The 57,671-nt window shown below is 39.5% G+C and carries 55 protein-coding genes and 1 pseudogene (2 of these 56 running past the window's edge); 5 read left to right on the top strand and 51 right to left on the bottom strand.

The features are described 5' to 3' along the window. The 5 genes from G611_RS0103085 to G611_RS0103105 form a co-directional block, all read right to left on the bottom strand. On the bottom strand, positions 1 to 1,458 hold the 5' portion of the coding sequence (locus tag G611_RS0103085) for a hypothetical protein (protein WP_028242375.1). Its footprint begins 528 nt before the window's first position; 1,458 of the gene's 1,986 nt are visible here — the first part of the coding sequence; its start codon is at positions 1,456 to 1,458; the stop codon falls past the left edge of the window. Beyond that, on the bottom strand, positions 1,433 to 2,332 hold the full coding sequence (locus G611_RS0103090) for an ABC transporter ATP-binding protein (protein WP_028242376.1): 900 nt from the start codon (positions 2,330 to 2,332) through the stop codon (positions 1,433 to 1,435). The genes G611_RS0103085 and G611_RS0103090 overlap by 26 nt, the downstream gene beginning before the upstream one ends. Further along, a complete protein-coding gene (locus tag G611_RS0103095) occupies positions 2,316 to 2,702 on the bottom strand; it encodes a GntR family transcriptional regulator (RefSeq protein WP_028242377.1) in 387 nt (128 codons plus the stop codon). The genes G611_RS0103090 and G611_RS0103095 overlap by 17 nt, the downstream gene beginning before the upstream one ends. A 148-nt stretch (positions 2,703 to 2,850) precedes the next feature. After that, the gene (gene coaBC / locus G611_RS0103100; protein WP_028242378.1) at positions 2,851 to 4,041 is read right to left on the bottom strand and encodes a bifunctional phosphopantothenoylcysteine decarboxylase/phosphopantothenate--cysteine ligase CoaBC; all 1,191 of its coding nucleotides are present in this window, start codon (positions 4,039 to 4,041) and stop codon (positions 2,851 to 2,853) included. A 75-nt stretch (positions 4,042 to 4,116) separates the two neighbouring features. Further along, on the bottom strand, positions 4,117 to 5,037 hold the full coding sequence (locus G611_RS0103105; RefSeq protein ID WP_028242379.1) for an ECF transporter S component: 921 nt from the start codon (positions 5,035 to 5,037) through the stop codon (positions 4,117 to 4,119). Positions 5,038 to 5,263: 226 nt separating this feature from the next. On the opposite strand from G611_RS0103105, the gene G611_RS0103110 reads away from it, so the two are divergent. Then, positions 5,264 to 5,968 (top strand): zinc metallopeptidase, encoded by a 705-nt coding sequence (locus tag G611_RS0103110; RefSeq protein ID WP_028242380.1) that lies wholly within the window; start codon positions 5,264 to 5,266, stop codon positions 5,966 to 5,968. On the opposite strand, the gene G611_RS0103115 is transcribed toward G611_RS0103110, so the two are convergent. The 30 genes and pseudogenes from G611_RS0103115 to G611_RS0103260 all read right to left on the bottom strand — a co-directional run bounded on the left by G611_RS0103115 (position 5,939) and on the right by G611_RS0103260 (position 39,538). Then, positions 5,939 to 6,901: a tRNA dihydrouridine synthase gene (locus G611_RS0103115; RefSeq protein ID WP_028242381.1), complete on the bottom strand. Its 963-nt coding sequence runs from the start codon at positions 6,899 to 6,901 to the stop codon at positions 5,939 to 5,941. The two genes, G611_RS0103110 and G611_RS0103115, sit on opposite strands and share 30 nt — an antisense overlap. Before the next feature lie 7 nt (positions 6,902 to 6,908). After that, positions 6,909 to 7,316, bottom strand: a complete 408-nt coding sequence (locus G611_RS0103120) for an HI0074 family nucleotidyltransferase substrate-binding subunit (protein ID WP_028242382.1) — start codon at positions 7,314 to 7,316, stop codon at positions 6,909 to 6,911. Then, positions 7,297 to 7,584, bottom strand: a complete 288-nt coding sequence (locus G611_RS0103125; protein WP_242824248.1) for a nucleotidyltransferase family protein — start codon at positions 7,582 to 7,584, stop codon at positions 7,297 to 7,299. Before G611_RS0103125 ends, G611_RS0103120 begins: the two co-directional genes overlap by 20 nt. 90 nt (positions 7,585 to 7,674) lie before the next feature. After that, positions 7,675 to 9,378, bottom strand: coding sequence for a phosphoenolpyruvate--protein phosphotransferase (ptsP, locus tag G611_RS0103130; protein WP_028242384.1), 1,704 nt, complete (start codon positions 9,376 to 9,378; stop codon positions 7,675 to 7,677). Between the two features lie 14 nt (positions 9,379 to 9,392). Next, positions 9,393 to 9,656: an HPr family phosphocarrier protein gene (locus tag G611_RS0103135; protein ID WP_028242385.1), complete on the bottom strand. Its 264-nt coding sequence runs from the start codon at positions 9,654 to 9,656 to the stop codon at positions 9,393 to 9,395. A 157-nt stretch (positions 9,657 to 9,813) separates the two neighbouring features. Next, complete coding sequence (locus G611_RS0103140; RefSeq protein WP_028242386.1) at positions 9,814 to 11,721, bottom strand: PTS fructose transporter subunit IIABC; 1,908 nt, start codon at positions 11,719 to 11,721, stop codon at positions 9,814 to 9,816. Positions 11,722 to 11,732: 11 nt separating this feature from the next. Further along, positions 11,733 to 12,638 (bottom strand): 1-phosphofructokinase, encoded by a 906-nt coding sequence (gene pfkB, locus G611_RS0103145; protein WP_028242387.1) that lies wholly within the window; start codon positions 12,636 to 12,638, stop codon positions 11,733 to 11,735. Positions 12,639 to 12,656: 18 nt separating this feature from the next. Further along, positions 12,657 to 13,409: a DeoR/GlpR family DNA-binding transcription regulator gene (locus tag G611_RS0103150; RefSeq protein ID WP_028242388.1), complete on the bottom strand. Its 753-nt coding sequence runs from the start codon at positions 13,407 to 13,409 to the stop codon at positions 12,657 to 12,659. A 156-nt stretch (positions 13,410 to 13,565) separates the two neighbouring features. Beyond that, entirely contained in the window at positions 13,566 to 16,607 is a 3,042-nt protein-coding gene (locus G611_RS13700; protein ID WP_036947889.1) for an EAL domain-containing protein, read from the bottom strand. 107 nt (positions 16,608 to 16,714) lie between these two features. Then, positions 16,715 to 17,908, bottom strand: a complete 1,194-nt coding sequence (locus G611_RS0103160; RefSeq protein WP_028242389.1) for a pyridoxal phosphate-dependent aminotransferase — start codon at positions 17,906 to 17,908, stop codon at positions 16,715 to 16,717. A gap of 268 nt (positions 17,909 to 18,176) precedes the next feature. Then, positions 18,177 to 19,652 (bottom strand): methyl-accepting chemotaxis protein, encoded by a 1,476-nt coding sequence (locus G611_RS0103165; RefSeq protein WP_028242390.1) that lies wholly within the window; start codon positions 19,650 to 19,652, stop codon positions 18,177 to 18,179. A gap of 49 nt (positions 19,653 to 19,701) precedes the next feature. Further along, entirely contained in the window at positions 19,702 to 21,228 is a 1,527-nt protein-coding gene (gene yjeM / locus G611_RS0103170; RefSeq protein WP_028242391.1) for a glutamate/gamma-aminobutyrate family transporter YjeM, read from the bottom strand. Between the two features lie 168 nt (positions 21,229 to 21,396). Further along, positions 21,397 to 24,066, bottom strand: a complete 2,670-nt coding sequence (locus G611_RS0103175) for an ABC transporter permease (RefSeq protein WP_028242392.1) — start codon at positions 24,064 to 24,066, stop codon at positions 21,397 to 21,399. A 1-nt stretch (position 24,067) separates the two neighbouring features. Next, entirely contained in the window at positions 24,068 to 24,775 is a 708-nt protein-coding gene (locus G611_RS0103180; RefSeq protein WP_028242393.1) for an ABC transporter ATP-binding protein, read from the bottom strand. Positions 24,776 to 24,936: 161 nt separating this feature from the next. Continuing rightward, entirely contained in the window at positions 24,937 to 25,704 is a 768-nt protein-coding gene (locus G611_RS0103185; RefSeq protein WP_028242394.1) for a nucleoside phosphorylase, read from the bottom strand. 40 nt (positions 25,705 to 25,744) lie between these two features. After that, positions 25,745 to 26,809, bottom strand: a complete 1,065-nt coding sequence (locus G611_RS0103190; RefSeq protein WP_028242395.1) for a Fic family protein — start codon at positions 26,807 to 26,809, stop codon at positions 25,745 to 25,747. Positions 26,810 to 27,155: 346 nt separating this feature from the next. After that, positions 27,156 to 28,157, bottom strand: a complete 1,002-nt coding sequence (locus G611_RS0103195) for a hypothetical protein (protein WP_028242396.1) — start codon at positions 28,155 to 28,157, stop codon at positions 27,156 to 27,158. 200 nt (positions 28,158 to 28,357) lie between these two features. Beyond that, entirely contained in the window at positions 28,358 to 28,597 is a 240-nt protein-coding gene (locus G611_RS0103200; protein ID WP_028242397.1) for a hypothetical protein, read from the bottom strand. Positions 28,598 to 28,647: 50 nt separating this feature from the next. After that, a pseudogene (locus G611_RS13705) lies at positions 28,648 to 29,058 on the bottom strand (nucleotidyl transferase AbiEii/AbiGii toxin family protein); the annotation flags it as partial. Positions 29,059 to 29,071: 13 nt separating this feature from the next. Next, positions 29,072 to 29,614: a type IV toxin-antitoxin system AbiEi family antitoxin domain-containing protein gene (locus G611_RS0103210; RefSeq protein WP_028242398.1), complete on the bottom strand. Its 543-nt coding sequence runs from the start codon at positions 29,612 to 29,614 to the stop codon at positions 29,072 to 29,074. A gap of 201 nt (positions 29,615 to 29,815) precedes the next feature. Continuing rightward, positions 29,816 to 31,840 carry a lysine--tRNA ligase gene (lysS, locus tag G611_RS0103215; RefSeq protein WP_028242399.1) on the bottom strand — a complete coding sequence of 675 codons (2,025 nt, stop codon included), beginning with the start codon at positions 31,838 to 31,840 and terminating at the stop codon, positions 29,816 to 29,818. A 100-nt stretch (positions 31,841 to 31,940) separates the two neighbouring features. Continuing rightward, positions 31,941 to 33,326 (bottom strand): MATE family efflux transporter, encoded by a 1,386-nt coding sequence (locus G611_RS0103220; protein WP_028242400.1) that lies wholly within the window; start codon positions 33,324 to 33,326, stop codon positions 31,941 to 31,943. Between the two features lie 70 nt (positions 33,327 to 33,396). Next, on the bottom strand, positions 33,397 to 33,876 hold the full coding sequence (gene greA, locus G611_RS0103225; protein WP_028242401.1) for a transcription elongation factor GreA: 480 nt from the start codon (positions 33,874 to 33,876) through the stop codon (positions 33,397 to 33,399). Between the two features lie 101 nt (positions 33,877 to 33,977). Further along, positions 33,978 to 34,961, bottom strand: a complete 984-nt coding sequence (gene dusB, locus G611_RS0103230; RefSeq protein ID WP_028242402.1) for a tRNA dihydrouridine synthase DusB — start codon at positions 34,959 to 34,961, stop codon at positions 33,978 to 33,980. Continuing rightward, the gene (locus tag G611_RS0103235) at positions 34,961 to 35,731 is read right to left on the bottom strand and encodes a type III pantothenate kinase (RefSeq protein ID WP_028242403.1); all 771 of its coding nucleotides are present in this window, start codon (positions 35,729 to 35,731) and stop codon (positions 34,961 to 34,963) included. Before G611_RS0103235 ends, dusB begins: the two co-directional genes overlap by 1 nt. After that, positions 35,731 to 36,054 carry a DUF6145 family protein gene (locus G611_RS15690; RefSeq protein WP_028242404.1) on the bottom strand — a complete coding sequence of 108 codons (324 nt, stop codon included), beginning with the start codon at positions 36,052 to 36,054 and terminating at the stop codon, positions 35,731 to 35,733. The genes G611_RS0103235 and G611_RS15690 overlap by 1 nt, the downstream gene beginning before the upstream one ends. After that, positions 36,055 to 36,831: a biotin--[acetyl-CoA-carboxylase] ligase gene (locus G611_RS13710; protein WP_051195029.1), complete on the bottom strand. Its 777-nt coding sequence runs from the start codon at positions 36,829 to 36,831 to the stop codon at positions 36,055 to 36,057. Further along, complete coding sequence (argF, locus tag G611_RS0103250; protein WP_028242405.1) at positions 36,821 to 37,819, bottom strand: ornithine carbamoyltransferase; 999 nt, start codon at positions 37,817 to 37,819, stop codon at positions 36,821 to 36,823. Before argF ends, G611_RS13710 begins: the two co-directional genes overlap by 11 nt. 91 nt (positions 37,820 to 37,910) lie before the next feature. Then, entirely contained in the window at positions 37,911 to 39,101 is a 1,191-nt protein-coding gene (locus G611_RS13715; protein ID WP_051195030.1) for a cell wall hydrolase, read from the bottom strand. 83 nt (positions 39,102 to 39,184) lie between these two features. Further along, the gene (locus G611_RS0103260; protein WP_028242406.1) at positions 39,185 to 39,538 is read right to left on the bottom strand and encodes a response regulator transcription factor; all 354 of its coding nucleotides are present in this window, start codon (positions 39,536 to 39,538) and stop codon (positions 39,185 to 39,187) included. A gap of 145 nt (positions 39,539 to 39,683) precedes the next feature. Between G611_RS0103260 and G611_RS0103265 the strand changes: the two genes are divergently transcribed. Beyond that, the gene (locus G611_RS0103265) at positions 39,684 to 40,742 is read left to right on the top strand and encodes an undecaprenyldiphospho-muramoylpentapeptide beta-N-acetylglucosaminyltransferase (RefSeq protein ID WP_028242407.1); all 1,059 of its coding nucleotides are present in this window, start codon (positions 39,684 to 39,686) and stop codon (positions 40,740 to 40,742) included. Here G611_RS0103265 and G611_RS0103270 read toward each other — a convergent pair. From G611_RS0103270 to dapF, 6 genes are all read right to left on the bottom strand, one after another. Further along, on the bottom strand, positions 40,731 to 41,141 hold the full coding sequence (locus G611_RS0103270) for an HIT family protein (protein WP_028242408.1): 411 nt from the start codon (positions 41,139 to 41,141) through the stop codon (positions 40,731 to 40,733). The two genes, G611_RS0103265 and G611_RS0103270, sit on opposite strands and share 12 nt — an antisense overlap. A gap of 19 nt (positions 41,142 to 41,160) precedes the next feature. Continuing rightward, a complete protein-coding gene (locus G611_RS0103275) occupies positions 41,161 to 42,153 on the bottom strand; it encodes an SCP2 sterol-binding domain-containing protein (RefSeq protein ID WP_028242409.1) in 993 nt (330 codons plus the stop codon). Beyond that, entirely contained in the window at positions 42,154 to 42,693 is a 540-nt protein-coding gene (locus G611_RS13720; RefSeq protein WP_242824249.1) for a rhomboid family intramembrane serine protease, read from the bottom strand. Positions 42,694 to 42,821: 128 nt separating this feature from the next. Continuing rightward, positions 42,822 to 43,715 carry a 4-hydroxy-tetrahydrodipicolinate synthase gene (dapA, locus tag G611_RS0103285; RefSeq protein ID WP_028242410.1) on the bottom strand — a complete coding sequence of 298 codons (894 nt, stop codon included), beginning with the start codon at positions 43,713 to 43,715 and terminating at the stop codon, positions 42,822 to 42,824. Next, a complete protein-coding gene (locus G611_RS0103290; protein WP_028242411.1) occupies positions 43,702 to 45,174 on the bottom strand; it encodes a UDP-N-acetylmuramoyl-L-alanyl-D-glutamate--2,6-diaminopimelate ligase in 1,473 nt (490 codons plus the stop codon). Before G611_RS0103290 ends, dapA begins: the two co-directional genes overlap by 14 nt. A gap of 81 nt (positions 45,175 to 45,255) precedes the next feature. Further along, entirely contained in the window at positions 45,256 to 46,089 is an 834-nt protein-coding gene (gene dapF, locus G611_RS0103295) for a diaminopimelate epimerase (RefSeq protein ID WP_028242412.1), read from the bottom strand. Between the two features lie 143 nt (positions 46,090 to 46,232). Between dapF and G611_RS0103300 the strand changes: the two genes are divergently transcribed. Beyond that, entirely contained in the window at positions 46,233 to 47,090 is an 858-nt protein-coding gene (locus G611_RS0103300; RefSeq protein WP_028242413.1) for an AraC family transcriptional regulator, read from the top strand. A gap of 1 nt (position 47,091) precedes the next feature. On the opposite strand, the gene G611_RS0103305 is transcribed toward G611_RS0103300, so the two are convergent. The 5 genes from G611_RS0103305 to G611_RS0103325 form a co-directional block, all read right to left on the bottom strand. Beyond that, on the bottom strand, positions 47,092 to 48,132 hold the full coding sequence (locus G611_RS0103305; protein WP_028242414.1) for an ATP-binding protein: 1,041 nt from the start codon (positions 48,130 to 48,132) through the stop codon (positions 47,092 to 47,094). Positions 48,133 to 48,358: 226 nt separating this feature from the next. Continuing rightward, the gene (locus G611_RS0103310; RefSeq protein WP_028242415.1) at positions 48,359 to 49,501 is read right to left on the bottom strand and encodes a hypothetical protein; all 1,143 of its coding nucleotides are present in this window, start codon (positions 49,499 to 49,501) and stop codon (positions 48,359 to 48,361) included. Between the two features lie 15 nt (positions 49,502 to 49,516). Beyond that, positions 49,517 to 49,822 carry a zf-HC2 domain-containing protein gene (locus G611_RS0103315; protein WP_036947892.1) on the bottom strand — a complete coding sequence of 102 codons (306 nt, stop codon included), beginning with the start codon at positions 49,820 to 49,822 and terminating at the stop codon, positions 49,517 to 49,519. Continuing rightward, on the bottom strand, positions 49,822 to 50,115 hold the full coding sequence (locus tag G611_RS15120) for a zf-HC2 domain-containing protein (RefSeq protein ID WP_051195031.1): 294 nt from the start codon (positions 50,113 to 50,115) through the stop codon (positions 49,822 to 49,824). The genes G611_RS0103315 and G611_RS15120 overlap by 1 nt, the downstream gene beginning before the upstream one ends. Beyond that, positions 50,108 to 50,599 carry an RNA polymerase sigma factor gene (locus tag G611_RS0103325; protein ID WP_028242417.1) on the bottom strand — a complete coding sequence of 164 codons (492 nt, stop codon included), beginning with the start codon at positions 50,597 to 50,599 and terminating at the stop codon, positions 50,108 to 50,110. The genes G611_RS15120 and G611_RS0103325 overlap by 8 nt, the downstream gene beginning before the upstream one ends. 204 nt (positions 50,600 to 50,803) lie before the next feature. On the opposite strand from G611_RS0103325, the gene G611_RS16035 reads away from it, so the two are divergent. Next, positions 50,804 to 51,211 (top strand): SHOCT domain-containing protein, encoded by a 408-nt coding sequence (locus G611_RS16035; protein WP_330362016.1) that lies wholly within the window; start codon positions 50,804 to 50,806, stop codon positions 51,209 to 51,211. 49 nt (positions 51,212 to 51,260) lie between these two features. Here the strand turns inward: G611_RS16035 and G611_RS0103335 are convergent, their stop codons facing one another. Beyond that, the gene (locus tag G611_RS0103335) at positions 51,261 to 52,070 is read right to left on the bottom strand and encodes a nitroreductase family protein (protein ID WP_028242419.1); all 810 of its coding nucleotides are present in this window, start codon (positions 52,068 to 52,070) and stop codon (positions 51,261 to 51,263) included. Between the two features lie 209 nt (positions 52,071 to 52,279). Here G611_RS0103335 and G611_RS0103340 point away from each other — a divergent pair, with 209 nt between their 5' ends. After that, the gene (locus tag G611_RS0103340) at positions 52,280 to 52,750 is read left to right on the top strand and encodes a GNAT family N-acetyltransferase (protein ID WP_028242420.1); all 471 of its coding nucleotides are present in this window, start codon (positions 52,280 to 52,282) and stop codon (positions 52,748 to 52,750) included. Positions 52,751 to 52,792: 42 nt separating this feature from the next. Here the strand turns inward: G611_RS0103340 and G611_RS0103345 are convergent, their stop codons facing one another. From G611_RS0103345 to G611_RS0103360, 4 genes are all read right to left on the bottom strand, one after another. Then, positions 52,793 to 54,004 carry a DUF4179 domain-containing protein gene (locus G611_RS0103345; protein ID WP_028242421.1) on the bottom strand — a complete coding sequence of 404 codons (1,212 nt, stop codon included), beginning with the start codon at positions 54,002 to 54,004 and terminating at the stop codon, positions 52,793 to 52,795. A 16-nt stretch (positions 54,005 to 54,020) separates the two neighbouring features. After that, positions 54,021 to 54,530: an RNA polymerase sigma factor gene (locus tag G611_RS0103350; RefSeq protein WP_051195032.1), complete on the bottom strand. Its 510-nt coding sequence runs from the start codon at positions 54,528 to 54,530 to the stop codon at positions 54,021 to 54,023. Between the two features lie 124 nt (positions 54,531 to 54,654). Then, entirely contained in the window at positions 54,655 to 56,463 is a 1,809-nt protein-coding gene (pepF, locus tag G611_RS0103355; protein ID WP_028242423.1) for an oligoendopeptidase F, read from the bottom strand. Between the two features lie 48 nt (positions 56,464 to 56,511). Beyond that, positions 56,512 to 57,671: the 3' portion of an MFS transporter gene (locus G611_RS0103360; RefSeq protein ID WP_028242424.1), read on the bottom strand. The gene runs 124 nt beyond the window's last position; the window shows 1,160 of its 1,284 coding nt (coding positions 125-1,284); its start codon lies off the right edge, out of view — the gene reads right to left on this strand; the stop codon is at positions 56,512 to 56,514.

Raw genomic sequence — 57,671 nt, forward strand, 5'->3', positions numbered from 1 at the left:
AAGATAATCAAGGATTGGTTGTGTTGCAGCTAAGTAGTTAGCAGAAACTTGATCAGATTCAGTATTTACTACTGAGTATGTACGTTCAATGAAATCTCCGTTTTTAAGCTTATACTTGATTGTAAAGTAGCCGCCGTCCACATCATTATAAATTCTATTTACATCTCTAAGTTCCTTCTTGTCACTTAAGAAATTCTTATGTAAATCTCTTACGGCTGAAATGTCCTCAGGTGTAGAGAATACCATTACATAGTTGGAATCGATTCCTACCCACTGAATATCAGCAGCATCAGGTACCTTGTTTTCAACCTTGAATACATCCAAACGTAGACATATCAACATAGCAAGTGATGCAAGTGAATAACCGGCCAAGAAGAAGAACTTCTTTGTTGAAAAGACTCTAAATGTCTTTTCGATTAACATCTGTGTGGCATAGAAAACAATACAACCTATAACTAGTGCAGATATAATTGCAACAATAAATCTTGTGTTATAGTACATAGGCTTTAGCGCTTCAATCATTCCAGCCACTAAAGCACCTGCAACCATTGAAATAAAGAAAGACATTCCAATTGTAAATACAGGCTTTAAGAATGGAATTGCAATGAAATCCTGTACGGTTTCAAGCTTTTTGTATTCATACAGTATGTAAGAAGCTATCATCAAAGCAATTGCAACAGCGATATAAATAAGTAAATATTTAGTTCCGCCTAAAGTGTAAGTATAGGTTTTTATATTTCCAAGACCATCGTACATTTTATATACTTTAATCCTGCAGGCATCATCTACAAATAACACTGGAGTAAGGGCATTAAAACTAATGTTACGGGTTGAATTTGTCATACCAAACATCAATATGCCTGCTGTAATTCTAAACGCAACTTCCATCATTAAATATAGGAAATTGAAGATACCATAAAATATAATACTGGTTACAATCTGCCCTGAAGCCATAAGGGAGATCATTGCAATACCAATAAATAGCAGTGTGGTTGCGATGACGCCAAGTGCCCAAAACCAAATAACGTCGAAGGCGTAAATCTTTTCAGCGGCTGCAACTATAGTTGTAACAAGTGCTGTAAGTATGACAGGCAAGATAGATACAACAATACTTGAAATTAAGCCAGTAAAATAAAGGCTACGTCTGCTGACAGGGAAGGAATGCATCATGTAATTATCTCTTTTGAAGAATAAATACCAAAATGTAATTCCTGTTACCGCTATTGCAATAAATATACCCCATATGCCTATAGGAACATATGAAACGTCGTCTATTAAGTTGAGCGTTTTTGTGTAGCCCTCTTCATAATTTATTTCATCGAAATTAGCCAAATTAATAATAAATTGTATTGGCATAACAATAAGAAGAATGATGAAATATAGCAGTCCAACAATCCATGTTCTACTTATGTTTTTCTTAAACAGTGCTAGATTAAAAAATGATTTCTTTGACTGCATAATTCTCACCTCCCAACTCGTAAATAAATATTTCTTCAAGTGTAAGAGGAAGCACATCCATAAGCAATGGATTCAGACCTGCAATAAGCTGCTGTGCCTGACGTGGTTCTCCCTTTACAATAAGTGTATGTACTCTGCCTGTTGATACCCTCTTCAGCACCTGAACCTCAGGTGGAATAGTTGGTAGTTCATCCTCAAAGGCAAGCTGTATTTTAGTGATTGATGTTTGTAGCTCGTCTAATGAGCGCTCGATAAGAATCTTGCCGTGATTCATGATTCCTACATGGTCACAAACATCCTCAAGCTCTCTAAGGTTATGTGAGCTTACAAGAACAGTTAAGCCGTGCTCTGCCACATCTGACATGATAAGGCTCCAAATCTGACGGCGCATAACAGGATCAAGTCCATCTACAGGCTCATCCAAAATCATAAGCTCAGGACGTGCAGCAATAGAAAGCATGAAAGCTACTTGCTTTTGCATACCCTTTGAAAGTGTTCTAACCATTTTCTTTGGGTTAACTTCTGGGAAGCAGTTTAAAATCTTTTTAAATAAGGCTTCATCAAAGGTAGGATAGAGATTTTTGTAAAATTTCATCATATCCATTGTGTTGGCCTGAGTGAAGAAGAAAATCTCATCAGGAATTACAGTGAAGCGCTGTTTAAGCTTTTCATTTTCATAAACAGGCTGTCCGTCTATTCTGATTTCTCCTGCGTCCTGTTTGTACACTCCGCTTAAGTGTCTAATAATGGTAGATTTGCCTGCTCCGTTAGGTCCTACCAGGCCATATATAGCTCCGCGCTCAACATGCATGTTTAAACCATCAAGAGCAGTAAAATCGCCAAATTTCTTAGTGACGTTATTTACTTCTATCATCTACAGTCCCTCCCTTCGCAAGCTCTTCAATTCTTTTGATAAGAATGTCCTTATCCTCGCATAGATACAGAAGTTCCTTTACAATTTCATCGAATTCTTTCATCAATTCTTCATTCCTCCCTGTTGCAACGTCGGCTCGCTTAGCAGCATAGCTTCCCTTGCCAGCAATTGTGTAAATGTAACCTTCCTGCTCAAGCTCTCTATAAGCCTTCTGGATAGTGTTTGGGTTGATAGACAGGCTAGTTGCCAGCTCTCTCACACTAGGCAGCTTCTCGTCGGTTTTAACGGCTCCTGACACCACCAACCGCCTTAGGCCATCCTTTATCTGCTCATAGATAGGCTTAGAATCTCTGTAGTTCAATTGAATCATCTAATACCTCCCCTACTAGGTTATATCTTTATGCTGTATTATCTGTTCTAATACAGTTATAGCACGCATGATTTTTCATGTCAATCTTTTAACAAAAAAACACCTGACCTCTAAGTGAGTGTCAGGTGTTAAATATGCTTTAATTTGCTTATTTTCCAAGGATAGTATCAAAGATTGCGTTTGCAACTTCCGCCTTTGACATTATTGGCAGCTGCCAGGTTTCGTCAGCCATTATGATAGTCACTACGTTGGTGTCTGTGCCAAATCCTGCTCCTTCGGTGCGGAGGTTGTTAGCTACAATCATATCCACATTTTTCTTTTTAAGCTTTGTCTTGGAGTTTTCCAACATGTTCTCCGTCTCCATAGAAAAACCGCAGATAAACTGGCCTTCCTTTTTGTTGGCTCCAAGATAAGAAAGTATATCCTCGGTACGCTCTAGCTCGATGCTAGAAGCTTCTCCATCCTTTTTCTTTATCTTCTCCTTGGCAACGGTGGCTGGTCTGTAATCAGCTACTGCTGCACTCTTAATAATTATATCGCACTCATCGGCTCTGGCTTTTACAGCCTCGGCCATCTCCGCCGCGCTTCTAATTTTGACCACATCAACAAACATAGGTGGTTCGATAGCCACTGGACCTGATACAAGTGTAACATCGGCGCCTCTTTCCATAGCGGCCTTGGCGATGGCATATCCCATCTTGCCTGTACTGTGGTTCGTAATATATCGAACTGGGTCAATAGCCTCCTCAGTAGGACCTGCTGTAATCATTACTTTTTTGCCTGTAAGGTCATGCTCATGTGCAAGCTCCCTTAATATGTACTGAAGAAGTACATCTGGTTCAGGCATCTTCCCCGCTCCTGTGTCCCCGCATGCAAGATACCCACTGGCAGGTTCTATTATCTCATATCCGTATTTACGAAGTATATTAAGGTTGTCCTGAAGGATAGGATTTTCAAACATGTTAGTGTTCATGGCAGGGCTGATAAGCTTCTTGCATTTAGCTGCCATGATGGTGGTTGTCAGCATATCATCTGCTATGCCATGTGCTATCTTTCCAATAACATTAGCACTGGCTGGAGCCACCATGAAAATATCAGCACGCTTAGCAAGAGCCACATGCTCTACATTGAACTGAAAGTTCCTATCAAAAGTATCTACAAGACATTTATTTGAAGTAAGTGTCTCGAAGGTTATTGGGTTAATGAAATTCGTTGCATTCTTTGTCATGATGACATTAACATCCGCGTGCAATTTTACAAGCGCTGATGCAAGATTTGCAATTTTGTATGCTGCGATGGAGCCTGTTACTCCAAGAACTACGCATTTACCTTTTAACATAAATACCTCCGAGTTATATATCCTAAACTAATATTGCTGTTTGTACGCTTACCATTTATTTTAAAACTTTATTCTCTATTGTGCCATCTGGCTTTTGTTTGTTTCAGATGCAACTGCTTTGATTTTAACATCCTTGCCTGCATATACGCCTGCTGGCTTAATCTTGTCAAGTACAACACCTACAAGATAAACGATGATTGCACCTACAACAGCCTCGATAACACCATTGAAGCTGATTACTCCACCAATCATAGCCATAAGTGCGTCTGGGTCTACTCCAACTGCCTCGGCATATGGATATTTGTAGAACACGTAAATGCTTCCCATAACAAGAAGTGTGTTTGTCATGGCACCAGCGATACCTGCTGTGATAAAGCCAAGGGCCTTAGCATCCTTGTTCATGAATAAGTATTCAATACCTGCAAAAGCTGCGATACCAACAACAATACCGAGTACTCTTGCTACTGTAACTGACATTCCAAGAACTTCCTGTGAAATCATTCTGTTAAAGAATGCGAAAACACCGAAGCCTAAGATGAATGAGATAACAGCGTTGATGATTGAACCATAAACTGCTTTCTTTTCAGAGCCGATTGCCTTCTTTATACCAACGTATACGAAGTAAGGAACGACACCGATAAGAATTCTTGGTACTACTGCGATGAATGTGCTCTTTAAAACTAGTAAGATTGCAGCTGCAACTGTATCATGTGGAAGCATTGAAACTGCTGCCACTGGTGAGAATACGAATGCTGAAAGCGATGCTGCTCCAAGTGAACTCTTTATTAAGCTAGTAAGACCAAACACGCCTCCAAGGAATCCGCCCTTCTTTGGTCCTAAGAATAATGAACCAATGATTACTGGAATATGAAGTGTGGTTGCGTTAATAACTACAAGTGGAATAAATCCGAGTGGTGTTGATGCCATTACTACAATAATGGCTACGAATAACGCTGTGAGCACAAGCTCATAGGTTTTAGAATTGTTGCTTTGCATAAATTTCCTCCTTTTGGTAGAAGCCGTCTAGCGGTCTCCTCCTAGTACACTATGCGTAAGCGTTAAATTTTTAACAGCACTAACATTCTATCATCTATTTTATCGGATGGCAATAAAAACCACATTAGAGCCTTTGTTAAGAAAGATTTTATAATTTTTTATTAGTAATAATAAGGTACAAATACTATACTATTATCAAAGGTTATAGTAATAGGAGGATAAAAATATGTACTATGGTTACGGTTTTGGATATGACCCAACAATTATCTTAGTGCTAATCGGTGCTCTTATAAGTGGTATTGCTTCTATGAATGTTCAGCGCACTTATAACAAGTACAGCAGAATCAGAAATTCCAGAGGAATCACATCTAACCAGGTAGCAGAACATATTCTTCATGCTGCGGGGATTTATGATGTTAGAATAGAAAGAATCAGGGGAAATCTTACAGATCATTATTCACCTAATGAAAAGGTGTTACGTTTATCAGATGCAGTTTACGGACAGACTAGTGTTGCAGCTTTAGGTGTTGCAGCTCACGAATGCGGACATGCTATCCAGCATCAGCAGGGATATGCGCCACTTAAGCTTCGTTCAGCATCAGTTCCACTTGCTAATATTGGCTCATGGGTCTCTTGGCCAGTTATCCTTATTGGATTGTTAATTGGTTATACACCACTTGCTCAGATTGGCGTGTTCTTATTCACATTTGTTGTGGCATTCCAGTTAATAACTCTTCCAGTAGAGTTTGATGCCAGCGCCAGAGCCCTCAGGATTCTTGATCAGGACCACATCCTAGAAGGGGATGAGCATGTAGGCGCTACAAAGGTACTTAAGGCAGCAGCCATGACCTATGTAGCAGCATTGTTTGCAACTATCCTACAGCTTCTTAGATTAGTGTTGTTAGTTAGCGGAAATCGTAGAAGAGATTAATTGATTCATATAATCACGATATTCGCTGATGCGATTTGATTTTCTTAGCTTTTTGATAAGCTTTTCTTCCGCAGGGAAGTTAGCTTGCCAGAAGCTTAGAAATTCCTTCATACGATGAAGTACAGGCTTTTCGCCGGAAAGGACTTCAGTATATCTTGAAAGCAAATCATCATGGAACTTTTTAAATAAAACAGGGTCTAGCTTGATGTCATCATCGGCTAGGCCTTTTTTGTATCCAGTTGCAAGTCCTGGGTTTGCTATTAAACCTCTGCCTATCATCACAGCATTTAGATTATCGTATTTACGATATTTATCTTTGATACCTTCGATAGTAATAACATCTCCGTTAAACACTAGTGGTGCCTTGCTGTGTTCTACGGCGTACTCAAAGAATTCTGGCCTGATTGGTTCTTTATAGAAATCAGATTGGATACGTGGATGTATTGTAAGCTCACTTATCTGATATTTATTATAGATATCCAATATCTCATAAAACTCTTCAGGCTCAATTTTTCCAAGTCTTGTTTTAATAGAAATTTCTATGTTAGAAGGCAGGGCTTCAAACACCTCGTACAATAGCTTATCTAATTCCTCTGGGTAATATAAAAGGCCAGAGCCCTTCTTCTTAGCCACTACTGTTCCACTAGGACAGCCTAGATTATAATTAATCTCCTTATAGCCTAATGCAGCAATTTCCTTTACTGCCCATAGGAAGTGCTCACTTTTGTTTGTGAGAATCTGTGGAACAGTTGTAGTCACATCATTCTTTTCAGGGTCAATATCCTTAAACTCTCTAGTTGTAAATTTAAAAGTAGAGTTTGGCGAAATAAAGGGCGTGAAATATTTATCCACGCCCCCGTAATATCTTTCAAATGTATTTCTATATATGCTATCTGTCACGCCTTCAAGTGGCGCCAGGTAAATTTTATTCATTAATGCTTTACTCCTTGGTGTAATACTGCTCCACATCGCGAACCATGGTTTCTAATAGAACGTAATAATCTCCAACTATATCTTTAAAATATCTTAGAGCAACCTGACCATCATAATCATGTGCAAGAGTATTTCTTACTCTAAGCATATCCATCCATCTATCATCTTTAATAAGCCCCACAGAATATGCTGATTTTAAAGTTTCTCTTGGGGAACCTGCAGCAAAATCTGTCAAACCGAATTCATTTGTCACTAATTCTTTTAAAACCTTCCATGCAAGATCGAAAGTTAAATTGTAATTTTGAACTGTTGCAGGAAGTACAAATTTATCATCAATATTTGCATCTCTTGATTCTTTAAGATTTGCAAGACTCTTACATAAGCTTTTATATCTATTAAAATATTTGCTTTCCATATTTATCCATATCCTCTCTTAGTTCTTCGCTACATACCTCGTCATAATTAAAAATATCTATTTTGCGTAATGTAGGAATACTTTGTACCTCTTCTTCAAATGAATCGATATCGTCACAGCCATGTATTATGAAATCAATATCGCTATATTCAGTTGCTGTGCCATTTGCAAATGAGCCAAATAAATCAAGTCTTTTTACGTTGTACTTATGTGCAATCTTTGTGACTTGCTCTATTATATCTTCAATAGGCATAGTCTGTATTTCCATGAATATCCCTCCGTAATATGGATATTATACCATTAAAAATAGGGACTGCAACAACTGGCAGTCCCATAAAAATGACAAATCACTATATATTTATTTAGCCTCAGCCTTTAAAAGCTCAACGATTTCCTTTTCAGTAGTAAGGCTAAGTACCTTTGCTGCAAGAGCATCAGCCTCTTCCTTAGACCACTTAGAAATGATTGAACGAGCTGTAAGAACAAGTACTGGGTTAACGCTGTATTCGTTAAGACCGAAAGAAATCAAAAGTGGGATCATAAGTGGATCTGCTGCTGCCTCACCACACATACCAACTGGGATTCCTGCCTTGTTTCCAGCTTCGATAATGTTCTTAATAGAACGAAGAACTGCTGGCTGGAATGCTGAATAAAGGTAAGCAACGTTTGCATTTCCTCTATCAACACTCATTGTATACTGAGTTAAATCATTAGTTCCAATTGAGAAGAAATCAGCCTCTGTAGCAAGAATATCTGCAATAAGAGATGCTGCTGCAGTCTCAACCATGCAACCAACTTCAATGTTTTCATCAAATGCTACGCCCTCAGCCTTAAGCTCTGACTTGCATTCTTCAACAAGTGCCTTTACACTGCGTACCTCTTCTACACATGTAACGAGTGGTACCATGATTTTAACCTTACCAAATGCGCTGGCTCTTAAGATACCTCTAAGCTGCATCTTGTATGTATCTGTATTGCTTAAGCAATATCTAACAGCTCTGTATCCTAAGAATGGGTTTTCTTCCTTCTCAAGGCCAAGATATGGGATGTCCTTATCGCCACCGATATCAAGTGTACGAATAATGACTGTTCTACCACCCATAGTCTCAACAGCCTCTTTGTATGCTTCGAACTGTTCATCTTCTGTTGGAAGATGTGGTCTATCCATGAATAAGAATTCTGAACGGAAAAGGCCAATACCTTCACCGTCGCATTCTACTGCCTTTTTTGCATCCTTTGGTGTACCGATGTTACAGAAAAGCTCTACCTCTGTACCATCAGCTGTAAGTGTCTTCTTACCAAGGAAGTTCTTAAGCTCAGCCTGAGCCTTGATGAACTCCTCACGCTTAATAATATACTGAGAAATTACTTCTCCATCAGGATTGATGTGAACATCACCCTCAGTACCATCTACGATTGCTGTATCCTTATCCTTAACGAGTTCTGTAATGTTAGGAACAGAAAGAACTGCTGGAATTTCAAGGGCACGTGCTAAGATTGCAGAGTGAGATGTCTTTCCACCTACCTCTGTAATGATACCTACAACATTATCCTTCACAATCTGTGAAGTCATTGATGGTGTAAGGTCGTGTGCTACGATAACTGTTCCAGGAGCAACCTTGCTAATATCAACATCTTCGATGCCAAGTAAAAGCTTAAGTAAGCTGATTTTGATATCAGAAATATCTGATGCACGCTGACGCATCATGTCGTCCTCCATCTTAGAGAACATACCAATGAACATGTCGCAAACTGCTGTAACTGCAGCTTCTGCGCACTGACCAGCCTCGATCATCTTTGTCATTTCTCCAGCCATTGTTGGGTCAGAAATCATTGCAAGATGACCTTCCATGATTTCAGCTTCCTTAGGACCGATGTTCTTTCTGATGTTTTCAGCCATAGCAGCTGTCTCGGTTTTGAACTTATCGATTGCTGAATTAAATCTAGCCTTTTCAGCCTCAGTGTCTTCAATATGCTTTGACTCAAATGAAAGGTCGTGCTCTACTATTAAACAGATACTACCTATTCCTATTCCCCTAGATGCTTCTATGCCTTTATACATATTCCTACTCCTTCTTAGTCTCCAAGTCCGCTCTCAACAAGTTCAACAGCCTTTGCAAGTGCAGCCTCTTCATCAGCACCATCACAAACGATTTCGATTTCAGCTCCGCACTTAATGCAAGCTGCCATAAGCATCATAACGCTCTTTCCATCGTATGAATTGCCGTTGAAATTAATCTTTACATCAGCATCAAATGGAGTAACTGCAGCTGAAAAAACTGTAGCTGGACGCATGTGCATACCCTGCTCATTTGTAACTTTAACCATCTTTGAAACCATAAAAATAACTCCTTTCGTTTCAACAAATTAACTAATTAATAAAAAAAAGATTTTATATCTCTATACTCCATAGCTTCCCAGTTCTACAGAGTACAAAAACATAAAAACCCATTCCGAGAGATAAACCTCTCGGAATGGAATTATATAATATTCTGAACTATTCTTCCACTGTTTTTTTGAGCAATCCTAAAAGTAAGCAGCTAACTACTGAACCAATAGCAAGTGCAACAAGGTAAAGTGCCCAGTTTCCAACTACAGGGAATACGAAGATACCACCGTGTGGAGCCATAAGTGTACATCTAAATGCCATTGAAAGAGCACCAGCAACACCTGAACCAACCATAAGTGATGGAATTACGTGAAGTGGATCTGCTGCTGCATAAGGGATAGCACCCTCTGTGATGAAGCAGAAGCCCATGATAAAGTTAACTGGACCAGCCTTTCTCTCAGCAACTGTAAACTTCTTAGGGAATACAAGTGTTGCAAGAGCGATTGCGATTGGAGGAACCATACCACCAACCATAACAGCTGCCATAATCATCCAACCTACTTCATTCTGCTCTGCAAGTGCTGCAGTACCAAATACGTATGCGGCCTTGTTAAGAGGACCACCCATATCTGTAGCCATCATAGCACCAAGGATAATTCCAAGTGGTACAAGTGATGTTGTTCCCATGCTAGAAAGTACACCAGAAATCCAAGCATTAAGTGCACCAACGATTGGGTTGATTGCGCACATAACGATACCAATTACTGTGATACCAACAAGTGGATAAATAAGTACTGGCTTGATACCCTCAAGTGACTGTGGAAGTTTGTCGCAAACCTTCTCGAGCCACTTCATAAAGTAACCAGCTGCGAAACCAGCAACTAAAGCGCCAAGGAATGCCGATGGAATAGCTCCACCTGGGTTAGCAAATGTAGCACCACTAGCTGCAAGTGCACCACCTACGAAACCAACTGCAAGACCAGGTCTGTCAGCGATTGACTGTGCAATGAATCCGGCTAAGATTGGAAGCATGAATCCAAATGCTGCACCACCAATTGTCTTGAACCAAGCAGCTACAGGTGTGTTAGAACCGAAGTTGCTAGGATCGATTGAATAATCATCAAGCAAGAATGCGATAGCGATAAGGATACCACCACCAATAACGAATGGAAGCATGTGTGATACACCATTCATCAAATGCTTGTAAAGCTGTCTTCCGATAGATTCATTTGCATCATCAGACTTCTTTGAAACAGCGCCTGTGTGATGATAAACAGAAGCTGTCTTTGCCTTTTCAAATAACTTCTCTGGCTCGTGGATAGCTTCCTTTGTAGAAGCAAGTACTACCTTCTTGCCATCGAACTGTCCCATATCAATGTTCTTATCTACAGCAACGATAACTGCGTCAGCCTCTTCAATTTCCTTTGCTGTAAGTGGATCCTTAGCTCCGCCAGAACCGTCTTTTTCTACTCTAAATGCAATGCCAAGCTCCTTTGCCTTCTGCTCAAGAGACTCTGCTGCCATAAATGTATGAGCAATACCTGTAGGGCATGCTGTAACTGCAACAATCTTTGTAGTGCCGGCTGCAACAGGAGCATCATTCTTAGATGCTGCATCCTTCTCTGCTTCCTTAGCATCGATAAGAGCTAGGAACTCATCAACTGTTTTAGCTTCTACAAGAGTCTTGCAAAATGCAGGATCCATAAGAAGCTGCATAAGCTTTGATAAAACCTCAAGATGTGTATCGGCTCCACCATCTGGAGCAGCGATCATAAATAATAAGTTAGATGGCTTACCATCCATTGCCTTGTAATCAACACCCTGTGGACATGTGATTGCTACAAGACCTGCCTTAGCAACTGCTGAAGACTTTCCATGAGGAACTGCAATACCATTTCCGATAGCTGTGCTACCCTTTGCTTCACGTGCAAGGATTGCCTCCTTAAATGTAGCTGCGTCTTTTAAATTGCCTACTTCTTCATGAAGAGCAATAAGTTTGTCGATTGCTTCATCCTGAGATGATAACGCAACCTGAAGCTTGATCCCTCTAGGATCAATAAACTCTGAGATTCTCATCATATTCCCTCCTACAATGTTTTATATAATTCTTCTATATCAGCGGCTTTTGCTAAACCGTCTGAGAAAGCTGTTGCAGATCCGGCTGCTGTCCCCATTTTAAGAGCCGTATCATAATTCTTGGATTTCATGTAACCTGCTACAAAGCCTGCTACCATGGAATCACCTGCTCCAACTGAATTTCTTACCTTACCCTTTGGTACGCCGATGCGGTAACGCTCGCCGTTTTCATCAACAAGCATTGCACCATTGCCGGCCATTGAAATAAGCACGTTTCTTGCGCCCATTTCCTGGAGCTTCTTAGCTCCTTCATATATTTCATCGTCAGTGGTTAAAACCTTTCCAACGATTTCACCAAGTTCAAAATTGTTTGGCTTGATTAAGAATGGATGATATTTTAATACGTTTGTAAGAAGATCCTTAGTTGCATCAACTACAAATTCGATTCCCTTTCCATCAAGCATTGAAAGGATTTTCTCGTAAACATCATCTGGTAATGTCTTTGGAATAGAACCTGCAAGGATAAGTACATCTCCTGCAACCAGCTTTGAAAGCTTGTTGTAAAGAGCAATCTGCGATTCCTCGTCAATCTTAGGTCCCTGCGCATTGATTTCTGTTTCCTCTGTTGCTTTGAGCTTAACATTGATTCTGGAAATTCCATCCTTTAATTCGATGAAATCTGTCTCAATACCAGCTGCTTTAACGCCTTCATCAATAGCATGCCCTGTAAATCCGGCGATAAATCCTAATGCTGTACTTTTTAAACCAAGTTCCGAAAGAACCATTGAAACATTGATTCCCTTTCCTCCGAAATAGTATTCTTCACTTGAGGAACGATTTGTCATGCCAGGGAGCAAATCTCCATCCATTCGCACAACATAATCAAGTGCTGGGTTAAAAGTAACTGTGTAAATCATTAGCTTTCCTCCTAAATATTACTCTTCGCATACCTTCACAACAGTGTGATTCATATAATCTTTAGCAGCAGATTTGTCTGTGATAATGATACATTCGTTAATCGCTGCGAAAGTAACGGAATTTATTTGGTCGAATTTACTATGGTCTGCCAGGATGTAAGACTTGTATGTGTGCCTGATGGCTTCTGTCTTAATCATGGCCTCATCAACATCCGGTGTAGTATAGCCAGCCATAATGGAGATTCCATTGGTTCCCATAAAGGCCTTTGTGAAATGATACTTTCGTATGAATTCCACACAGTCGGGTCCAACCACTGCTTCAGTGGAGCCCTTTAGGCGACCGCCTATCATGATTGTTTCCAATCCCTTGTCCATAAGCTTTTTAGCATGGACGATACCGTTTGTGATGTATTTAGCATTTCGATTGTCGATATAATCTATCAAACTGAGTGTTGTGGTACCTGCATCGATGTAGACAAAATCGTTGTCCTGAATGAGGCTAGCGGCATAACGACTGATTAAGTCCTTTTCAGCTACATGCTTTTTAGCCTTCTGACCAACTGCATCCTCTTTGGTGTTAACATCCAAGGATGATTTAGCAGTGGCGCCACCGAAAACCTTAACTAGTAGCTGTGCCCTGTTAAGCTCGTTAATATCCCTACGAATAGTAGCTGCTGATGTGTCTAGCAAATCAACAAGTTCATTAACAGAAACTGCCTTTCTTTCATTCACTATTTCAACTATTCTAGTTCTACGCTCTTCTGTAAGCATCCCATCCACCCCTTGAACAATTTCGATTACTTTTGATTGTTCTAAAAAGAGAATAACATCATTCGATTTATTATGCAATCAAACTCAATCACAAACACTCACAAGTAATCAAATTTTGTCATTTTAACCAAGGTTGGGGTGATTTTTTTGTTAGATTTACTTATGCTTATTTTTATCTTTGTACATTCGCTTATCAGCTAGGTTGAACAGCTTGTGAATATCATTCACTTCAGAATACTCAGCAGAACCAATGGATACCCTCACTTTAATATCCATTCCGTTAATTCTGGTTATTTCTGAAAACTTGATTATAAGCTCCTGAATTATGCTCTTTACTTCTGCATCTGACTTATGTTGATGCAATATTGCAAATTCATCACCGCCTATTCTAAAGGCCACACTATTATTTGCCGTCACATTCCTGATAATTTCACTTGAAGTTCTTAGCACTTCATCGCCATAATCATGACCATACATGTCGTTGATTGTCTTGAACTTATCAATATCAATCAAAAACAGTACAAAGTCTGTGTTATCCCGCTCATATTGCTGTATATATTTTGCAGCAATATCATCAAAAGCTCTTCGGTTACTCATTCCTGTCAGCTGGTCGGTATTAGATAGATACTTAAGCTGCTTATTTTCCTCGTATTGAGCAGTAATATCATTAAAGAAGCCTATAAGTCCAATGATTTCACCATCTACCAAAAATGGCTGCTTACTTACAACGATCTTTCTTATTTCACCCTTTACGATACATTCGCCTTGCACGTCTTTGATTATCTTTCCCTCATTTATTACAGCTAACTCATCCTTCTTAAATGGTTCTGGATTGATATGCCATCCCATATCCTCATCAGTCCTTCCGATGATGCTGTCAGCACTAGCTAATCCGTAATAGTCCAAAAACATTTGGTTAGCACCTAGGAACTTTCTTTCTCTATCCTTCCAAAAAACACCTGCTGGTACCAGCTTTATAATATTCTCAAAGGCATGCTCGCTAACTACAGGATTCCTATGCTCTAGTAAATTAAGTATCTTTTCATTTCCGCCTTCCACACATTTATCCATGAAGTACTTAATCTCTTTTGTAGCCTCAGAAACACAGGCCATCATGACTTCTCTATCTATAAAATATAGAACGCTTATGGTCACTGACTTCCAAACATAATTATTGTTTTTATCCAGTATTCTAAAGAAATTTAGCTTCGTTTTATTCTTCTCTGCAGATAGTCTTTCCTTTGCTGTATCTATATCCATGATTTTTAGGAATATATCCCTATCATCTGGATGCACGATTTCCTCTGCTATTGCTTTAATGATTTCCTTTGGTCTTTTGTTTTTGGTATCAACATGAAGTCTGCTATTAGTCAAATACAGGTTTTCATAATACTTATCCTGTATGCCAAATAAATCGATGCACTCGTAAAATGTGAATAAATAATTACTGATAATTGAGCTTTTATTATCGTAGCTTTCATGTATATGTTTAGACAAGGTTCTTAATGAAATCAGGAACGCTTCATCATTGGTAAGCTTGTTAGTTACCAAGTGACGAACGCTTATATTTATAATTCGTCCTAATTCTACAAACTCCATGCTTTCAGCATTTTTGCTTGCCTTACTAGCTTCACACAACTCAAAAAAACCGTCTCGCAGAACCCAATTCCAAGACTCATCATTAACCATTTCTTCAAGTACGGTCATAGACTCTACACCATATATTTTAAGCTCGCGCTTGAGTGCCTCGTTGTAATATAAGAAGCTCCACTCACCTTCTCTTACGATTGCAAGAACCAATGGAAGATCATGACTATCATCTGTAATCTTTCCTTCACCCTCCAGTGGGTTTTGCTTTAACAAATCTACTCGGCCAACTTGATTTAGGAATTCTCTATCAATCATCGGTTCATATTTTTGTCCTACCTTCTGCAAGGATTTTATTCCCTCTTCAAAAGGCATTGGTCTGCCGATGTAATAGCCTTGCATCATTTCGCAACCAAGTCCTCTTAAGAAGTCCATCTGTTCTTTGGTTTCTACACCTTCAGCCAGTGTATGGAAGCCTAGATTCTTAAGCATGGAAACCATATGTTTGATAATGATTTTTCCATCGTCCGATGAATCAATACCTCGTAAGAATTCCATGTCGATTTTTACAAGGTCAAAATCAAAATTCTTAAGGACATTAAGAGATGAATAGCCGCTACCAAAATCATCCATCCAAACGCTATAGCCTTTATCTCTTAGCCTTTTAATCTGCTCCTGGATAAATCTTGGGTTTTCCATTAAAACGCTTTCTGTAATTTCAAATTTAAATAAGCTTTTATCAGCCTCGTACCTTTCTGATAGCTCATCGATTAATGGGATAATTTCCAGTGCCTCGAAATCCAATCTGGACAGATTGATAGAAACAGGGACTGCCTCTCGTCTTCCCTGCTTTGTAATTGTAGAAATGTTAGAAAAAACCTGCTCCATAACGAAGCTATCCAGTTTGTGAATCAATCTGTATTCTTCAAGTACAGGTATGAATTCGTTTGGATATACTACGCCTCGTTCTGGATCAACCCAGCGAACCAGAGCTTCCCAGCCGCACACTTCTCCTGTGAGAGAACGAACTATTGGCTGGTAATAAACCTGAATGAAACCTTTTTTCATGGCATCATCCAAGTTATCCAATATAAACTGTTTACGGATTAATGCGCCGCCTAACTCCTCATCATAGAACTTATAATCAACATCATATTTTTTCTTGATGCTGACACAGGCCATTCTGGCTCTGTCTGCGCATCGTCCTACATCAATGGTTTCACCGTCTAAAACATAAACGCCTGCCTTAATCTCTAGATTTATGTTTTGCTGAATGCATTTAACTCTATTTTTTATTTCGGAAATCGCTGGGATGAGCTGGCTAGTATTTGCGCACACAACAAAATGGTCGCCAGAAAATCTTGCGACCAACTGTCCATCAAATACCTCACGTATTATATTCGCGATTTTGACTAATAGCTCATCACCCTTTTCAAAGCCATAATTTGCATTATATAGCTTGAAATTATTTACGTCGAAAAATATAAAGGCATATTTTTCTGGTTCATCGGTGGTGTCTATCAGTTCCTGGGACCATACGTAGAAGGCCTGTTTTTCCAAAAGGCCTGTCAGTTCATCCTTATGATCCTTCAACAACTCCGTTTTATCCATGTCCCACTCCCCGTGGATGTAATCTAGATACTAATATGTACATGATAACACTCAATTGTGAACAATTTTTAGATAAACTATGTTGCTTATTAGTCATTTTCTCAAATTTATTTAATATTGCACTCCTCCGCCAATCTTTCAAAGGCCGCAATGGAGCGCTTAATCATTTCATAGTCTACGCAATAGGCTATTCTTACATAACCCGGACAGCCAAAGGTTGTTGTAGAAACCATGATAATATGCTGCTTTTTGCCTAAATCAACAAATTTGTTTTCATCCTCAAATGGAGATTTTACCAAAAGATAAAAGGCTCCCTCTGGTTTAACCACCTCAAAGCCTAATTCTGTAAGCTTTTCATATAATAATCTTCTATTTCTGTCATAAAATTCCAAATCTACCCCAACATCCTGACATCTTCCGATTACCAGCTGGAAAAGTGATGGAGCGTTAACATAGCCTAAGCATCTGTTGGCAACAACAAGTGCGCCGATTAATTCGCTGTAGCCATCTGCCTTGCTTGAAAGTGCAAGATAGCCAATACGCTCACCTGGCAGGGACAGCGTCTTGCTGTAGGAATAGATATAAATACTGTTTTTGATGATTGATGGTATATATGGAACCTGTGTATTATCGTAGGCCAGCTCTCTATATGGCTCATCGCACAGAACGTAAATTGGATGACCTATTTTCTGCTCTGCCTTAATGAGGATTTCATTTAACTTTTCTATGGTCTCTTTTGGATAGATTCGACCCGATGGATTGTTAGGATTGTTTACGATGATGCACTTTGTACGCTCGGTAATTCTTGATTCTAATTCATCTAAATTAAGATTGAATTCTGGCAGCTTAGCTGGCACAACAACAAGCTTTCCAGCGTAGTTTGCTGCATAGTTTTTGTATTCACCAAAAAATGGAGCAAATGCAATCACCTCATCCTCTGGATTTAGCATGGCGCGGAATATGCAGTTCATGGCGCCTGCTGCACCAACTGTCATTATGATATCTTCCTTTGTGTAATCCATAGCAAAGGATTTGTTAAGATGATTTGCCACAGCTTCTCTGGTTTCGTCAAAGCCTGCGTTTTTCATATATCCGTGAACATAGGAATCAGGTTCTTCTGATAATATATCCTGAATTGCCTTTGTAACCTGTAAAGGTACTGGTGAGGCTGGATTTCCCAAGCTGAAATCATACACGTTTTCCTTTCCTACCACCTGGGCCATCTGAAGCCCTTCCTCGAAAAGCTTTCTAATTACAGAACTTCCTGCTACTAGTCCTTCCATGTTCTTTGAAATAACCATAATCATCATCCTCTCTGTCGCTTTAAATCATTAAACTGATTATATCAAAAAATGAGCTGCCTTCCAATTATTAAAATCAGAAAGCAGCCCCTATCCAATGACTGTTATTTTCATGTTCAAGTTTCCTTCCTGAATCATCCTTCCGTTACTTCCCTTCGCATCAAACGGTAAGGCCTGTGCCAAATCGTATGATGGAGAATTGGTCCGAAAGCGTATGGACAATTCTTTTTGTTTTATATCTTAGTTATCGGATGATTCGCCGGAAACTTTATATTTTGCTTATGCTTTTTCTTGAAATCTGTAGTATCTCATGGAGAATATTTTTGGTAATCTCCATATCATTTTCGCATTCCTTATTAATGTTAATGCTTGATTCAGATGATGCTGCAACCTCCTCAGATGTAGCCGAAAGATTGCTGATGGCATCCATAACCTTACTATTTGCATCTACGCAGCCTTCTACATTATCAGAAATAGCTGCAACACGGCGTCCAAGGTCTGTAACCTTTTCCAAAATAATTTCGAACTTTTCACCTGTTTCAACAATCATTTCACCCTGCTTAGTTGCAGAGTCAACACTTCGCTGCATGTTGGTAGATGCTGTATTTACACGGTTGATAAGCTCATCAATTGTGGATTCGATTTCCTCTGCAGATTCCTTTGTGTGCTCAGAAAGAGCTCTGATTTCATCAGCAACAACAGCAAAGCCTTTACCTGCCTCACCAGCTCTGGCCGCTTCTATTGAAGCATTTAATGCAAGCAGATTGGTCTGGCCTGAAATATCAAGGATGGTCCCTACAATATCCTTAACGGTGGCGGCAGAACCCTGAAGCTCCTCTGTCATGGTAGCTGTCTCAGCATTGATTGTGGATGCTTCGTTTGATTTTTCTCTAAGCTCTTTAATGAGGGCATTACCCTCGCTGATATTTTCTGTAACCTCTTCCGAATTCTTGCGCATTGCTCTGGTTTGATGAGCAATCTGATCCAGGGATTCAGTAATGTTTGAATTCATTTCAGTCTGAGTCTGAATAGCCTCTGCTGTCAAAGTGATAGACTGACTAATCTGTTCAGCGGATTCAGCACTGGAATTAACCTTTTCAGCCAAAGCCTCCATTGCATCATTAGCATCTTCCAACTTAGCTGCGATCTGATTTCCAGTGGAAGTCATAATCTTAGCACTTTCCTCCTGCTTTTCTGCTGCGGCCTCTATCTCTTCTATTGTCTCATGATTTTGTCTTTCATTAAGTCTCACGTACACGATACTCATGAAAGAAACTAAAATCATAAATACAGCATCTGTAAGAACTGCCCAGTGGCGGTCTGCCACTTCTACTGAATATCTATAAAAAAGTGGGACGTACAAAATATTAATAACTATTGTTGCCACTGACGCAATGATAGTTACTGTAGTATCTGTAAACAATAGAGAATTCATAAGAATTACTGGACCAAAGGCCCACATATAAGTGATATGAACAGAGCCTATCATGGTAACAAAATAGCTACACACCAGGCATCCCATCAATATATATCTGCCCCTAGTCCTTCGTCTATATCGGGCAAATCCGTAAATACTGATGACAAAAACAATCGCCTGGCATGTAGCCATAAATGCAGTGTTAACGAATCCAACTCTTTGATCCGCATAAAGGATTGTTGCCATCAGTTGAAATACTTGGACAATTACCGCGAACCAAAAGGCTAATTTGTTACTTTCAAAAATATGTTTATCTTTTAAACTCATATTCCGCCTCCTGTGTCCCTTTGAAGACAGAATATAATCATTCTAAATTTTACGCAACGGATTTCACAGAATCTTTAGACTTTGCAGCCTGCTTTTTCTCGTAGCGTGTGTAAATAATATATGCAACTAAACCAAAGATTACAGGACCACTAAGTGACCAGATTGTAGTCTTGATATCGCCATCTAATGCTGGCTGAATAATTGCAAATGCGTTAGCAAAGATGAGAAGTAATGTGACGATTACACTCCAGATATTTGCTGACTTCTGAGTCTTGAATACTACGAAGCTTCTATCAACATTCTCCATCTTCTTAAACTTAGGGAATGCCATTGATATGAATGTGTAAGGTACTGTCATACCAACGTTAACCATTGCAGTAAGGATTAAGAAGAACTGCTGCATTGTATCTCCACCAAATGAAACGAGGAAAATCATAATACAAACAATTGCACACTGAATCCACATAGCGTTCTTTGGCATACCGTCCTTTTCTATTACGCCCATCTTACCTGGCCATAATTCAGCTGGTGTACCATCGATAATCTGCTTAAGTGGTGAATATACTAATGTAAACATAGCTCCCATAAGTGCAAGAAGCATGATAAGAGCGTAAACTCTAGCGAAGCCGTGAGCAAGTGCAATCTGAGTAGCCTCTGTAGCACCGAATGCTCTACCGAATGCTGCAGCAAAGTTTGACATGATTACGTATGAAACATTGCCAAGTGTGATGTTATCTGCACCAAGAATCTGATTATAGTTTGTGAATGAACCTACAAGCATGATAAGGAATGCATAACCGATAACGATAACAAATGCTGCCATAACGATTCCCTTAGGGAAGTTCTTCTTAGGATTCTCTGTCTTATCAACAAGACCACCAACAGCTTCGATTCCGCCGTAAGCGAAAAGTGCATATACGATGAATGAGAGAATCATAATTGGGCTGCCTTGGTATGCCACATTAAGTGGAACTGTAAGAGATTCCATTCCTGCGAATGGCTGCTCTAATCTACCGTGACGAGCAATAATCATAACGATTGAACCAATAACAACCATGATGTTGATAGCAAGTACTGCTGTACCACCGATTGATGTTACCTTACTGATTTTATCGATACCCTTTGAATCAAAGTATGTGATAAAAATAAAGAATACGATGGCCATAAGACCAAGTAATCTGGAGCCTGATAAAAGCTCTGATCCAAAGAATGACCAGTTTGCTGTACAATCCTCACCGAAGATAAGGTTTGATACAGGAACCCAAATACCTGATGAAACATTTACCATCCAAAGTACATAAGATGTGTACCACATAAATGTTCCGATAAATGCGTACTTAGGACCAACTGATTTTTCCATCCATGAGTACATACCGCCTGTTTCCTCACGGAATGCAGAACCAAATTCTGCTACCATAAATGCAAATGGTATAAAGAATAATATTCCTGAAATTACAAACCATGGAATAGCTGCATATCCCATAAGATAATAAGAACGAGGAATATTATTAAATCCATAAACTGATGTGAATATCATCAGTATGAGGGACATAAGTCCAAGTTTCTTTTCTTTCATTACTAAATTCCTTACCTTAATAATTTATTCTACGTTTAATTTAATAAGCGCAATGTAAAGAATTATATCATGATTATGTTATAAATAGGCGGTATTATCCAAAGAAAATACAATGTGTTAGCACTTTAAACTTTTAAACTATAAAGCGTGAAAGATTAATACACTGATTTACTCATTTGCCTTTAAGCTTGCAACCATATCTATCTTTTTAAGATTGCGAGACAATGCAATACTTGTTACAAACATAATTATAAGGGTACCTATTATGGCAATTAAGTAAGATGATAAATCTATGTTTGCAAAGAAGTCATAATTATCGCCTATAGCATATTTAAACATGATATCTGTAAATTCAAACCCCAAAGGAAGACCGAATATGATTCCCACTATGGTAAGCCATAGATTCTGCTGCGTATAAACAAGTGCCAGCTTTTTAAACTTAAAGCCTAATACCTTCAATGTGGCAAACTGGTACATCTTCTCTGTAAGAGCAAGGATACCCATGTTGTAGATGATGATAAATCCAAGTAAGGCTGATATAGCAATTAACAGTACTATCATGCTGCTTATCATTTCAAGCATTACATTCATCTGCTCCTTCAAAGATTCGATAGATGAAATGGTAGATACGCCATCTATATCTGAATCTGTCAGCTCACTTAGATCCTCATTGGTGTATATGGTATCGCAGACGTAATCCTCTCCTAATGCCTCAAAGGCTTTCCTTGTCATGGCAAACTGTTGGCTTTGAGGGTCTCTGTATGAAACTACAATCTTAGTTTCATACCAATCATTCTCTCCCATGATTCGCCATTTAACTGTATCTCCTAATGAAAATCCATTATTCTTTAGAAGCTTTTCTGTTGCAAATAAGGCGCCTTCCTTATTTATATCTCCATCTGTGCTTCCTGGAATTCCATTGTTTATATCGTAGGTATTTGTATCATGATCAGAAACTCTTAAATACCCATCTGAATCATTTACTATGATAGCAGATGTGATAATGTCCCCATCCAAATTCTTGTATTCAATGGCAACAGACTGACTGGTTGCGTCTCCATAGGCATCAAACAATTCATCTAATCTTTCATCTGATACATTTTCAGACAGTGTAAGCTTGTAGTTATATGCATTTATCTTGTCAAACTCCCATTCAAGATAATGATTCAAAGAATCCTGCATACCAAATGCCATTACTATAAGAAGTGTAGAGCCCATGATACCAACTATAGCCATGATGCTTCTTGATTTACTTCTAAGAATATCACGTAGATTCCACTTTACAGAAAATGGAAGCTTTGCGCTAATTCCTTTACCGCCTTCTTTAGCCTTTATCTTTATATGAGGCACCTCAAGTCTAAGTGTCTGTGCTGGTGATTCTTTTAAAATGCTCTTAATTGATAGATAAGTAATTATCGTAATTACGATAATAATTACTACTGCAAGAATATAGTTTTTACTGAGAATACTTTTATGAGCATTTGGCAAATCAAACATGGATAATTCCATATTTAAAAATGGCTGTCCAAGCAGTGGTCCCCCTATTACCAGTCCTAAAACTGCTGCTATAACACTTACCCAAAAGCCATAAGCAATGTAATGAAATGTTACTCTTCTATTTCTAAATCCTAAAGCTTTTAGCGTACCAATCTGTACTCGCTGCTTCTTTACAAATCGGCTCATTGTGGTTACTACTGAAAGCCCTGCAATAAACACAAACAATACTGTAAACATTCCAGAATATGTGTCACCTTCTTCTGACTCAGATTTCAAGGTTGCATAAGATGTCCACACATCTCTGGCTGTAATTGCACTTATTGATGCGCCCTCACTTTCATATAATTCGTTTTTAACTGTCTTTACTTTATTTTCAAATTCATCAAGCTCTTTTGAATTAATATATGGATTTGGTGCCACACCCTCTACATCCACTATAGCATTTGGATAGATGAAGCATTCCTCTAAATCAAAGTCTGAATCTAAGGCTTTTATAAATTCTTCTTTATCGGATACAGTAGCTTTTTTATCCTTTATCAGTCTGGCTTTTTCCAAAGCTGTCTCAAGGTCCACATCCTCATCAATTTCTAGCTGCTGCTTGATAAAATCTATATCAGCTCCCATGGCTGTGTATGCCTCTACAGCCTTCTCTATATCATCTACTGAATCAAGATATTCTACAATTTCATCTTCCTTAAGAATCTCGTCATAAAGATATTCCACAGGGAATTCATTCATGGACAAGTATGCCCAGCCATAATCTGCTGCATCCTGAAAGATAACAGTAGAATCAGATACTGTATATACGTGATCAGGTACAGATACAATACCTCTGACTGGCTCTGTAAACCCATAGCCTTCCACATAAAATGTGAGTTCATCTCCAACCTGGATATCTCTGGCCTTTGCAAAATAATTTCCTACCCAGACGCCATCTTTATCCGGGCTATACTCTTCTCCAGCTCTTAATGTCATGGTGGAAATATTCTTTTTGGCATCCTTAGTATCTAGAAAATTAAGCTCTGCCTGCACATTTTCGATTCCAGAACCCTCTTTTTCTTCTACATCAACTGAACCCTGCATGGACAGATATCTTTCCACATCTGCCACATTGTCTAATGCTTTTATTTTTTCTAATTCATCGTCTGTAAAGTTCTCACCATACAGCCATAGATCCTGCAGATTATTCTTTTCGTAAAATTCAACGGATGAGAATTTCAATCCATCAGAAAAAGCACTGATTCCTGAAAAAGCCATAATCGCCAAAAATATCATGGCAAATATAGTAAAGAACTGTCCAAAATTTCCCTTTATTTCTCTGAATAATTTTTTTCTAAACATTTTACCATTGAACCTCATCTATGTTTGCTGGGTTTGCGTTCTCTTCAACACTCTTAATCTTTCCGTTTTTTACGCGGATAACAACATCTGCAATGTCCGCAATGAGTGCATTATGTGTAACGATAATAACTGTGTTATTACCTCTTTCCTTCGTAGTCTGCTTCTTCAAAATCTTTAAAATCATTACACCAGTCTGAGAGTCAAGGGCTCCTGTTGGCTCATCACATAATAGTAACGCTGGATTTTTAGCAATAGCGCGGGCAATTGAAACACGCTGCTGTTCTCCACCTGAAAGCTGATTAGGGAACTTATTTATGTGCTCCAGCAAGCCTACATCCTCAAGTGCTTCTGTGGCATCCAAAGGATTCTTTACGATTTCATTAATCAACTCCACATTTTCTTTTACTGTAAGTGAAGGAAGAATGTTGTAAAACTGGAATATAAAACCAACTGATTCTGCTCTAAAATCGCTGAGCTTATTCTCAGAGTAGCCAGTTATGTTTTCCCCATTTACAATTACTTCTCCCTCTGTTGGTACATCCATACCACCAATGAGATTTAGTAATGTAGATTTTCCCGCACCTGAAGGTCCAAGTATTACTACAAGCTTGCCTTCCTCGATATCCAAATCTACATGATCTAGTGCGCGATATTCCTTCTCGCCCACGTTATAAACCTTAGATACATTTCTTAATGATACTTTATTCACCTGTCTCCTCCTTAACCTCTATAATTCCATCAATATACATTCCAACTAGCCCTTAACTAAAAAAAGATAACAGCGTTATTCACATAACACTGTTATCTTAAATCTTTAGGTTAGTCTTGTCAAACTCTAGTTATATAATTGCTACTTGTTGATTCTCTCCTTTATTTCCAATCTATTAACACATCCAATCCTAATAACAATGCTTTTTCATGAGAACCGGTGCCAAAATCCCTTGTATCATAATCATGAACATTCGCAAGAGAATCGGCAGTAAATAAAAACTGCCCAAATGATGCGCCTCGCTTTCTCGCGCAGGCAGCAAGGGCAGAGCACTCCATTTCAACCACACTACAGCCCTCTTCCAGCCTATACTTAACCATATCCTTTGTTTCACGGAAAAATCCATCTGTAGTCCATGTTGTACAGGTAACAAATGGCAGTTCGTGCTTTTTAAAGCAGCTTTCTATTACTTTTACAGGTTCTTCATCCAGTTCAATAAAGCGGGTTGCTGGAAGATAATGATAAGATGTTCCCTCTGCTCTAAGTGCTTTTGTAGGAACAAGAAAAGCATTCTCTGGAATATCTGCAAGTACACCACATGAACCTGTAGCAATAATCTTCTTACATCCACAGCTGACAAGTGTATCAAGTACCTGGGCTGCCGCTGCAGCTCCAATTGGTGACTGCACTAGACATATATCTTCTTTCTCATCATGAAGAACATATATCTCTATATTATGGGAGACTGTTATCAGTTCCTTTGCCACATCAGCATTGTTTTTCTTGGCATATTCATGAATAACATCCCCTAGGAAAGCAAATAGGCACTTCTCTGGTAGCTTTAAATCCTCCATGTCATGATTTGGTGTTATAACCTCTACTGAGCTGTCATCATATTCAAGTATTGGTATTTCGTTTTTAATAATCATTTGTATTCTCCCTTGCTGTCTCATTTTGGCAGTACTACAGCTATTTTTTCTTTAAATACTTTGCATTAACATACTTTGTAGCTCTTGCTTGTCCAATCTTTTTTACAGAGCCCTCCTTTACCATTTTACCAAGAACAGCTTCTACTGTTGTTGGACTAACATCTATCAGCAATTCACATATTTCAGATTTAGACACTGGTAGTACACTATTTAAAACTGTTTGTTCTATTCTTTCGCTTTTAGGAATTTTCTTTCCATTAACTGTCGAGAATCTTTTATCTAGTTCTTTATAGCATCTGTATAAAGTTGATAAAAAATTCTTCATAAACTCAAAATAGGAATTTTCATTCTCATGCCATCCTTGTGAAGAATCATGTAACGCTTCATAATAAAAATCCTTCGAATTATTAATTTGCTCCTCAAATGAAACGTATTTACAAACATCATATCCACTCTTATACAGTAATAAAATAGATAGCAACCTGGAAATTCGTCCATTACCATCTGAAAATGGATGTATACATAAAAAATCTAAAATTACACAAGGAATTAAGAGCAACCTATTAATTTTAGGATTATCTCTAGCATCTATATAGGCTAATATAAGCTGTTCCATTGCTTCATTAGTCTCATTTGCTGGAATTGGAGTAAAACGTACTTTTCGTCTTCCATTCTCATCAACTTGTAGAATCAAATTATCCTCTTCCTTATATTTTCCGGATAATTCATAACCAGCTAGATTTGTCATCATATGATGCATGTGTAAAATTGTATTTTCACTAAAGCTCATAGATTGATGATTCTTATGAATCTCATCTAATGCGTCTCTGTATCCTGCAATTTCACATTCACTATGATTTAATGGTGCACTATCACCATCTACAATTTCCTTAATCCTTGCATCAGTAGTAATGATTCCTTCAATAGCATTAGAACCCTTTACAGACTGCACTCTAGCAATTTTTTCAAGTTCTGTATATATACTTTGATTTCCATCCTTGCGCTCAGATGATATTGCATCAAATGCAGCAATTGATGCTGTCAAATTAACCATTTCAGCAGGCAACATTCCTTCATCTAAAAATGAATAATCAAATTTATGCATACTGTACCTCCTCAAGTATCTGCATATAATATACAAAAAAATATGCAGATACTCAAGCAGTATCTGCATATAATTCTCTATTATATATGCAGATACTTGATTCATCTACTTGATATCATATGCAGTAGGATTCTTGTTGGCAGTGCTACTGTCAAAATCTTCTTCGTAACTGCGACTTTCTCGAACTGATTAACTAACAAAAAGATTCATCGACGCGTGTGTTCCAACCGCATATAAACGACCCACGTAAACTCACATATCTTGTGAATTTATTTGTTTTTAAAAGAAAAAAGCCCGATACACTTCGTATCGGGCCTGTAATTTGAATTTTTTTTGGTGTTAAACGTTAAAATTCAGATAGATATGTTGTGACCTTTCCATCAACATCTGTAATTGTTTGTACAGCACCAAGCCATTCATATGTCTTTGCATTCTGAATCGAGATGTCTGTATTTGTGACCTTAGCCTGTCTTTCATTAAGATAACCAACAACTGTTTCTGGAATATATGTGTTATGCTGTTCAACAAATTTACTACCACCGTCTTCATAAACAGTAACTCTGTCACCATTGACGTATTCACCACCAGTTGTGACTACGCCATCCATTGCATAAGCTGTCTGAACCATTGTCTTGAATCTAATATTGTAACCATTCACTGTTGCTATAACACCTACTTGTGTCTGGTCACCGTTAGAATATGTATTCCAAGAATCATCTGTAAATTTAACACCATTAGCTACCAAATAATTATAAATATCTAAAGCTGACATCATATTATTTGACTGCATATATGTTGCCAATGTACTTGCGTTTACATTGTTAGCTACTAAATCAGCCGTGTAATAACCTTTTGCACTATCCCAAATATTAGCCATTGTATTGCAATTACCAACATTGTCAAGTGTAGCAGTATACATATCTAAGCCATCAGCGCTATCCATATGAATAGAATTATTCTGCAAAGCCTGTAAAAAGTCTTCTGAATATGGATTATCATTGTAAATATCTTCCTGATAATACATACCATCGACATAACCAGAAATCTGCGAATGTCTGTAATAAGATTCTGGGTCAAAATATTCATCATAGAATTCTTGAACACCAGAAGCTGTATCAACATAACCAGATACTGTCTTCAATGATGGGTCGTTAGTTTTAAGCATTGCTTCAATCTGATTTGTTGTGAGCTTCTGTCCATTAACTGTCAAACCATCAGACGCTACAACAGTGTCAATAAATGTTTTAGCTGGTGATTTACCCTTTGCTTCAGATGTGATTGATGTACCTGTCACAACAATTGCACATACGAGAGCAAGTGTTAATACTTTTGATAAAAACTTTTTCATAAAATTGTTACCTACCTTTCATCCCCTCGCGGAGATTTCAAACATAAATCCAACATCGTTATTCTACCCCCCCCTATCTGCAAATTGTCAATACTTTTATAACGTTCTTTGTATGGCGCTTCATTTATACAAACAAAAAAGCACTGAATCATTGTAGATTCAATGCTTTTATCACACTATCGCATGTTCTCTTTTTTGTTTTAATACAATTTTGCCCCTGCTGGGATATGATTATCAACCATAATAAGATGCAATTCTTCCTCATCAGAATCTTTAAAGTTGTTAACTGCTGAGAGTAACATACCGCAAGATTCGATGCCCATCATAGATCTTGGTGGAAGGTTTGTAATAGCTACAAGTGTCTTTCCAACAAGCTCCTCTGGCTCGTAGAAAGCGTGAATGCCTGAAAGGATTGTGTGGTCTGGCGAATGCCATCCCACTTTCTAACTATACATCCGCAATATATTTGTTTTTGCGGATAATTAGTAAACTACAATTGCTTTAAAAAGTCAATCAATCCCTTGGTAACAACTTCTGAATCAACTCCAAGCCAATTAGCATCCTTAGTTCTAAGTCTGCTCGTATAAGATTTATCCTTAAATACCATATTAACTCTTTTGATGATACCGGTTATATCTTTCTCACGCATTTTAGGATCATTATATACATATATTCCAAGACACTTTTTGAACTTATCCGCATCAACATGGCTACTCAGAAAATACATATCAAAGATATCCTTATAACGACTGGATAATGCTCCAAATCGAAGTAACGATCTCAGTTTTTCAGCAAACATCTGCTCGTTCGAATTAATGAGCAGACTGGCTCCTTCATCATCATATGCAATGTCAAAGCAAAACTCTTCCTGATCTATGTCAAACTGCGTATGGACTCCAAGATCGAGTTTACAATCACAAAACCTCCAACTGTAATAATTCCATTATCATTGAGGTTTTGGGAACCTCATATGCATAGTCTTGTATAAGCGGGATATCCAGATCATGTATCATGTCTCGGTAATTAAGAAGTATCTCTTTATAATAATCAAAAGGCAATTTACTTTTGTGTCTTAACAATTCAACAAGCATTCTTTCCTTGCTGTATATGTTAATCACACATCCTTCCCTTTCCATTTGTTCAACTCCGAGATGTAACAAATTCTTATTTTCGAAAATCTGAATTATATTTTTTTTGCGAATTTTTGCAGCATCCCTGTCCGTGGCTATACAATATTTTTCAGGAATTACGTCGGTCAAGCCATGATAGTAAAAAGCACTGTCCATTGCAAATACAGCTTTCGGATACTTCATAGATATAATTTGTAATGCAGGAACATACTTTGTATCAGAATAAACACCTTTTTCCTGCTGAAAGAAGTCGCCTTCTCCAACAGCCTTTTTTAAAAGATATTTACTGCCAAACTTGGTAACAGCATCCTCATATGTATATAGCATTCCCTAAACCTCCTCATTTATATATTTTTTGCGTATATTTAGGTAAATTATACATCTGATTTTGTTAATCAGCAAGAGTGAATATTTACAACACCATATGTTGTTCAACCCATGAATTAGTCTTGTTATATTATGTTTCATAAAAAAGAAGACCTTCTTGGATACTCAAATCCAAGAAGGTCTTTTAATTCGCAATTATTATTAATACAACTTCGCACCAGCTGGAATGTGGTTGTCAATCATGAGAAGGTGAAGCTCCTCGTCCTCGCTGTCCTTAAGGTTGTTAACTGCTGAGAGTAACATACCGCATGATTCGATTCCCATCATTGGTCTTGGTGGAAGGTTTGTAATAGCTACAAGAGTCTTTCCAACAAGCTCCTCTGGCTCGTAGAATGCGTGAATGCCTGAAAGGATTGTACGGTCTGTACCTGTACCATCGTCAAGTGTGAACTGAAGAAGCTTCTTTGACTTAGGTACTGCCTGGCAAGCCTTTACCTTTACTGCTCTGAAATCGCTCTTTGAGAATGTATCAAAATCAACTGTCTCTTCGAACAATGGCTCAATCTTTACGTTTGAGAAATCGATGCTTGAGTTAGGAGCAAAGAATCCATTGTTATCACCAGCAGACTGTGAAACCTTAGCTGGATTAAGTGACTTCATAGTTGGGAACAATAATACGTCACGGATAGCTGCGCTATCTGTAAGTAACATGCAAAGTCTATCAAGTCCATAACCGATACCGCCTGTAGGTGGCATACCGATTTCAAGTGCGTTAAGGAAGTCCTCATCTGTGTGCTCTGCCTCTTCGTCACCAGCTTCTGCGTTAGCATCCTGTGCTGCGAAACGCTCACGCTGGTCGATTGGGTCGTTAAGCTCTGAGTATGCGTTACACATTTCCCATCCGTTGATGAAGAGCTCGAAACGCTCTACCTTAGTAGGGTCAGATGGCTTCTTCTTTGTAAGTGGAGAGATTTCGATTGGGTGGTCCATAATGAATGTAGGCTGAACCAAATTCTCCTCACAGAACTCCTCGAAGAAGAGGTTAAGGATATCACCCTTCTTGTGGCGCTCCTCAAACTCGATGCCCTTCTCACGAGCAAGTGCCTTAGCAGCTTCATCATCTGCTACTGTATCAAAATCGATGCCTGCGTACTTCTTAACAGCATCTGTCATTGTAAGTCTTTCGAATGGCTTACCAAGGTCGATTTCTACTCCGTTATAAGAAATCTTTGTAGAACCAACAACCTTTTCAGCAAGATATCTAAACATGCTCTCTGTGAGCTCCATCATACCTTCGTAATCTGTGTATGCCTGGTAAAGCTCCATAAGAGTAAACTCAGGATTGTGTCTAGCATCAACACCCTCGTTACGGAATACACGACCGATTTCGAATACTCTCTCAAGACCACCAACGATAAGACGTTTAAGGTAAAGCTCAAGAGAAATACGAAGCTTACGCTCCTCACCGAGTGCGTTGTAATGTGTAAGGAATGGACGAGCTGCTGCGCCACCTGCGTTTTCAACAAGCATAGGTGTCTCAACTTCCATGAAATCACGACCTGCAAGGAAGTTACGGATTTCGCGCATCATAAGTGAACGCTTAATGAAAACATCCTTTGAATCTTTGTTCATGATAAGGTCAACGTAACGCTGTCTGTAACGTGTATCTGTATCTGTAAGACCATGGAACTTCTCTGGAAGAATCTGAAGTGACTTTGAAAGAAGAGTCATTTCCTCAGCATGGATAGAAATCTCACCAGTCTTTGTTCTAAAAGCGTAACCCTTTACGCCGTAAATATCACCGATATCAGACTTTTTGAAATCTGCGTATGAATCCTCACCGATTGCATCACGTGCTACATATACCTGGATGCTGTTCTGTAAATCCTGAATGTTACAGAAGCTAGCCTTACCCATAACACGCTTGAACATCATACGACCTGCAATGTTAACGTGGATTGGATCTGCATCCATGATTGCACGACGCTCGTTGTAATCATCGTTGATTGCCTGCTTTGCAGCTTCCTCATCCATACCGTCTGTGTTAACTGCTGCACGACCTGCTAAAAGCTTAGCCTCATGCTCCTCGTAAAGTGCGCGAACTTCATCACTGTGATGAGTCTGGTCGAACTTTGTAATCTGAAATGGATCCTTGCCAGCCTCCTGGAGTGCAGAAAGCTTTTCACGGCGAACCTTTAATAACTGGTTAATATCCTGTTCTGCCATAATATCTCCTTATCTATTTTTAAACTATATTTTTCTTGTCATAAACTATTTGATTATAGTCTAGTTTTCTTAAATCTGTCAAGGCATGCCACTGCTAGTGCTAGACAATCTGCTGAAGCCATACGTTTGATTTCACCATGAAATAACCCATGATGTTTTTGATAAGCTCTGTTCCACATACGAAGAAGTAAATCCATACGATTCCAAGTCCTGTGAAATGAGCAAGTACAAATGCAAGTGGTGCCATAACAACCCATGTAAATACTGAATCAAACAGGAAGGTAACTAATGTCTTACCACCTGATCGAAGTGTAAAGTATGAGCAATGGCTGAATGAACAGAATGGCATCCATATTGCCGCAACGGCGATGAACTTTGTTGCAAGTGCTCTTATATCGTCAGATACATTGTAGATGTGTGGGAACAATCCGCCAAATGCAAACATAATGATGGCCATAATAGTACAGCAGAATACGCTAAAAACTATCATCTTGTTATCAGCATCCTTTGCCTCTTCAAGGTCACCTGCCCCCAGGTGCTGTCCTACAACAATGCTGATACATGCGCCTAGCTGGATAAATACAATATTGAAAAGATTTCCAACTGTGTTTGAAATGCTGAGGGCTGTAAGTACGTTCATGCCTCTGATTGAATAGCTTTGAGTTACCGCGCTCATGCCTGCTGCCCAAAGGACCTCGTTAAACATAAGCGGTGCGCCCTTTATAATGATAGGTCCAAGTATATCCTTTGGAATACCAAAGCCTAAGTAAGCACCTTCAAGATATCTGTTGAGGCTTCTGTGGCTGTGCGCCCAGAATATAACAATGGCTGCCTCAATATATCTGGCAATAACTGTTGCGATGGCTGCGCCTGCTACACCAAGCTTTGGGAATGGGCCGAAGCCAAAAATTAAGCAATAATCTAAAATGGCATTTGTTGCAACGGCAATCATACCTGCAACCATAGGAACCACCGTCTGACCTGTTTCTTTTATGTTAGTAGCGTATGCCTGATTAACAGCAAATGGAACTAAGCCCACCAAAATGATACTTAGATACTGTAAGCCAAGCTGCAGTGCAATCTCAGGAGATGCTCCGGCACTTTCTGTTAAAAACAGGGATATTAATTCTTTTCCAAATCCAAGGAAAATCAATATACCTATTAATGTAGCTAAAAGTGTGGCATAGAGCTTGAAACGGAAGGTGTACATGTGACCCTTGTGGTCGCCCTTGCCAAAATACTGTGCGCCGTAAATACTACCTGCTGATGCAGCACCAAACACAGCTAGCGAAAATACGAAGTTAAGCTGGTTGACTGTGGCTACCGCAGATATTGCTTCCTGACCAAGCTGACCGACCATGATGTTGTCGAGGAAGCTTACGAAGTTTGTAATTGCGTTTTGAATAATCATTGGAGTTGCAAGGAAGATATAGCGCTTGTAGAAGGCTTTGTCTCCGATGTATTTTTTCTTTAGTGATGTTAACATGATGTCCTCCTAATACCTTATAAAAAAAGGTCGCAACCAAAAAACGGTTGCGACCTTTACATTGCATTAATTACTTTGTCTTGCTTGCAGCTAAAATCTTGTACTTGAACTCGCCAGCTTCTGTTTCAACAGTAACTGTATCACCCTTTTTGTGTCCAAGGATTGCCTTACCAACTGGAGACTCGTTTGAAATCTTACCCTTAAGGCTGTTAGCCTCTGTAGAACCAACGATTTTGTATTCTGTCTCCTCATCAAATTCAAGGTCAAGAAGTGTAACTGTCCAACCGATGTTAATATTCTTTGTATCGTGCTCGTCTGTAACGACCTCAGCATTCTTAAGGATTTTCTCGATTTCTTCGATACGTGCTTCGATATCACGCTGCTCATCCTTAGCTGCATCGTACTCAGCGTTCTCTGAAAGGTCACCCTGCTCTCTGGCTTCCTTAATCTTCTGAGAAACTTCTTTACGTCTGTTTACCTTTAAATCTTCTAATTCGTCCTCTAATATCTTAAGTCCTTCAGCTGTAAGTAAATTCTTTTTAGCTTCCATGTTTTGGTTCCTTTCCCCTTCGGATTTATTTTTGAATGATTCCGTTTAGAATCAGTATATATCAATAGCTTAGTGAATTATAAGCCACACAGATTTTGATGTCAAGAACAAGCATATTCTTTCATAAAATCTTCAAAAAGTTGCTCTAACTCATCATAAGATTCCACATCATTTATTCTGCCGCGAAGCTTGCTGGCACCCTTATATCCTGCAGTGTACCAGGCAGCATGCTTGCGCATTTCTCTTATTCCAAGGTAGTCACCCTTGAATTCGATTTGGAGTTTTGCGTGGCGAAGCATGGTCTTGACCATCTCCTCCATAGGTGGCTTTCCAATCATTTCTCCAGTTTCAAAATAATGAAGAATCTGGTGGAATATCCAAGGATTACCCTGGGCGCCACGGCCTATCATGAAGCCGTCGCAGCCTGTCTGCTCCGACATAGCGATAACATCCTTTGCATCAAGAATGTCGCCGTTTCCAATAACAGGTATTGATACTGCAGCCTTTACATCTGCTATGATGCTCCAATCTGCCTTGCCTGAATAGTACTGTTCTCTGGTACGACCGTGAACTGCTACTGCAGCTGCGCCAGATTCTTGTGCTACATGAGCCATCTCAACTGCATTGATATGCTCGTCGTCAAAGCCCTTGCGGATTTTTACAGTGACCGGCTTATCTATCGCCTTTACCATGCCCTCGATTATCTTTCCAGCCAACACTGGATTTTTCATAAGAGCTGAGCCATCACCATTATTAACTACCTTTGGCACTGGGCAGCCCATATTGATATCTAAAATATCAAAGTTGCGATGCTCGATTCTAGCTGCCATGGCTGCCATGATTTCTGGGTCAGAGCCAAACAGCTGAAGGCTAACTGGACGTTCCCTTTCATCTACTGTAAGAAGGCTTTCGGTATTTTTGTTGTTGTAATAAATACCCTTGGCGCTGACCATTTCCATGCAGCAAAGTGCAGCACCCTGTTCCTTACATAAAAGACGAAATGGCAGGTCAGTTACGCCTGCCATTGGTGCCAAAATCAAATTGTTTTCTAATTCTACGTTTCCGATTTTTAACTTATTTATCATTATCTCTTTTGCTTATCGTAAATAAATTTCATACCATAGAGAGTAAGGTTTGGATTGTAAATATCGATGCACTTTGTCTCGCTTGAAATAAGGTTTCCAAGTCCGCCTGTAGCAACAACCTTTACGTTCTCGTAGCCACTCTCCTCTATCATGTGTTTAACAATGTATTCTGTCTGACCAATCTGTCCGTAAACAAGACCAGCCTGCATAGAAGAAATTGTTTCCTTAGCAAGAATCTTTTCAGGCTTCTTGATTTCGATTTCAGGAAGCTTAGCAGCATCTTCCCAAAGGGCACGTGCGCTGATTCTGATACCTGGTGCTGTAACACCTGAAACAAATGCGCCGTTTGCATCTACTAAATCGTATGTAGTAGCTGTACCAAAATCAAGTACAAGTACAGGACCACCGTAAAGCTCGTAAGCACCTGCTGCATCTACGATTCTGTCTGCACCAATCTGCTTTGGATTTTCTGTTGCAATTCTGATTCCTGTTTTGATACCAGCCTCAACGATGATAGGCTGAATATCGAAGTATTTGATGATTGAGCTTGTAAGTGAGTGCATTACATTTGGCACTACTGAAGCGATAATTACATCATCTATTTTGTTTGCATCCAAATCGTTTGAACGAAGAATCTCCTTGAATACGATTCCAAATTCATCTGATGTTCTGTTGATTTTGGTGGTGACACGGAAATTACCGCGAAGCTCCTGTCCTTCAAACACACCCATTGTTATATTTGTATTTCCAACATCAATTGTAAGAAGCATTATATGCCCTCCCCTAAGAATACTACTTTATAATATGTTTCTAGTGCTTCGAAAAGCTCTCTGCGTTCACGCTGGATTCTCTTTACTTCCAGAACTGAACCGATTTCATCATACATGAAATCATTATCGTTGTGGTCTACATCGATTCTAAGGGAGCCGTCCTCCTCATAGACTATCTGGATTGTACCACTGACCTGTTCTGTGTACATAACGCACAATATTTTTAATTCATCCTTAATCATAGGAGGGAGTCCCTCAAATTCAGGATTTAAATAAAACTTTTTGGTGTAGCAGCTTGCGCCACAAAGTACTTTCTCTTCCATTTATACATACCCGTAAATACCGCGAACTGAGACTTCGCCGGTTCTTATTATTTGTTCTTTTTTATCCACTTCCACTATCAGTTCTCCTTTGGCGGTGATGCCTTTGGCGATAGCTTCGTATGAATTTTCCTGAGCTTCTATTCTAACACGTTCTCCAAAGTTCGCAAGGTTTCTTTCGTATTCTTCTTTTAAACCTGACATGTCCTGAGTTTTTATAAAGATGTTGTAATACCTTTTAAAGCTCTCCCAAATAGCCTTTGTAAGCTCTGCTCTGTGGCCGGTTTCACCGATACGATTTTCTTTTATCAACTCCAGGTCCACAGATGTTGCTTTATACGCAATCTCCTCGTCAAAGTTTTTGTTGTGAACATTGACACCGATGCCAACAACCACAAACCAAACGGCTCCGTCCTTCATTTCCATTTCGGTGAGGATTCCGCATATCTTTTTGCCATCTAAAACTATGTCGTTAGGCCATTTGATTTTGCCCTCTAAGCCGTACTGCCTGCTTAAGGCATCACGCACTGCCATGGCTGCTACCACTGTGATGGTAGGGACTGCTTCTAAAGATATCTCCTGAGGCGTAAGCAACATTGATGTGGCAATAGAATCGTGTTTTGGCGATTCCCATTTGCGTCCTATTCTGCCCTTGCCTGCTGTCTGTGTTCCAGCTGATATTACAAGGCCTTGCTTTTCGCCTGAGTGTGCTCTTTCTTTTATTCTGTCGTTGGTGGAATCCACCGAATCATAATACTCAAAATTAATATTATCTAACATCGCCTAATGTTGCGTACATAACTGCCTTGATAGAGTGCATTCTGTTTTCTGCCTCGTCAAAGACGATTGAACGCTCGCTTTCAAAAATTTCGTCTGTAACTTCCATACAGTCGATTCCAAACTTCTCATGAATCTGAACACCGATTGTTGTATTTAAATCATGGAACGCTGGAAGGCAGTGCATAAATTTAGCACCTGGCTTCGCATAAGAGAATGCCTTAGCGTTAACCTGATATGGGCTAAGCTCCTTGATTCGCTCTTCCCATACTGCATCTGGCTCGCCCATTGATACCCACACATCAGTGTAGATAACATCTGCATCCTTACATCCTGCTGCAACATCATCAGTCAACGTCACGCTTGCCCCGGTTTGTTTAGCAATATCCTGACACTTTTCTACAAGCCAGCTTTCAGGGAAATACTTTTCGCTGGTGCATGCTACGAAATCCAGGCCAAGCTTAGCGCAGGTAACCATAAGGGAATTGCCCATGTTATATCTGGCATCGCCCATGTATACGAACTTGAGTCCCTCAAGCTTTCCAAAATGCTCCTTGATAGTCATCATATCTGCAATCATCTGTGTAGGATGAGATTCATTTGTAAGACCATTCCATACTGGCACCCCAGCGTATTTTGCAAGAGCCTCCACCTTGTCCTGTTCAAAGCCGCGGTATTCGATTCCATCATACATACGGCCCAAAACTCTTGCTGTATCAGCGATGGATTCCTTCTTACCTATCTGCGAGCCTGATGGGTCAAGATATGTAACGTGTGCGCCCATATCATGAGCAGCCACTTCAAAAGAACAACGGGTACGTGTAGATGTTTTCTCGAAAATCAAGGCAATGTTCTTGCCTGCCAAATAACTAGCCTGAGACTTTCCACTCTTCTTCTCCTTTTTAAGGCGAATGGATAAATCAATGAGACCATTAATTTCCTCTGGTGTAAAATCTAACATCTTTAAAAAGTGCTTTCCTTTTAAATCCATAACGTACCCTCCTAAACAAAAATTTATTTAAGTATAAAACAAAAGAGTCTTTAGGAAAACCCCTAAAGACTCTAAAAAACATCATTTTTAATTAATAGAATACGTGGTTACCGATGATAAGTCCTTCTTTAGAACCTGCACGTCTAAAGTGTGTTAAACCGCCTGTTGGGTCGCTACCTGCGATAGCTTCCTGTGCTGCCTGTACGCAAGATGCCTTTGGTCCCTTTGCAAGAACTGAAGACATACGTGATGTTGCGAACTGACCTCTTGCGAAAATAACACCACTAACAGAATTAGCATACGCGCCACTACGAACTCTGTTCATAACTACAGCACCTACTGCTACCTGTCCTTCGTATGGCTCGTTACCAGCTTCAATCTGTATGATTGCTGCGATAAGAGATACGTCTGTTGCTGAATCAATAACAGCCTGATTTGCTGCAGCGGCAGCGGCTGCCTGTTCCTTAGCCTTACGTGCTGCTTCTTCTGCAGCGGCCTTAGCCTCAGCTTCCTCTTCTAATGTGATAGCTTCGCCTGTTACCATATCAACGTTAACATAATCAGACTTAACATAGCCTGTTGTGTCACCGCTTGTAACAGCTACCCAGCCATCAATTGCTTCTGCATCTGAATTAACAGAAAGCTTTGTTCCCTGTGGAACAACCTTGAGGATCTTAGAATCCTCTGATGCTTCGCTACGAATGCGAAGACCTGCTACATCTGTTGTAGCGTATGTGTTGCATACATCCATTGCAAGCTCGTAAGCTTCAATACCTGTAACACAATAATCAGCTGATACGAAACCGTGTGCATTACCTGATTCTACTTCGTACCAACCATCAAATACATCAACTAGTGTTGCGACATCGCCCTTGCGAAGCTTAGCAATAGCTTCGGAAGATTCGTTAGCTTCTGAACGAATATAGAGATAATCTTCTACATTAGCCATAGCCTTGTCTGCCCACTCATCATATTCATTATCTAAATCTGGCTCTACCTGATCTGTAGTAGCCGCAACTACTGTAACATCTGCTGATGCATAAACTAAGCTTGAATCTCCTGCTGTAAGGTCCATAGATGATACTGCTGCGAAAACACCGGCTGTTCTAGCTGGAGTAACATCTACATTTGTCTTTGTAACTTCCTGTGGTGCATTAACGTATGCGCCTGTAAATAAAAGCATCAATGATAAAGCAAGAGCTCCGCCCTGCATATTACGCTTGTTTAAGATTTTTTTGTTCTTAGCATAAATAGCAGTTAAGGTTTCGTTGAATTTACTCATAAGCCTCCGTCACTTTTTACAAAAGTTTTTTATTTATTACAACTTTGTTACGAAGGCTACTATAACATTCTTACATTTTTTTGTCAAATCAGGCTGTCAATGCAGTCCCACAGTTCCTGATATTTGATAGGTTTTTGCAGGCAATGCTTGGCTCCCATAAGCTTATATTTGAGCAAATCTGCCTTTGGTCTGCCTGAACAAACAATGATGTTTGCCTTGCTATCTAAGGACAGTATTTTTTCTATTAACCATTCGCCACCAATACCCCCCTTCATCAGGATATCGGTAATGACTATATCAGGGTGCATTTCCTCATAAATCATGTAGGCATCATAGCAATCCCCTGCCTGCAATATTTCGACGCCATCTTCCGCTTTAAGTAATCTTTCAAGCGTTTTAAGGGCAAATATTTCGTCATCTACTATTAGTACTTTCATCTTCAGTCCCTCATCCCCGTTTGTGTTTCGTATATCTTGATTTTATCATGGCTTTAGCCTATTCGCACTATTTATTTGACTTTTATTTTCATATAGGTATCATAAAATTGGTTAAAAAGTATTGATGAAAGAGGTAAATCTTCTTATGAAAAAAATAGTTATGACTGGCGGCGGTACTGCCGGTCACGTTACACCTAATCTTGCCCTTGTTCCTCTTCTTAAGGAAAAGGGATACGAGATTTTTTACATCGGCTCCTACACTGGCATCGAGAAAAAGCTGGTGGAAGATGCAGGCATTACCTATTATGGTATCTCATCTGGTAAGCTTCGCCGCTACCATGATTGGAAGAATTTCACTGATCCATTTAGAGTAATCAAGGGATTTTCTGAGGCTAATCAGTTACTTAAGCACATCCAGCCTGATGTTGTATTTTCTAAGGGAGGATTCGTTTCAGTTCCTGTTGTTATGGCTGCTGCAAGACAGCACATTCCTGCAATCATCCACGAGTCTGATATGACTCCAGGACTTGCCAACAAGCTTGCTATTCCTTTCGCATCAAAGGTGTGCTGCAACTTCCCTGAGACTATGCAATATCTTCCTGATGGCAAGGCAGTACACACAGGCTCTCCTATTAGAAAGGAGCTTTTCTCTGGAAACCGCGAGGCAGGTCTTGCATTTACAGGATTTTCTGCTGACAAGCCTGTAATCCTTATTATGGGCGGAAGCATTGGTTCTAGATTTATTAATAATGCTGTTTGGTCATCACTTGATACTTTACTTGAAAAATTCCAGATTGTTCATTTGGTTGGTAAGGGAAATATCAACAATGATTTAGTTGGTCGCACTGGTTATCAACAATATGAATTCATCAGTGAACAGCTTAATGATATTTTTGCAATGACTGACCTTATGATTAGCCGTGCTGGTGCAAATTCTATCAGCGAAATTTTGGCTCTTAAGATTCCTAACATCTTAATTCCACTTTCAGCTGCTGCAAGCCGAGGCGACCAAATCCTCAACGCAGAAAGCTACAAGAAGCAGGGATTTTCAACTGTACTTCAGGAAGAGGAGCTTACTGGGGAATTGCTTGTTAGCTCTGTAGAAGATGTATATGCACGCCGCGATGAGATTAAAGAAAAAATGGCATCCAGCAAGTTACTGGACGCCAATAATACTATTCTTAATCTTATTTTAGAAGCTTAACTTCTTTACAACCTCAGCAGTTTCAGCGTCGCTGAAGCTCTGATGCTCCCATTCTTTGATGGCGCCGTCGCCAGCAAATCTTGGAATAACATGTACATGAAGATGGTGAACTGTCTGTCCGGCAGCTTCACCATTATTTTGTATGATGTTAATTCCGTCGCAGCCTAATTCCTTCATCATTTTGTTTCCAATCTTCTTGGCAAGTGGAAGTGCCTTTGCAAGCACATCGTCATCTGCCTCTAAAAGATTAGCAAAATGATTCTTTGGTAAGATAAGAGCATGTCCCTTTGTTGCTGGGGATGCATCTAAAATAACCTTAAATTCATCATCCTCGTAGATTGAGTTTGTAGGAATATCTCCATTTGCTAACTTGCAAAAAATGCAATTATTGTCCTTCATTTCATTATCCTCCTATTGATTAGCTAAAAGTAAATATTTCATCAAGCATTCTAAGGGTTCTGAAATTGCCTTTGGCAGTCATATCTCCTACCGAAAATGCTCGCTGGAAAGTCTCACGTCCTGCAACAATGTTGTCCATAATGTTGGAATTCAGCTTCATGTAAACATCGATGTTATCTTCCTTGCCGTAATGGCAGTCCATCTGCTCGCCAGATACGTTGATGAAAAGAGGTAACTCCTTTCCATCTATCATAAACAGGTACTTGGCAGTAAATTCAGGATTTCCCCTAAAATGTACCTTGAAATCATTAATATATTCGCCGCCGCTATCTTCCTTTTTCTCACCCATCATAGTTCTAAACATGCTGGTAAGATCGGCAATATCTGCCTTCTGAGTCTGAACATATTCATCGTCAGATACGAACTTAGAAAGCTGCTCTGATTCCTGTGGAGAAAGCTCCAGCTGAGTAGTACGCAAGATGCTTCTTGTGACAGCCTGATTGCTGGTAGGCAAGCCCTTTGTATGCTGAGAAATGGTGCGATACAAGGTCTCCACTTTCTTTTCGATGATGTGGGCATACTCTGTGTTTTCGCGGAATTCCTTAACATCCTCTACATAGCCGCAAAAGCCTGAGCATGGCAATCCACCCAGGATTTCCCAAGCATTTTCCAGTGTTACCATGGCCTCGCGCTCACCGTAGGTGGTGGACATGACCACTGGCTGCATATAGGTGGTGGCAAGTGCAGTCTTGTCCGCATATAGCCAGCACGCATCCAAGAATTGATTCATGTATCCGCCTATGCCAAGCCACTCAACTGTGGTGGCAAGGATGATTCCATCAGCATCCTTAAGTGTCTGTGGAAGCATAGATATGGTGTTCTTCTGCTCGTAGATGTTGTAAAGCTTAACCTCTACCTGAAGCTCTGTCAGCACCTGCTCCATTTTGTTAATTACGTATAGTGTTGGGTCCTCTAATAGACCACGCCCTCCATAGTAAATGTTTACCTTCATTTATTGCCCCTCTTCATCCTGTTTGTTACTTAAAAGTATAGATTTTTTCCTGTTTTGAATCAAGGTCTCAATTCCATAACATAGGAATGTAAGGATGAGCCCTGCAAGCAAACCTCCTAGATGGCCTACATTATCTGTGCCTGCTGTGGCAAAGCCAAAATATAAAGTCAAAGCCGCCATGAATAACATTCTCTTAGCACTAATCCCACTGTAGGAACCTCTATTACAAAGCACCACTATTATCATTCCGCCTACTATTCCAAAGATTGCCCCGGAAGCACCGGCAACAATATCATTTTTGTTCATAAGACACAGATAAAAGAATGATAAAAATGAGCCAGCTAATCCTGAACCTAAATAGATTCCAAGGTAGCGCACTGGTCCTACTGCCCTTTCAAAAATCTGCCCTAATAAAAACAGTAGCAGCATGTTGTTAGCCAAATGCTGTATCCCAAAATGCATGAAGGTGGCTGTAAAAAGCCTATACCACTGTCCCTCATATAAAATAAGATACGGATTCATGGCGCCATTATTTAGCATAAAGGCGCTATCCTCCGTATCTCCTAAAAATTCCATCACAAGAAAGACAATTATATTAATTGCCACCAAAATAAAAGTGATTGGTCCGTTCTTTGGATTTAAATATTCGTTAGTTTCCTGTTTCAAACTTATGCAAGCATTTCCTGTGGCATTCTATGCAAAAGATTGCTCATGGCCACCTTATGCTCTTCCTCCATCTCTGTAAGTGGAAGTCTTAGGCTTCCTACATTAAATCCTAACATATTCATAGTGGATTTAACAGGGATTGGATTTACTTCACAGAAAAGTGCATCAACTAATTCAAGGTAATCAAGCTGAAGCTGTCTTGCCTTTTTCTCGTTGCCGTTAAGGTATTCCATAACCATATCGTGAGTGCCCTGAGGTGCTACGTTTGAAAGCACCGATATAACACCAACTCCGCCAAGAGAAAGTATTGGCACAATCTGATCATCGTTACCTGAATAGATATCCAGGCAGCCTCTGCAAAGGCTGGCAAGCTTTGTTATCTGTGAAATGTTGCCGCTGGCTTCTTTGATACCTACGATATTTTTGAACTCAAGTGCAAGCTTTAAGGCTGTTTCTGGAAGGATGTTACAGCCTGTGCGGCTTGGCACATTGTACATGATGATTGGGAGGTCGACAGCCTTTGCAATTGTAGAATAATGCTGGTACAAGCCCTCCTGTGTAGCCTTGTTATAGAAAGGTGTAACGATAAGAAATCCATCTACACCAAGCTTTTCAATCTTCTTTGAAAAATCGATTACAAGCTTTGTTGAGTTTCCGCCGCTGCCTGCGATAACTGGGATGCGATGGTTAACTCTTTTTACTGTAAAGTCGATGACAGAAAGCTTTTCTTCCTCGCTCATTGTGGCATTCTCACCTGTAGTGCCGCACACAACGATAGCGTCTGTGTGTCCTTCAATCTGTCTATCAATAAGAATTCCTAGCATGTCATAATTTACGGTCTCGTCTTCATTGAATGGAGTGATTAATGCTACTCCTGCGCCCTTAAATAATGTCATTGCCGTCCTCCTTTACAATATCCGCGATAAGCTCGCGCTCGTCCATGTGGTGCTTAACACCCTTAATTTCCTGATAATCCTCGTGGCCCTTACCTGCAAGCACCACAATATCCCCTTCCTTTGCATTTACAAGGCAATAGCGGATTGCTTCCTTGCGGTCAGGGATAGTTACATATTCGCCATCGGCTTTCTTTACGCCGATTAAGATGTCGTTAATGATGTCCATTGGCTCTTCGTTACGTGGGTTGTCTGATGTGACAACTGTAAGATCAGCTAATCTAGAGCTTACCTCACCCATCTCGTAACGACGGCTCTTTGCACGGTTACCACCGCAGCCAAAGAGGCAAACCAATCTGCCTGGCTCGTAAGCCTTAAGTGTTGTAAGAAGGCTCTCAAGCGCCATGGCATTATGTGCATAGTCAATCATAACTGTGAACTTCTTTGAAACTGGTACAAGCTCGATACGGCCCTTTACATGAACATCCTTAAGAGCTGCCTTGATTTTATCCTCTGCAACATCAAACTGCTTGCAGATAGCAACTGCTGTAAGTGAATTGTAAACAGAGAATGTACCTGGCACATTTACCTCAACATCCATGTTTTCCTTGCCAGCGATGTGGTACTTAACTCCAAGTGCGCCGTGCTCCTTAAGAAGCTCTACGTTTTCAGCAACAAGGTCGTTGTCCTTGCCGTAACCGTATTTGATAACATCGCAGGTATGTCCTTCAAGGATGCCATCGATGTGCTCGCTGTCTCCGTTGAAGATACCTACCTTACACTGCTGGAAGAGAAGGCTCTTGCAGTGCATATAATCTGCGAAATCCTTGTGTTCGTTCTCACCGATGTGATCTGGCTCAAGGTTAGTAAATACGCCAATATCAAAAGTGAAGCCTGAAACTCTGTGAAGCATAAGTGCCTGTGAGCTAACCTCCATAACAACAGCATCAAGGCCAGCATCTACCATCTGTCTGAAAAGCTCCTGAACACGATAAGATTCAGGTGTTGTGTTAACAGCTGGAATACGCTCCTCGCCTACGATAGACTCTATTGTTCCGATAAGGCCAGTCTTGATACCAGCCTTTTCAAGGATTGACTTAACCATGTATGTGGTAGTTGTCTTTCCCTTTGTACCTGTGATACCGATGGTCTTAAGCTCCTTTGCTGGATGACCAAAGTAAGCAGCTGAAAGAATAGCCAGTGCCTGGCGGCTGTTTGCAACCTTGATGTATGTGACGCCATCTACTGGCTCTACGTCCTTTTCTATGATGATTGCAGTAGCGCCCTTTTCGATTACATCAGGGATAAAATCATGTGCATCCCTAACTGTACCCGAGATACACACAAACACACTATCCTTCTCTACCTTTCTAGAGTCATACACAAGTGTGGAGATTTCTTTATCAAGCTCTCCTGCATATAATTCATAATCTAATTCTTCTAATAAATCTCTTAACTTCATAATTATCCTTTCCAAAGGCTTCCCCCTTCTAGGGGGAAGCTGTCAGCGCAGCTGACTGATGAGGGTCATACCTAGCGCCCTCTATACATCAATCTCTCCCATAAACACCTCCGTAGCCGGCCCCGTCATAAACACATGATTACTCTCACGGTCATACTCAATAGTAAGATCACCACCACGAAGATGCACCAGCACCTTATCCTCAGTCTTTCCATTTAGGATACAAGCCATCACACATGCGCAAGTGCCTGTTCCGCATGCCCATGTCTCGGCGCTACCGCGCTCCCAAACTCGCATATTTGCTTCTGTTCTGCTAATAATCTGAACAAATTCTGTATTGGTACGCTTTGGAAATCTTTCATGGTTCTCAAAAAGCGGACCGTAGGTCTCAAGTGGGAAGCTTGCTGTATCATCTACAAACACAACTGCATGTGGGTTGCCCATAGAAACACAAGTCATGTTCCAGGTCTTGCCGCCTACTTCGATTGGCTCATCAATAACCTTATCTCCCTTGGCAACTACTGGAATCTGTGAAGGCTCAAGGATTGGCTCTCCCATATCTACACGAACCTGCTCAACCTTACCATCCTTAGGAAAAAGAATCAGTGTAAGGATGCCAGCGCCTGTCTCCACTGTGATTTCAGTCTTGTCTGTGAGATGGTGGTCATACACGTATTTGGCAACGCAGCGGATACCATTTCCGCACATCTCTGCCTCTGAGCCATCTGCATTATATATGTGCATTCTGAAATCCGCCTTATCAGATGGGCCTATGGTGATGAGGCCATCTGAGCCGATTCCAAAATGTCTGTCACTTACTTTAATAGAAACTTCTGCTGGGTTTTCAACCTTCTCTTCAAAAAGGTTTACATATACATAGTCATTACCACAGCCATGCATTTTAGTAAATCTCATAGGATGTCCTTTCGAATCATTTACGTAGTTCCCTCAATCTTAATTTTAGTATACTCCGCACTTTTTGTTTTACATAGTCATATTTGTGCGCAAAATATTGCAAATAGTGCTCCTGGTGATATAATTCTACTTAGGAGGATGCCATGGAATCTTATTCTAAAAAAGGATATTTATACGACAATTTCAAGATTTTCCACCTGATAGATACTAATCTAGGGGAAATTGATTTTCACTATCATGATTTCCACAAGGTGCTTATTCACCTGTCAGGGAATACTTCATATTCAATAGAGGGGCAAACCTTTGATTTGCAGGCTGATGATATTGTATTTGTAAATGCAGGGGAAGTGCACCGTCCTATTTTCCATGATGATTCCCCTTATGAGCGTATCATCATCTATATTTCCAAGGATTTTCTGGCTGAGTATAGTCAAGCTGACAATGGTTTATCCTATTGCTTTAGAAATGCCATGGAAAATGGTTCCCATGTTTTGCGTCTTCATTCTTTTAAGAATTCCAGGGTGGCTGCCACGGTAGCCAAGCTTACTGCAAACCTAGGTATAGATGCCTATGCTAACGAACTATTGATGCAGGTGCTTTTCCTAGAATTTATGGTAGAGCTTAATCGTGCTGCCATCAGCGACGAGATTAAATACATATCTACAAATTATGCCGATTCAAAGGTAAGCGAAATCATTCATTATATTAATGAACATTTAAAAGAAGATTTATCTGTGGATGCTATTGCGGGAAAGTTCTATCTCTCTCGCTATTATCTCATGCACACCTTCAAGGATGAGACTGGCTACACTATAGGCAACTACATCACCATCAAGCGCCTGGCCCTAGCTCAGTCATTAATCGATGCTGGCAAGCCAATCGCTGATGCTGCAGAGCAATCTGGCTTTGGTACCTATTCCACTTTCCTTCGTGCATACAAAAAGACCTATGGCACCAGCCCTAAAAAGAAGGCGGCGTCACAGGCCTCACTATCATTTTAATTTATATAGTCTGATGCTGAACAAACTCCTTGAAAAATGGAAGAGCAAAACATAATCTTCCATAGGCTCCATCTGACTTAAGAATCCCAGAGTTTTCCAACGTACTTTGATATGATGAAAAATTATTTGAATCCATCTGGATGCTCTCTCTTACTGTCTTAACAGATACATTATCCTCAAAACCTGAAATTGCTTCTGTTACCTTTTGTTCTGCAGGGGATAATTCTTCCCATATCTTCTCATAAGAACTTTCTTCAAGGCTGGTCTTATACTCAAAAAGAATTTTATCATCAACTGCTTTCTTTTTTGATTCAAATAAATAATAGCCTAGTATCTGAAATCCATATGAATATCCATCAGTTAGCTTCGCCATCTCAAACGATTCTGCCTCACCTATTCCAAAAATCTCTTCATATTGCTTTGCCATTCGCCTCATATTTAACGCACTGAGTGATACCTTAGGGGCTCTCTTTAAAAATGTTTGTGAGCGATTATTCTGCAAGGCTCTAACATTCTTATATAAGCCTGTCATTAATACAAACACAGGTAATTTTTCACGTAAGCAATGCTGATAATAATTTGTAAACTCCCTTACATTCTGTGAATTAATCACTTCATCTATTGTTATTAATACTTTGATATCATGCTTTGCCAATGTTTTTAGCATAGAATCTATATCAAGCTGTATATCTGAATATTTTTCATCTTTATCAAGTGAGATAGATACTCCTTTTATCGAGACATCGAATTTAACCTTTGGAAATTTCCTTTGTGTTTTCTTATATAAATTTGCCGCAAGCGAATTTAACATATCTGTCTCTACATTTAGATCGATATGAAGCCATTTTTTATCTTCTGCAAGTCTATGCGAAACAGCTGTCATCAGTACAGTTTTTCCTGATCCTCTTGCACCAAGTAACAAATACATATGTGTAGACGGTATTTCCGAATTAAATGTATTTATTATTTTGTTCTGTTCTTCTGTTCTAGGAATGTATAAATTTGGTTCTGTTCCAAAATCTAAGCTAAAGGGATTATTCATAGCTGACCTCCTTATATTACAACTTATTACATGTTTATAATCATCTTACAACTTATTACAGGTTTTATTTTATATTACAACTTATTACAAGTTATTACAACTTATTACTGTTTTGAAGTTCCTATTACTGTTTATTACTATTTTAATATTTTAATTATTATCCATACAAAAAAGACCTGTGCCCTCATCCCTTGTAAAAGGCTGAGTCACAGGCCTCGCTGTCGTTTTAATATATAGATTTGTTTACAGCCAGGTATTCATCATACTGCTGCAGCTTGCTAATGGTTGGATTTAGAAGAAATACGTAAATTATCCTGTTGTTTTCTTTATCCATTAGAGCATATTCGTATTTTTTATAGCACACTCCATCTGTGTTATCGTATCTTTCATCCTGCTCGCCACTAAACACCACATAAGCAGGATATTGATAGGTGCTTGCATCATAGGTAGCATAGCATTGGTCTTCATCCTTGAACCTAGCCTCTTCTGCCTTGTAATCTTCAGCTGAATATTTCGCTTCTAGGAAAACGTATCCAAAATCATCATCTCTTCTATAATCAAAAGAACCATCTATAAGCTTGCTTGTGTCATCAGGAAATAATATTAATCCACCTATTGGAAGGGCATTATCTAATTCTTCTATATCATAAGCACTTAATCCATGGGTCGCACTATGGCCTTCATACTTTGGCTGCATGTATATGTTATAGCAGGTAGTATTCTCGTCCCATATGTTAAAATAGAAAGAGTTATCACCGGATAAACTTTCATCATAATCGTTAGGGAGATACTCGCTTGGAATCTTTTTTAAATTTTTTTCTGAATTTTTATAAGCGGTATAAATATAGGCAATGCTATCATCTCCTAAGTCCAAAGCATATTCATAAGCATTATCGTGATGGTCTATTGCAATATATGCAGGATATTTGAATCTATCTGAATCATCATATCGTAAGCTCTGCTTTCTACCATCATAATCAGAATATGTTTTTTCTACAGATTTAAGTCTCTCAATTTCAGCCTGGTAATCCTCATCACTATACTGACACTTAAGATACACTTCATATGTTGGGTCGTCCCAGGTATCCTGAAATGAATTATAAAATACAGGCTTGCTCTCCTGCTCAAATGCGCTTTCCGGCACCTTCTTTGGGAAAGTCAAAAACTCAGTTCTGGCTTTTCCATATTCACGAGTCGTGTTTTCCTTCATTGTCTGCTCATACTTTTCTATACCCTTTGTAACCTTAGGAGGACCTCCAAAGAAGATTACTAATATTAATATATAAATGGCTGCAATTACAGTAATCGCCCCTACTACAAGCCCAGCCAATATTCCTATAGCTATCTTAAAACCTTTTTTCTCTAACATGTCTTTCTCCTGCCTCTATTCACAAAAAAATACAAAATACACTATCAAGGCAACAAATGCTCCTATCGGTATCATCGCACCTATCATCATTCCAATGAGGTAATATTTTCTTCTTTGCAATGATGCTATAAATTTGTGCCCTTTGCTTTTCTGTTCTAGTTCATTTATTTCGATTTCCTGTTCCAGTTGTTTTAGCTTACCTTTACAGTGGTTACAAGATTCAAGATGGTTTTCTACCATGAGCTTCACCGAATCAGTTAACACCTCATCCCTGTATGATGGCAGCAAATCTTCTATTATTTCGCATGATATTTTTTCCATCAAAATACTCCATTCATCAAGATGTAATTTATTATCACTATAAGTACTATCACAAAAACAAGGTACCCCAGCACTCCTAAGAGTATTTTAAGAAGTGAAGGGATTTTAAATCTCCTCTTCCTCTTTTCTGGCTTTGGCAGCTGCATATCTGCCGTCATGGCTTCATAGATATCCCTACAATCCTGGCAGGTTTTGATATGCTCTTCTATGAATTTTTTCGATGCTGCGCTTGCTTTTCCATCGATATAAACTGGAAGAAGATCTGCTACTAAATCGCATTCAATATTACTCATATTCGCACATCTCCTTTCCTATTTTTGCCTTTCCACGATAGAAGGTTACTCTTGCCCAGTTTTCCGTCTTGCCCTTTAGCTCTCCAATTTCTTTGAAGGAAAGCTCACCGCGTAGTCTATAGAGCATCACATCCTTCGTAGCGCTATCCAGCTTTTCGATTGCTGCATACAAAGCCTTGTTTGTTTCATTTTTGATGTACATCTCTTCAACCAGTTCTCCAGTGGATATCTCCATGGCTTCTTCCATTGGAATCTGCTTGAATTTATTATTCTTTTCCAAGTATTGCCAGAAGGTATATTTTGCTATCTGGCACAGCCAGGTGGAGACCTTGGCATCTCCCCTGAAATCATCACTTCGTCTGATTGCACGAAGGAAAGTCTCCTGAGTTAGGTCCTCGGCCAAGTCCCTATCTCCGTTAGTAAGTGTCAGAAGAAAGCCCAGCACAAGCTGATAGTATTCTTCGCACATATTCTTGATGTTCAAGCTTTCTTCTCCCTTTTTATTTGCTTTCAATACATTAGTCCGATTATGTAGAATTTCGTTACAAACTTTTTTATTTTCTTTTAAAAGATTATCATATCATCTGCCTGTAACATAGTAATTTCAGGTCAAAATTCAACAATTTTAATGACTTGAGAATTCAGGAATGATATTATATTTTTATATTATTTATAGGGAGGAAAAATCATGAGTAATTTTTCAGTTGCAGATGAAATCAAGAAATACAAAGATTTGTTAGACCAGGGTGTTATTACCCAGGAAGAATTCGAGCAGAAGAAATCAGAGCTTTTAAGATCTCAGCCAGCCACTTCTGGCAGCACTCCAAGCATGTCAGCTCAGACTACTGGCATCGTAGCTTATCTTACTTGGATTGGCTTCATAATCGCTATTCTTATAGGTGACAGAGAACATGCAATGTTCCATATCAATCAGGCACTTGTTATTAATCTTTTCTTCTTCCTTGGATGGATTCCTGTTCTTGGATGGATTTGGTCAATCATTATGGTTGTACTTTGGATTATTGCTTTAGTTGGTGCATGCAACGGTGAAGAACGTCCAGTTCCTATTCTTGGTGGAATTAAAATTTTAAGCTAAATACCATAAAAAAAGAGTCGACGGTTCAATTCGTCGACTCTTACTATTCTTACCATACGTAGCTTGCTATGTATTCAGTTTTCTCTGGGGTTGCAATACCAGGGTCGGCTATCTTGAATGTAACCTTCTTACCCTCTTCTCGACACTGGTTTTCAAAATGATAAAGAGCAATTCCAAGGTCTACCTTCTGTAAATCATAAGTTCCATTGTCGTAGCCCTTATCCTTCTTCTCGTAGAAATGAACTCCATTATCAGTAACAACTACTCTCCATGGCTGCTTGTTTACAGCTGATGGCGCAAGGCGAACTGCTTCGAGAGCTGTCTTAATTCCAAGTTCATCCGCCTTAGCTTCTGTAAGTGGTGTTTCAAAGCTGTTTGCAAAAAATAATTCTGAAAAATCATATCTGCTATCAGCCTTTACGCCCTTTCGCATAAGGACTTCCTTCATGCCCATTTTACTAGCAACATATCCTATAGGACTCATGCATGGCATGATTTCATCTTCCTTAAGATTAGAAGCTTTTTCAAACTTATCTCTTGGCATGGTGCCACCAATCCAAACTGTTCCAAGATTCTTGCTTACTGCATACATCAATAGCTCTTCAAAGCTGTAGCCGTATGCAACATCTGAGTTTGTTCCCTTCTTCACCTTGGCTGCGATGTATTCCTTTTCACCATAGAGAACCGGGCTAGAAAGACCATGTTCATCCTTATTTAAGAATACGAATTCAACAGGGATATTGTAAGGATTTACAATGCTTCCTGCGTATTCCTTCAAATCATCTATTACTTCATTACTTACACCTTTGCCGTCAAAGGTTCTTACACTTCGTCTGTTTTTTACGTCATCAATAAACATATTTAGGTCCTCCCGTAGTACATAGGTTTCGCACTATTCGATAGCGTGCAATATTATTTTACATGTTATCCTATTTTCATCATTAATTCAATCCCACTACGGATATTTTAATATTATCTTTCGATTTTTACGTAAACCACGTAAGCTAAGCTTGTTTATTTATATTAATATGTTAACATTGAAACCAATAATCACATAGGAGGTTCAAAATGAATATTCGAAGAGCTAGTGGAAAAGATATCGACAGCTTAATTAAGCTATTACAGGAAGTGTTGGAAATACATGCCAATATCAGGCCTGATATTTTTATTTCAGGGACTACCAAATATACACGAAGTGATCTGCTTGAGAAGCTTGCTAACGATGAAGAGCCAATCTACGTGGCCGTAGATGAAAATGATGAAGTAATGGGTTACGCATTTTGCGCCCTTAAGCAGCAGCCTTTCTCTACCAACATGGTTCCTTTCAAATCATTATACATTGATGATTTGTGTGTAGACAGCAAATGCCGCGGTCAGCACATCGGCGAGCAGCTTTTCGAATATGTTAAAGCTGAAGCAAAGCGCCTAGGCTGCTACGAAATCACTCTTGCTGTTTGGGCTGGAAATGATGGGGCCGAAAGATTCTATGATAGAATCGGTTTCAAAACTAAAGAACGTATTATGGAATACATCTTATAAAAAACAGATGGCTCAAACTGGGCCATCTGTTTTTGTGTATTGTTAGAATGAAAGGACTCCACTCCACAATGCTTTTTCATCAAGGATATCCTTAGCTTTATCTGTCTCTAATTGCTGTCCCTTGATTTCATCCATGTATTCATTGTAATCGCATACATATAGCGTAATTTCTGAAACATCATGTCCTTCAACTGGGAGCATATCCATATTATTTACTGCAGACATATGTTTTCCATCCTTATCCAAAGCAACAACTATATAATCAGCATTAGGATCATCATAATCTAGCTCTAATTCAAATGGTGTTTTGCTGACGGTAATCTTGTTAAGTCCTGAAACTCCTTCAACATCAATTGCTCTTGTTGTGGTATTTTGTCTATCCACATTTACTTCAAAGTTAAAATGCCAAGGTCCATCAATCCACCAATTCTCATATTCGTTTTTCCAGCCCAGTGCATCTCGCTCGTCTACAGTCAGCTCTGAAGCGGCTGGATTATTAATATCTGTCACAATAGAATTTAGGTCGAAGTCTACAGTAAATGAGTCTGGTAAATCATAATGAGAAACTGGTGTGTCCGCATCTGTACTATACTCATTAGACTCTAAAACATCTTTTGAATAGTAATTAAGCACGTATGATAAATCAACCTTAACCACACCCTGGAAGGTATTATCATCAATAAATTCACCATTCAGGTACTCTAAAGAATTGTTATTCAAACTACTATCTTCTGTTTCAAAACTATATTTTAGCTTAGAATCGAAGAGATAGAACATATACATATCTTTATTATCCAAATCAGGATACATCTGGCTGATAGGGAACGACTCTTTACTTTCCACTATCATACTGATGTACATAGCCTTTTCGTCGCAGTAAATATCTTGAAGAGTAACTGTGTTGCCATCTACTGTTTGTGTGAGCGCTACTGCCTCGTTCAATGAGTCTGATGCTATAGGCTTTGCGTATTTTTCATAATCTCCGCCAAACCCGAGCTTGTGACCCAAGCTAGAAAATACATTTCCTACAACAGGAACCTCCTCAGCAAAAGTAGGATTTGTAATGCATACTCCTGAGAAAACTACCACACCAAGTGCTGCAGCTGTTGCTATGATTGTTTTTATTAGTCTGAAACTTCTTTTTTTCATTGTCCTCTCCTCTTCCTCATAAATCTGAGTAAAGGCAAGGTCTACTTTCTCCTGAACTATTGTAGGAATCTCAGCATCAGATATTATCAATTTCTTTTTATCCATTTTACTGTCTTCCTTTCTACTCAACTATCTCGTAATATCTGGCCAATCGCTCTCGGCCACGTTTCAATCTTGTTTTGACGGTATTTGTTGGAATATCTAGCACCCTAGAAATTTCATCCAAGGAATATCCCTGCCAATAAAACATAATTATGGTTACTCTGTATTTTTCCTCAAGCTTGCCTAAAGCCTCTTTGAGTTCTAAATTACAGTTATCCTCATAGGTAGGTTCTTCCCATTCGTTTAACTCAACCTGAGCCTGTTTCTTTCTGATGATGTCATAACAATTATTCATGAGAATCTTTGTAAGCCAGGTCTTAAAATACTTGTTAAACTTAAGTGTATCGATTTTCTCCCAACAATTAAGGATAGTCTCTTGGATGGCATCTGCCACATCCTCATCATTCATAAGAATTGCCAGTGCCACCTTGTACATATCCTGCATGTGTCTGTTAATCAGTTCAGTAAAAGCATCCTTATCACGCCTCTTCGCTCTTACTATAAGTTCATTTATGTCTCGTTTCTGCATTTGATGCAGCCTCCTGTTGTGCACACAGTATTAAGAATAATCAAAGCGTCCTTCAATTGTTCTTACATACATTAGACGTGTAGGAAATGAAAAAGTTTCACATATTTTAAAATTTATTACTTTTTTAGTTAAGCTCTTTATTTAATTCTTCAATCTCATCAATGATTCCACCGATATAATCGATTGTATCTAATAACGCTGCGTCTGTGGTTACGTCAACACCTGCCATCTTGGCAAACTCTACTGGAGCTACGGTACCGCCTGCTGCAAGGGTCTTCTTCCAATCATCGACAGCTGGCTGGCCCTCCTTACGGATTCGCTTCATCACCTGGGTGGCGATTGTAAGGCTGGCGCTGTAACTGTAAGAATAAAGTCCCATGTAGTAATGTGGCTGGCGCATCCATGTTAGCTCGCAGCCTTCTGTAAGCTCTACCTCGTCGCCCCAGAATTTCTTAAGGACGTTCTTGTAGATTTCATTCAAGGTCTCTGCTGGCACAGCCTCACCCTTATCTACAAGCTTGTAAACCTCACGCTGGTAAGCAGCCTCTAGCAGGTGTGTTACGAAATTGTGGTAGTAGGTGTTTGAGATCTGGGATGCAAGCACCCATCTTCTAAATCGCTTGTCATCCCCGCTCTTTTCCTTTAGGTACTCTGCCATGAGAAGCTCGTTGATTGTTGATGGAGCCTCCACCACGTAGTTTGACACCTCTGCATCAAGAGCACTCTGTGTCTGGTTACAGGTGTAGAAGTGTCCTGCATGGCCAAGCTCATGGGCAAGTGTGAATACATCGCTCATTCTCTCGTTCCATGAAAGCAGGATGTAAGAGCCTTTCTGATATGGGCTGGCGCAGAAGCCACCTGTTGACTTTCCAATGTTTTGGGCGAAGTCAATCCATCTTTCGTCGTAGGCTGTCTCAAGCATCTTCACATATTCTGGGCCCATGATTTTAAGGCCATCAAGAATGTACTTCTTTGACTCATCGATTGTAACGTGTGGGTCGTAATCTGGGTCGAGAGTGATTTTCAAATCTGCGTAAGTCATCTTATCAAGACCGTGTGCCTCTTTAAGAAGACGTGCGTACTTTCTCATGTGAGGGGCAAGCTTCTCCATGATGACATCGATTTGTCTATCGTACATTTCACGTGTAACCTTTTGCTGGAACAGAAGCATATCGATTACACTATCGTATTTACGAAGGGCAGCGATAATCTTTTCCGTGCGAACGTGAGCGCCGTAGACTGTAGCTGTTGTGTACATGTAATCTCTAAGCTTGCTTGAGAATGCGCTGAAGGCTGCGCGTCTAACATCAGTGTCGCGCTCGTATTCATAGTTGTCCTCAAAAAGGCTGTAGCCTAAAGGATGCTTTTCGCCCTTTGCTTCAAAATCAGGGAAGCTCATGTCTGCAAGCTTGCTGGTTTCGTAGATGTTGTATGGCGCCTCGATAGTCTCTCGCATAGAAGCCATGGCCTTTTCTGTCTCTGGCGACAAGCGGTGTGGCTTTTCTCTTTCAATATCTTTCAAGTGGCACTTGCCTACTGTTGCTGTCTTAATAGCTTCTTCGATTAGCTCAACTGGCGCATCTGCAAGCTCACTATCGATGAAGGAAAGGGCGCTGTCAGCCTTTGCAAATTCTGAAAGGACGATTGACTGCTCCTTCTGAGCCTCAGCATCTGTGTAATCTACGGAAACGTTAAGGCTCACGTAGTTGTAAAGCAGATCAATCTGACGTACCCATTCGTTGTATTTTTCCATGCAAGCGTTGATAGTTGCGGCATCTGTAAGCTTGCCCTTGTATGTTTTTTCAATTTCTTCTGTAAGGTTTTTGAATTCCTCTAACGCCTTTTTCAAATCTTCCTTTGTTTTAAAGATTCTTGATGTATCCCACTTTAGATTCTCTGGGATTTCGCTTCTTTTCTTAAGTGTCTCTGCCATTGTTCTTCTCCCTTGTTTTATATTGATATTATGATAGCTGATTTGATTTTAGTTGTCAGTGTTGTAAATCTTTGCCACTGCTTTTCTGTTACCTCCGATGATGATGATGGCTGCTATAAGTGCAATTATGTTACCAGCAAATACTACGAATCTTGCATCCATCTTCTGTGCCAGGGCGCCTCCAGCCATTTGACCAATAAGCAAGCCGATTGTGGTTATCAATTGAAATGCACCATTGTAGCGGCCTTTCTTCTCATCTGGTACGTAAGATTGTGTTGATGAGATGCGGATGGTGTAGCTGGTAACTCCAGAGATACCTGTGATGAAGCACACCACTACAGCTAAGCCGATTGGCATAAACATATACGTGCCTTCGCCGATTGCAATTATAATGTAAATAGTCATTGCAAACATAAACTTAAGCTTGGTTGGAATCTTAAATTTGTAATGTATTCCTCCACCTACTGCCCTACCAATAAAGCTCATACCAAATACTAAGGCATACAGGTACTCGCCGTTTTTAAAATTCTGCTTGTAATAAGGCAGGCACAGCACATCCATTGCACCACAGGCTAACATGTTAAGTCCGAAATATGAAACTATTGCAAGTAGTGCCGGTTCGGAGCGCATATACTTTACGCCCTCTTTGATGTCTATCAACATCTGGTTGATTTTACTACTGCTGTTATCAACTTCGTTTTTACGTTTTTCAACGTACTTTTCCTCATGCCCAATCTGCATTTCAAATACCGCTGCTATAGCAAATGATACTGCATTTATTATCATAAGCGGTCCGATTCCCACCAGCTTATATACAAAGGTTGATACCGGAACCATCACCACAGTCATGGTCTCTAGCATGCTGGAGATTGAGTAGGCTTTTTGGTAATAGCCTTCAGTGATTAGCATTGGATACAGGCTATCGTATGCTATGTAGTAGGTGCTTTGGATTATTCCCAGGATAAAAATTACTGCTGCAAACATTGGGAAGTTGAATACTCCATTTAACAGGGTAATTGCCATTATGAGATAGATTCCTGCACTTACAAAGTCTAATGTGTAAATCATTTTCTTTCTTGAAAATCTATCCAGGATAGCACCTGAAATAATTGGAGTTACAAGTTGTGGCAATGTGTATAGCACCATATATATTGCATACAGCATTGATGAATTAGTGTAATCTAGTACCATCAGGCTCATGGCAAAGC

It is taken from the genome of Pseudobutyrivibrio ruminis AD2017, assembly GCF_000424305.1.
GTDB lineage: Bacteria > Bacillota > Clostridia > Lachnospirales > Lachnospiraceae > Pseudobutyrivibrio > Pseudobutyrivibrio ruminis_B.

Excerpts from the sequence above, each read along its gene's own strand:
- G611_RS0103090 (WP_028242376.1), bottom strand. The coding sequence starts at position 2,332 with ATGATAGAAGTAAATAACGTCACTAAGAAATTTGGCGATTTTACTGCT.
- G611_RS0103095 (WP_028242377.1), bottom strand. The coding sequence starts at position 2,702 with ATGATTCAATTGAACTACAGAGATTCTAAGCCTATCTATGAGCAGATA.
- coaBC (WP_028242378.1), bottom strand. The coding sequence starts at position 4,041 with ATGTTAAAAGGTAAATGCGTAGTTCTTGGAGTAACAGGCTCCATCGCA.
- G611_RS0103105 (WP_028242379.1), bottom strand. The coding sequence starts at position 5,037 with ATGCAAAGCAACAATTCTAAAACCTATGAGCTTGTGCTCACAGCGTTA.
- G611_RS0103110 (WP_028242380.1), top strand. The coding sequence starts at position 5,264 with ATGTACTATGGTTACGGTTTTGGATATGACCCAACAATTATCTTAGTG.
- G611_RS0103115 (WP_028242381.1), bottom strand. The coding sequence starts at position 6,901 with ATGAATAAAATTTACCTGGCGCCACTTGAAGGCGTGACAGATAGCATA.
- G611_RS0103120 (WP_028242382.1), bottom strand. The coding sequence starts at position 7,316 with ATGGAAAGCAAATATTTTAATAGATATAAAAGCTTATGTAAGAGTCTT.
- G611_RS0103125 (WP_242824248.1), bottom strand. The coding sequence starts at position 7,584 with ATGGAAATACAGACTATGCCTATTGAAGATATAATAGAGCAAGTCACA.
- ptsP (WP_028242384.1), bottom strand. The coding sequence starts at position 9,378 with ATGTATAAAGGCATAGAAGCATCTAGGGGAATAGGAATAGGTAGTATC.
- G611_RS0103135 (WP_028242385.1), bottom strand. The coding sequence starts at position 9,656 with ATGGTTTCAAAGATGGTTAAAGTTACAAATGAGCAGGGTATGCACATG.
- G611_RS0103140 (WP_028242386.1), bottom strand. The coding sequence starts at position 11,721 with ATGAGAATCTCAGAGTTTATTGATCCTAGAGGGATCAAGCTTCAGGTT.
- pfkB (WP_028242387.1), bottom strand. The coding sequence starts at position 12,638 with ATGATTTACACAGTTACTTTTAACCCAGCACTTGATTATGTTGTGCGA.
- G611_RS0103150 (WP_028242388.1), bottom strand. The coding sequence starts at position 13,409 with ATGCTTACAGAAGAGCGTAGAACTAGAATAGTTGAAATAGTGAATGAA.
- G611_RS13700 (WP_036947889.1), bottom strand. The coding sequence starts at position 16,607 with ATGGATAAAACGGAGTTGTTGAAGGATCATAAGGATGAACTGACAGGC.
- G611_RS0103160 (WP_028242389.1), bottom strand. The coding sequence starts at position 17,908 with ATGGTTATTTCAAAGAACATGGAAGGACTAGTAGCAGGAAGTTCTGTA.
- G611_RS0103165 (WP_028242390.1), bottom strand. The coding sequence starts at position 19,652 with ATGAGTTTAAAAGATAAACATATTTTTGAAAGTAACAAATTAGCCTTT.
- yjeM (WP_028242391.1), bottom strand. The coding sequence starts at position 21,228 with ATGAAAGAAAAGAAACTTGGACTTATGTCCCTCATACTGATGATATTC.
- G611_RS0103175 (WP_028242392.1), bottom strand. The coding sequence starts at position 24,066 with ATGTTTAGAAAAAAATTATTCAGAGAAATAAAGGGAAATTTTGGACAG.
- G611_RS0103185 (WP_028242394.1), bottom strand. The coding sequence starts at position 25,704 with ATGATTATTAAAAACGAAATACCAATACTTGAATATGATGACAGCTCA.
- G611_RS0103190 (WP_028242395.1), bottom strand. The coding sequence starts at position 26,809 with ATGCATAAATTTGATTATTCATTTTTAGATGAAGGAATGTTGCCTGCT.
- G611_RS0103195 (WP_028242396.1), bottom strand. The coding sequence starts at position 28,157 with ATGAAAAAGTTTTTATCAAAAGTATTAACACTTGCTCTCGTATGTGCA.
- G611_RS0103210 (WP_028242398.1), bottom strand. The coding sequence starts at position 29,614 with ATGCTATATACATATGAGGATGCTGTTACCAAGTTTGGCAGTAAATAT.
- lysS (WP_028242399.1), bottom strand. The coding sequence starts at position 31,840 with ATGGCAGAACAGGATATTAACCAGTTATTAAAGGTTCGCCGTGAAAAG.
- G611_RS0103220 (WP_028242400.1), bottom strand. The coding sequence starts at position 33,326 with ATGTTAACATCACTAAAGAAAAAATACATCGGAGACAAAGCCTTCTAC.
- greA (WP_028242401.1), bottom strand. The coding sequence starts at position 33,876 with ATGGAAGCTAAAAAGAATTTACTTACAGCTGAAGGACTTAAGATATTA.
- dusB (WP_028242402.1), bottom strand. The coding sequence starts at position 34,961 with ATGATAAATAAGTTAAAAATCGGAAACGTAGAATTAGAAAACAATTTG.
- G611_RS0103235 (WP_028242403.1), bottom strand. The coding sequence starts at position 35,731 with ATGCTTCTTACAATTGATGTTGGAAATACAAATATAACAATGGGTGTG.
- G611_RS15690 (WP_028242404.1), bottom strand. The coding sequence starts at position 36,054 with ATGGAAGAGAAAGTACTTTGTGGCGCAAGCTGCTACACCAAAAAGTTT.
- G611_RS13710 (WP_051195029.1), bottom strand. The coding sequence starts at position 36,831 with ATGTTAGATAATATTAATTTTGAGTATTATGATTCGGTGGATTCCACC.
- argF (WP_028242405.1), bottom strand. The coding sequence starts at position 37,819 with ATGGATTTAAAAGGAAAGCACTTTTTAAAGATGTTAGATTTTACACCA.
- G611_RS13715 (WP_051195030.1), bottom strand. The coding sequence starts at position 39,101 with ATGAGTAAATTCAACGAAACCTTAACTGCTATTTATGCTAAGAACAAA.
- G611_RS0103260 (WP_028242406.1), bottom strand. The coding sequence starts at position 39,538 with ATGAAAGTACTAATAGTAGATGACGAAATATTTGCCCTTAAAACGCTT.
- G611_RS0103265 (WP_028242407.1), top strand. The coding sequence starts at position 39,684 with ATGAAAAAAATAGTTATGACTGGCGGCGGTACTGCCGGTCACGTTACA.
- G611_RS0103270 (WP_028242408.1), bottom strand. The coding sequence starts at position 41,141 with ATGAAGGACAATAATTGCATTTTTTGCAAGTTAGCAAATGGAGATATT.
- G611_RS0103275 (WP_028242409.1), bottom strand. The coding sequence starts at position 42,153 with ATGAAGGTAAACATTTACTATGGAGGGCGTGGTCTATTAGAGGACCCA.
- G611_RS13720 (WP_242824249.1), bottom strand. The coding sequence starts at position 42,693 with ATGCTAAATAATGGCGCCATGAATCCGTATCTTATTTTATATGAGGGA.
- dapA (WP_028242410.1), bottom strand. The coding sequence starts at position 43,715 with ATGACATTATTTAAGGGCGCAGGAGTAGCATTAATCACTCCATTCAAT.
- G611_RS0103290 (WP_028242411.1), bottom strand. The coding sequence starts at position 45,174 with ATGAAGTTAAGAGATTTATTAGAAGAATTAGATTATGAATTATATGCA.
- dapF (WP_028242412.1), bottom strand. The coding sequence starts at position 46,089 with ATGAGATTTACTAAAATGCATGGCTGTGGTAATGACTATGTATATGTA.
- G611_RS0103300 (WP_028242413.1), top strand. The coding sequence starts at position 46,233 with ATGGAATCTTATTCTAAAAAAGGATATTTATACGACAATTTCAAGATT.
- G611_RS0103305 (WP_028242414.1), bottom strand. The coding sequence starts at position 48,132 with ATGAATAATCCCTTTAGCTTAGATTTTGGAACAGAACCAAATTTATAC.
- G611_RS0103310 (WP_028242415.1), bottom strand. The coding sequence starts at position 49,501 with ATGTTAGAGAAAAAAGGTTTTAAGATAGCTATAGGAATATTGGCTGGG.
- G611_RS0103315 (WP_036947892.1), bottom strand. The coding sequence starts at position 49,822 with ATGGAAAAAATATCATGCGAAATAATAGAAGATTTGCTGCCATCATAC.
- G611_RS15120 (WP_051195031.1), bottom strand. The coding sequence starts at position 50,115 with ATGAGTAATATTGAATGCGATTTAGTAGCAGATCTTCTTCCAGTTTAT.
- G611_RS16035 (WP_330362016.1), top strand. The coding sequence starts at position 50,804 with ATGAGTAATTTTTCAGTTGCAGATGAAATCAAGAAATACAAAGATTTG.
- G611_RS0103335 (WP_028242419.1), bottom strand. The coding sequence starts at position 52,070 with ATGTTTATTGATGACGTAAAAAACAGACGAAGTGTAAGAACCTTTGAC.
- G611_RS0103340 (WP_028242420.1), top strand. The coding sequence starts at position 52,280 with ATGAATATTCGAAGAGCTAGTGGAAAAGATATCGACAGCTTAATTAAG.
- G611_RS0103345 (WP_028242421.1), bottom strand. The coding sequence starts at position 54,004 with ATGGATAAAAAGAAATTGATAATATCTGATGCTGAGATTCCTACAATA.
- G611_RS0103350 (WP_051195032.1), bottom strand. The coding sequence starts at position 54,530 with ATGCAGAAACGAGACATAAATGAACTTATAGTAAGAGCGAAGAGGCGT.
- pepF (WP_028242423.1), bottom strand. The coding sequence starts at position 56,463 with ATGGCAGAGACACTTAAGAAAAGAAGCGAAATCCCAGAGAATCTAAAG.